The organism is Micromonospora sp. NPDC003197 (assembly GCF_053590565.1).
Map to the genome: position 1 here is coordinate 114,613 of NZ_JBSFTE010000015.1, position 57,671 is coordinate 172,283.

The 57,671-nt window shown below is 68.5% G+C and carries 46 protein-coding genes (2 of these 46 only partly in view); 16 read left to right on the forward strand and 30 right to left on the reverse strand.

The window, feature by feature from the left end; all coding sequences use genetic code 11:
• On the forward strand, positions 1 to 98 hold the 3' portion of the coding sequence (locus tag ACWDV4_RS18515) for a hypothetical protein (protein ID WP_449980294.1). Its footprint begins 34 nt before the window's first position; the window shows 98 of its 132 coding nt (coding positions 35-132); its start codon lies beyond the left edge, outside the window; the stop codon is at positions 96 to 98.
• Between the two features lie 156 nt (positions 99 to 254).
• Here ACWDV4_RS18515 and ACWDV4_RS18520 read toward each other — a convergent pair whose 3' ends face one another.
• Entirely contained in the window at positions 255 to 881 is a 627-nt protein-coding gene (locus ACWDV4_RS18520) for a molybdopterin cofactor-binding domain-containing protein (protein ID WP_449980296.1), read from the reverse strand.
• A gap of 401 nt (positions 882 to 1,282) precedes the next feature.
• On the reverse strand, positions 1,283 to 2,506 hold the full coding sequence (locus tag ACWDV4_RS18525; protein WP_449980298.1) for an oxygenase MpaB family protein: 1,224 nt from the start codon (positions 2,504 to 2,506) through the stop codon (positions 1,283 to 1,285).
• A 355-nt stretch (positions 2,507 to 2,861) separates the two neighbouring features.
• Here ACWDV4_RS18525 and ACWDV4_RS18530 point away from each other — a divergent pair, with 355 nt between their 5' ends.
• The 3 genes from ACWDV4_RS18530 to ACWDV4_RS18540 all read left to right on the forward strand — a co-directional run bounded on the left by ACWDV4_RS18530 (position 2,862) and on the right by ACWDV4_RS18540 (position 6,540).
• The gene (locus ACWDV4_RS18530; protein WP_449980300.1) at positions 2,862 to 3,629 is read left to right on the forward strand and encodes an SDR family NAD(P)-dependent oxidoreductase; all 768 of its coding nucleotides are present in this window, start codon (positions 2,862 to 2,864) and stop codon (positions 3,627 to 3,629) included.
• A 236-nt stretch (positions 3,630 to 3,865) separates the two neighbouring features.
• Positions 3,866 to 5,704 (forward strand): AMP-dependent synthetase/ligase, encoded by a 1,839-nt coding sequence (locus tag ACWDV4_RS18535; protein ID WP_449980303.1) that lies wholly within the window; start codon positions 3,866 to 3,868, stop codon positions 5,702 to 5,704.
• Between the two features lie 83 nt (positions 5,705 to 5,787).
• Positions 5,788 to 6,540 carry a TetR/AcrR family transcriptional regulator gene (locus ACWDV4_RS18540; RefSeq protein ID WP_449980305.1) on the forward strand — a complete coding sequence of 251 codons (753 nt, stop codon included), beginning with the start codon at positions 5,788 to 5,790 and terminating at the stop codon, positions 6,538 to 6,540.
• Here ACWDV4_RS18540 and ACWDV4_RS18545 read toward each other — a convergent pair.
• From ACWDV4_RS18545 to ACWDV4_RS18560, 4 genes are read right to left on the reverse strand one after another with little or no spacing between them, the layout of a single operon-like run.
• Positions 6,526 to 7,662, reverse strand: coding sequence for an acyl-CoA dehydrogenase family protein (locus tag ACWDV4_RS18545; RefSeq protein ID WP_449980308.1), 1,137 nt, complete (start codon positions 7,660 to 7,662; stop codon positions 6,526 to 6,528). The genes ACWDV4_RS18540 and ACWDV4_RS18545 overlap by 15 nt on opposite strands.
• A 28-nt stretch (positions 7,663 to 7,690) precedes the next feature.
• The gene (locus ACWDV4_RS18550) at positions 7,691 to 8,719 is read right to left on the reverse strand and encodes an LLM class F420-dependent oxidoreductase (RefSeq protein WP_449980310.1); all 1,029 of its coding nucleotides are present in this window, start codon (positions 8,717 to 8,719) and stop codon (positions 7,691 to 7,693) included.
• Entirely contained in the window at positions 8,719 to 9,876 is a 1,158-nt protein-coding gene (locus tag ACWDV4_RS18555; protein WP_449980312.1) for a CaiB/BaiF CoA transferase family protein, read from the reverse strand. The genes ACWDV4_RS18550 and ACWDV4_RS18555 overlap by 1 nt, the downstream gene beginning before the upstream one ends.
• The gene (locus ACWDV4_RS18560) at positions 9,873 to 10,721 is read right to left on the reverse strand and encodes an enoyl-CoA hydratase-related protein (protein ID WP_449980314.1); all 849 of its coding nucleotides are present in this window, start codon (positions 10,719 to 10,721) and stop codon (positions 9,873 to 9,875) included. Before ACWDV4_RS18560 ends, ACWDV4_RS18555 begins: the two co-directional genes overlap by 4 nt.
• A 17-nt stretch (positions 10,722 to 10,738) precedes the next feature.
• On the opposite strand from ACWDV4_RS18560, the gene ACWDV4_RS18565 reads away from it, so the two are divergent.
• Positions 10,739 to 11,419, forward strand: a complete 681-nt coding sequence (locus ACWDV4_RS18565) for a GntR family transcriptional regulator (protein ID WP_449980316.1) — start codon at positions 10,739 to 10,741, stop codon at positions 11,417 to 11,419.
• Between the two features lies 1 nt (position 11,420).
• Here ACWDV4_RS18565 and ACWDV4_RS18570 read toward each other — a convergent pair whose 3' ends face one another.
• Positions 11,421 to 12,911 carry an aldehyde dehydrogenase family protein gene (locus tag ACWDV4_RS18570; protein ID WP_449980318.1) on the reverse strand — a complete coding sequence of 497 codons (1,491 nt, stop codon included), beginning with the start codon at positions 12,909 to 12,911 and terminating at the stop codon, positions 11,421 to 11,423.
• A gap of 75 nt (positions 12,912 to 12,986) precedes the next feature.
• Between ACWDV4_RS18570 and ACWDV4_RS18575 the strand changes: the two genes are divergently transcribed.
• The gene (locus ACWDV4_RS18575) at positions 12,987 to 14,138 is read left to right on the forward strand and encodes an acyl-CoA dehydrogenase family protein (protein ID WP_449980320.1); all 1,152 of its coding nucleotides are present in this window, start codon (positions 12,987 to 12,989) and stop codon (positions 14,136 to 14,138) included.
• 422 nt (positions 14,139 to 14,560) lie between these two features.
• Complete coding sequence (locus tag ACWDV4_RS18580) at positions 14,561 to 16,507, forward strand: GMC family oxidoreductase N-terminal domain-containing protein (protein WP_449980323.1); 1,947 nt, start codon at positions 14,561 to 14,563, stop codon at positions 16,505 to 16,507.
• 5 nt (positions 16,508 to 16,512) lie between these two features.
• On the opposite strand, the gene ACWDV4_RS18585 is transcribed toward ACWDV4_RS18580, so the two are convergent.
• Both ACWDV4_RS18585 and ACWDV4_RS18590 read right to left on the reverse strand, forming a co-directional pair.
• On the reverse strand, positions 16,513 to 18,660 hold the full coding sequence (locus tag ACWDV4_RS18585) for a 3-hydroxyacyl-CoA dehydrogenase NAD-binding domain-containing protein (protein ID WP_449980325.1): 2,148 nt from the start codon (positions 18,658 to 18,660) through the stop codon (positions 16,513 to 16,515).
• 10 nt (positions 18,661 to 18,670) lie between these two features.
• Complete coding sequence (locus tag ACWDV4_RS18590; protein ID WP_449980327.1) at positions 18,671 to 19,885, reverse strand: acetyl-CoA C-acetyltransferase; 1,215 nt, start codon at positions 19,883 to 19,885, stop codon at positions 18,671 to 18,673.
• A gap of 184 nt (positions 19,886 to 20,069) precedes the next feature.
• Here ACWDV4_RS18590 and ACWDV4_RS18595 point away from each other — a divergent pair, with 184 nt between their 5' ends.
• Both ACWDV4_RS18595 and ACWDV4_RS18600 read left to right on the forward strand, forming a co-directional pair.
• Positions 20,070 to 21,260, forward strand: coding sequence for a TetR/AcrR family transcriptional regulator (locus ACWDV4_RS18595; RefSeq protein ID WP_449980330.1), 1,191 nt, complete (start codon positions 20,070 to 20,072; stop codon positions 21,258 to 21,260).
• A gap of 85 nt (positions 21,261 to 21,345) precedes the next feature.
• Positions 21,346 to 22,491 (forward strand): TetR/AcrR family transcriptional regulator, encoded by a 1,146-nt coding sequence (locus ACWDV4_RS18600; RefSeq protein WP_449980332.1) that lies wholly within the window; start codon positions 21,346 to 21,348, stop codon positions 22,489 to 22,491.
• A gap of 14 nt (positions 22,492 to 22,505) precedes the next feature.
• Here ACWDV4_RS18600 and ACWDV4_RS18605 read toward each other — a convergent pair whose 3' ends face one another.
• The 3 genes from ACWDV4_RS18605 to ACWDV4_RS18615 form a co-directional block, all read right to left on the reverse strand.
• Entirely contained in the window at positions 22,506 to 23,723 is a 1,218-nt protein-coding gene (locus tag ACWDV4_RS18605) for an oxygenase MpaB family protein (RefSeq protein WP_449980335.1), read from the reverse strand.
• 291 nt (positions 23,724 to 24,014) lie between these two features.
• A complete protein-coding gene (locus ACWDV4_RS18610) occupies positions 24,015 to 25,052 on the reverse strand; it encodes an NAD(P)-dependent alcohol dehydrogenase (protein WP_449980337.1) in 1,038 nt (345 codons plus the stop codon).
• A 101-nt stretch (positions 25,053 to 25,153) separates the two neighbouring features.
• Entirely contained in the window at positions 25,154 to 25,624 is a 471-nt protein-coding gene (locus ACWDV4_RS18615; RefSeq protein ID WP_449980338.1) for a DUF4334 domain-containing protein, read from the reverse strand.
• Positions 25,625 to 25,793: 169 nt separating this feature from the next.
• Here ACWDV4_RS18615 and ACWDV4_RS18620 point away from each other — a divergent pair, with 169 nt between their 5' ends.
• Together ACWDV4_RS18620 and ACWDV4_RS18625 are read left to right on the forward strand one after the other, a co-directional pair.
• Positions 25,794 to 26,675 carry an oxygenase MpaB family protein gene (locus ACWDV4_RS18620; RefSeq protein ID WP_449980340.1) on the forward strand — a complete coding sequence of 294 codons (882 nt, stop codon included), beginning with the start codon at positions 25,794 to 25,796 and terminating at the stop codon, positions 26,673 to 26,675.
• A 26-nt stretch (positions 26,676 to 26,701) separates the two neighbouring features.
• A complete protein-coding gene (locus ACWDV4_RS18625) occupies positions 26,702 to 27,598 on the forward strand; it encodes a hypothetical protein (protein ID WP_449980342.1) in 897 nt (298 codons plus the stop codon).
• Between the two features lie 308 nt (positions 27,599 to 27,906).
• On the opposite strand, the gene ACWDV4_RS18630 is transcribed toward ACWDV4_RS18625, so the two are convergent.
• The 3 genes from ACWDV4_RS18630 to ACWDV4_RS18640 form a co-directional block, all read right to left on the reverse strand.
• Entirely contained in the window at positions 27,907 to 28,695 is a 789-nt protein-coding gene (locus ACWDV4_RS18630) for an ABC transporter ATP-binding protein (protein WP_449980345.1), read from the reverse strand.
• Positions 28,696 to 28,721: 26 nt separating this feature from the next.
• A complete protein-coding gene (locus tag ACWDV4_RS18635; RefSeq protein ID WP_449980347.1) occupies positions 28,722 to 29,534 on the reverse strand; it encodes an ABC transporter permease in 813 nt (270 codons plus the stop codon).
• A gap of 113 nt (positions 29,535 to 29,647) precedes the next feature.
• Positions 29,648 to 30,664, reverse strand: a complete 1,017-nt coding sequence (locus ACWDV4_RS18640; RefSeq protein WP_449980350.1) for an ABC transporter substrate-binding protein — start codon at positions 30,662 to 30,664, stop codon at positions 29,648 to 29,650.
• Positions 30,665 to 31,094: 430 nt separating this feature from the next.
• Here ACWDV4_RS18640 and ACWDV4_RS18645 point away from each other — a divergent pair, with 430 nt between their 5' ends.
• The 4 genes from ACWDV4_RS18645 to ACWDV4_RS18660 are packed head-to-tail and all read left to right on the forward strand — an operon-like array spanning position 31,095 to position 34,138.
• Positions 31,095 to 31,796, forward strand: coding sequence for a GntR family transcriptional regulator (locus ACWDV4_RS18645; protein ID WP_449980353.1), 702 nt, complete (start codon positions 31,095 to 31,097; stop codon positions 31,794 to 31,796).
• Positions 31,797 to 31,833: 37 nt separating this feature from the next.
• Positions 31,834 to 32,769 (forward strand): DUF6282 family protein, encoded by a 936-nt coding sequence (locus tag ACWDV4_RS18650; protein ID WP_449980356.1) that lies wholly within the window; start codon positions 31,834 to 31,836, stop codon positions 32,767 to 32,769.
• Positions 32,766 to 33,482, forward strand: a complete 717-nt coding sequence (locus tag ACWDV4_RS18655) for a PIG-L deacetylase family protein (protein WP_449980359.1) — start codon at positions 32,766 to 32,768, stop codon at positions 33,480 to 33,482. Before ACWDV4_RS18650 ends, ACWDV4_RS18655 begins: the two co-directional genes overlap by 4 nt.
• Complete coding sequence (locus tag ACWDV4_RS18660; RefSeq protein ID WP_449980361.1) at positions 33,479 to 34,138, forward strand: RraA family protein; 660 nt, start codon at positions 33,479 to 33,481, stop codon at positions 34,136 to 34,138. Before ACWDV4_RS18655 ends, ACWDV4_RS18660 begins: the two co-directional genes overlap by 4 nt.
• A gap of 258 nt (positions 34,139 to 34,396) precedes the next feature.
• On the opposite strand, the gene ACWDV4_RS18665 is transcribed toward ACWDV4_RS18660, so the two are convergent.
• The 8 genes from ACWDV4_RS18665 to ACWDV4_RS18700 form a co-directional block, all read right to left on the reverse strand.
• Positions 34,397 to 35,623: an enterochelin esterase domain-containing protein gene (locus tag ACWDV4_RS18665; protein ID WP_449980364.1), complete on the reverse strand. Its 1,227-nt coding sequence runs from the start codon at positions 35,621 to 35,623 to the stop codon at positions 34,397 to 34,399.
• Entirely contained in the window at positions 35,623 to 36,717 is a 1,095-nt protein-coding gene (locus ACWDV4_RS18670) for an LLM class flavin-dependent oxidoreductase (protein ID WP_449980367.1), read from the reverse strand. Before ACWDV4_RS18670 ends, ACWDV4_RS18665 begins: the two co-directional genes overlap by 1 nt.
• Positions 36,714 to 37,517 carry an ABC transporter ATP-binding protein gene (locus ACWDV4_RS18675; protein ID WP_449980370.1) on the reverse strand — a complete coding sequence of 268 codons (804 nt, stop codon included), beginning with the start codon at positions 37,515 to 37,517 and terminating at the stop codon, positions 36,714 to 36,716. Before ACWDV4_RS18675 ends, ACWDV4_RS18670 begins: the two co-directional genes overlap by 4 nt.
• 15 nt (positions 37,518 to 37,532) lie before the next feature.
• Positions 37,533 to 38,585, reverse strand: coding sequence for a FecCD family ABC transporter permease (locus tag ACWDV4_RS18680; protein WP_449980372.1), 1,053 nt, complete (start codon positions 38,583 to 38,585; stop codon positions 37,533 to 37,535).
• On the reverse strand, positions 38,582 to 39,601 hold the full coding sequence (locus ACWDV4_RS18685) for a FecCD family ABC transporter permease (RefSeq protein WP_449980374.1): 1,020 nt from the start codon (positions 39,599 to 39,601) through the stop codon (positions 38,582 to 38,584). The genes ACWDV4_RS18680 and ACWDV4_RS18685 overlap by 4 nt, the downstream gene beginning before the upstream one ends.
• Before the next feature lie 117 nt (positions 39,602 to 39,718).
• On the reverse strand, positions 39,719 to 40,714 hold the full coding sequence (fepB, locus tag ACWDV4_RS18690; protein ID WP_449980377.1) for a Fe2+-enterobactin ABC transporter substrate-binding protein: 996 nt from the start codon (positions 40,712 to 40,714) through the stop codon (positions 39,719 to 39,721).
• A 285-nt stretch (positions 40,715 to 40,999) separates the two neighbouring features.
• Positions 41,000 to 44,272 carry a hypothetical protein gene (locus ACWDV4_RS18695; protein ID WP_449980380.1) on the reverse strand — a complete coding sequence of 1,091 codons (3,273 nt, stop codon included), beginning with the start codon at positions 44,270 to 44,272 and terminating at the stop codon, positions 41,000 to 41,002.
• Between the two features lie 90 nt (positions 44,273 to 44,362).
• Positions 44,363 to 45,046 (reverse strand): acetoacetate decarboxylase family protein, encoded by a 684-nt coding sequence (locus ACWDV4_RS18700; protein WP_449980382.1) that lies wholly within the window; start codon positions 45,044 to 45,046, stop codon positions 44,363 to 44,365.
• A 349-nt stretch (positions 45,047 to 45,395) separates the two neighbouring features.
• Between ACWDV4_RS18700 and ACWDV4_RS18705 the strand changes: the two genes are divergently transcribed.
• On the forward strand, positions 45,396 to 46,397 hold the full coding sequence (locus tag ACWDV4_RS18705) for a LacI family DNA-binding transcriptional regulator (RefSeq protein WP_449980385.1): 1,002 nt from the start codon (positions 45,396 to 45,398) through the stop codon (positions 46,395 to 46,397).
• Positions 46,398 to 46,472: 75 nt separating this feature from the next.
• Here ACWDV4_RS18705 and ACWDV4_RS18710 read toward each other — a convergent pair whose 3' ends face one another.
• The 7 genes from ACWDV4_RS18710 to ACWDV4_RS18740 form a co-directional block, all read right to left on the reverse strand.
• The gene (locus ACWDV4_RS18710; RefSeq protein WP_449980388.1) at positions 46,473 to 48,107 is read right to left on the reverse strand and encodes a fucose isomerase; all 1,635 of its coding nucleotides are present in this window, start codon (positions 48,105 to 48,107) and stop codon (positions 46,473 to 46,475) included.
• Positions 48,104 to 49,630: an FGGY-family carbohydrate kinase gene (locus tag ACWDV4_RS18715; protein ID WP_449980391.1), complete on the reverse strand. Its 1,527-nt coding sequence runs from the start codon at positions 49,628 to 49,630 to the stop codon at positions 48,104 to 48,106. Before ACWDV4_RS18715 ends, ACWDV4_RS18710 begins: the two co-directional genes overlap by 4 nt.
• 60 nt (positions 49,631 to 49,690) lie before the next feature.
• Entirely contained in the window at positions 49,691 to 50,692 is a 1,002-nt protein-coding gene (locus tag ACWDV4_RS18720; protein ID WP_449980392.1) for a substrate-binding domain-containing protein, read from the reverse strand.
• Between the two features lie 25 nt (positions 50,693 to 50,717).
• Positions 50,718 to 51,812, reverse strand: a complete 1,095-nt coding sequence (locus tag ACWDV4_RS18725) for an ABC transporter permease (RefSeq protein ID WP_449980395.1) — start codon at positions 51,810 to 51,812, stop codon at positions 50,718 to 50,720.
• Positions 51,809 to 53,371, reverse strand: a complete 1,563-nt coding sequence (locus ACWDV4_RS18730; protein ID WP_449980398.1) for a sugar ABC transporter ATP-binding protein — start codon at positions 53,369 to 53,371, stop codon at positions 51,809 to 51,811. Before ACWDV4_RS18730 ends, ACWDV4_RS18725 begins: the two co-directional genes overlap by 4 nt.
• Before the next feature lie 70 nt (positions 53,372 to 53,441).
• On the reverse strand, positions 53,442 to 55,565 hold the full coding sequence (locus ACWDV4_RS18735; protein WP_449980401.1) for a family 43 glycosylhydrolase: 2,124 nt from the start codon (positions 55,563 to 55,565) through the stop codon (positions 53,442 to 53,444).
• Positions 55,565 to 57,671, reverse strand: partial view of a DUF2961 domain-containing protein gene (locus ACWDV4_RS18740; protein ID WP_449980403.1) — the 3' portion only. Its footprint extends 1,193 nt past the window's final position; only the last 2,107 of its 3,300 coding nucleotides appear in the window; its start codon lies off the right edge, out of view; the stop codon is at positions 55,565 to 55,567. Before ACWDV4_RS18740 ends, ACWDV4_RS18735 begins: the two co-directional genes overlap by 1 nt.

Sequence of the window (57,671 nt, forward strand, 5' to 3'; positions counted from 1 at the left end):
ACTGGATCACCGCGACCAAGCCGGGCGCCACGCCGCAGAAGGTGGAACGGACCGGCGAGTTCTCCGTCCTGGGTGACACCGCTGTCTTCGTCGAATGACGCTGACCGTCGTACCGTGGCGAATTTTGGTCCGTTCATGGCTGGGCGGGCGGCCGGACCGCCCGCTCCGGCAACTCCTGCGGTACGGATTTTCCTGCTATCTCGCGATCCTTCCCAGGTGGGAAACGCCGAACTCTCTACAAGGTCCGGACCGGTTCAGGCAGAGCCGACAAGGTTGAAGCATTCCCGCGGGCAGAGTTCCAACGCCACGGCGACGGTGCTCGTACTGGCGGCCTTTGTGGCGAGGGCGCCGATGCCGAGGCTCCGGCCGGAGCCGTCGGTGATGACGCCGGCGTTCAGCCGCAGGTAGGCGACGGGCGAGTCGAACGCGGCCGACGCGGCCTCCAACAACCGCTGACGGGCCACGGCCGCAGCGACCCGGATAGGGCTGTAGGTCGAAACGATCGTATTCGATCGGCCGGTCAGCTGGTTGATCACCAATTCCGGCCGGGAGTCGGCCAGCGTGACATGGACCCGCTTCTGCGGTACGGACAGTTCCTCGGCGATCAGCCGAGCAGCGGAACTGGCGACACCCTGTCCCAGCTTGGCTCGGGGGAGCGCGAACGACACGGTCCCGTCCTGGCTGACCTCGATCGAGATCAGTCCCGATGTCGGCAGCGCCGCTGCGGTCATGATCTCGTTGAGACCGAGCAGTTCTGTCACGGCCGACGATGGCGGCGGGACGGCTGCTGTGGAAGTCACCGCCAGTTCAGCCGCAGTCACGAGAATCGGGGCAGCCAGCACGTACCCGAGGATCCGGTGTCGAGGGATGGGTTCCACCATGATGGCTTACTCGGAACGGTTCGTTGTGGGAACTTCGGTCTTGGTTCCGTGAGACCTGGTGCGGAAGAACAGGACGTACTGCCGCACGACCTTCTCGTCCCGCACCCACTGCGGATCTCCACCAGTGCCGCTGCCGACGATCGAATCGCTGAGTGTCCATGTTGACGAAGTCGGCGAAAAAACCTGGGCTGGAGACCTTGTTCCTAGCGCGCCGAAAGCTTCCAGCACCCCGCCCTCCCGCAGGACCTGGTGCGTGCTTCGCTCAGTCATCCCCTCAGCCCCTTACCGAATGACGGTTGGCCGGCGTGCTGTACTGCTAGCTGAGTTGGGGTACATCGGCATTGGGCCGCGAAGAGCCATGGGCGCGAGACCAGCTCGCGCCCTGGCTGCGACGCTCATGGTCAGAAGTCGCGGTTGCCGAGCGGGATTTCGATGTTGATTGACTGCCCCTCGGACAGGAAGAGCAGAGCCAACTTGCGCAGGAACTCGTCGAAGAGCCAGTAGCACGCCGGCGCGAGCGGGAACGGCAGCAGGCCCTCCCGAACGGCGATGAACGGCCCCCAGGCAGTCTGCAACAGCGTGTCCCAGAGGGGTTCCCGGGGAACCTGGAGCCAACCAGCGATCTGGTTACCGAGCATGAACCGCGTGAACGAGCCGAGGATGGGCCGGCTCAGGATACCGGCGTCGAACTCCTCGCCGAGGCCGAGCAGGATGTCCGCCAGTGCGATGCCCTCGCGCGTCGGCGCCAGAATCGGGTCGAGAACCTCGCCGGCCTGGGCGTTGGCTTCACTCCACGACGCGGGGATGTACTCGTCCTTGATGCCCAGCATGTGGGCGGCCACCTGCCACAGATGAAGGAAGGCATCCGACTCGCGGGTAGGAACCGGCACCCGCCAGTCGTTCAGCTTCCGCATGACGGTCGTCGGCAAGCTGTGCCAGGTAACCATCATGTCCCGCTGACTGATCGGGATGTCCTCGGGGGCGACATTCGCCCACTCCGGCGACTGCGGCAGGAGGTGACGCACGCCGGCGTGGGCCAGCCGGGTCTTGACGGCGGTCACGATCATCGAGCCGCTGGGCTGGTAGGCGTTCGCCGTCCCGATGTCGTACCCGAGCTTGGCGGTCTTGGAGATGCGGTCCTTCATGTCCGCGCCGCCCTGCGAGTAGTAGACCGCCAGGGCTTCCTTCGGAATAACCGTGCTCATCATGCCGCTGGCCAGGCCGTACAGCACACCGAGGTAGAGCCCTCGCTTCTCGTTGAACTGCACCACGGTGCTCAGCTTGCCCTGGTCGACCCAGGACGGGAGCTGTCGGGCGTGCTCGATGAAGTCGCGCACATCCGCCGGCAGTCCGTCCGGTAACGCCTGACCGTTCTTGGTCCAGTTCCGTAGCAGCCTGTTGACCAGAGGCACATCACCCCGGTCGAGCAGCGAGGCGACCAACGGGTCGGCCTCCTCATCCCACACCCACCGCGGGTCGACGCCCGCCCCGGTGCCTGCGACCGAACCCGAGGGGGACCAGGTCCACACCGACTGGGCCTGCGCCGGCATGGCGGCGCTCAACGCGCCGAACGCGCCCAACGCCCCACCGGCCTTCAACATCCTGCGCCTACTGAGTGGTTCCACGCCTCGCTCTCCTCAAGGTCGAGTCCACTGATACAATGAAACGCTTATTGCGTCCATGTTTCACATGAGAGCACACCGCGTCGCGCACCACAAGACTGACGTCGGCGGCAGTCTATGTCTGAGGTGCCCTGGACAGCGCGATTGCATGAAGCCATGCGCCCGCTCCCCTCACTCGCGCTCGAGACCATCACCAATCGATCAGCTTCTGTCATCCTTGGGCGAGCAGGTGGATCCGTACGCGACAGACCTGACTGAGACCGGATCGGCGCTGACGAGAGTGCGCCTGCGGGTCGTCACCGGGCAGGATGCTGCGGCACTGGATTCGTAACGGGACCTCCGCAGGAAGGAATCCGAAATGGACATGGGCAAGGGCCTGCTCGAGGGCAAGGTCGCCTGGGTAACGGGTGCCGGCCAAGGTCTGGGAGCGGCGATCGCCGAAGGACTGGCAGAGGCTGGGGCGTGTGTGATCCTCCAATCTCGACGAATGGACACACTGCAGGCGGTACGGGACAAAATTGTTGCCAACGGCGGCACGGCAGACATCGTCGTCGGTGACGTCAGCGACGAGTCCACCGCCAACGCCGTCGTGACGTTGGCCCGACGGCGATGGAGCCGTCTCGACGTTCTGGTGAACAACGCCGGGATCAGTCCGGCACTACAACGCAGCGAGCAGTTGAGCGTCGCGGACTGGCAGCGGGTGATCGACACCAACCTCTCCGGGGTGTTCATCTGCGCCCGCACCGCTGGCGCGTTCATGCTCGAGCAGGGCGCGGGCAGCATCGTCAACATTTCCTCGGTTCACGGCCAGGTCGGTCTTCCGCGACTGGCCGCGTACAGCGCCAGCAAGGGCGGAGTCGAGCAGCTCACCCGGACGCTGGCGCTGGAATGGGCGGCTGCCGGTGTACGCGTGAACGCGGTGGCGCCTGGCTACCTGGAGACGCAGATGACGGAGGGGTTACGCAGCCACGACCAGTGGTCGAAGCGGTTGCGCGACCGTATCCCGATGGGCCGGTTCGGCCGGCCACGCGAGGTTGTCGGCGCTGTCGCGTTCTTGGCATCGGACGCTGCCAGTTATGTCACCGGCAGCGTCCTGCACGTGGATGGTGGTTGGACTGCGCAATGACAACCAGGTCACCCCGGCGACCACTTCGGCGCCGACCTGCCTGGTTAGTCTGCGTTCGTTCACCGATCGCACCTGCAACTGGAATGAGCACGTACGCCAAACGCTTCTTCCCAGAAAGTTAACCGTCGTTTACAGTGCTGTCATGGCTGCGGCGCCCTCGACGGCACCACGGTGAGGGGTACGCCGGCCTCAACTCAAACCACCACCAGGCCCGGTTACGGTTGAAGGAGTACCTCGTGGACCCTGCCGACACCCTTGCCGACCAATACGCCAAGGCAGCTGCCGACCTGACCATTCCCTCCCTCCTACACCGCAACGCCACCGAGTTCGCCCACTTGCCGGCGCTGAGCACGCTCGACCGCAACGACACCCGCACCTGGGCCCAGCTACGCGATGAAGTCGCCGAGCTGTCCGGCGGCCTGGCCGAAATCGGCCTGGAGCCGGGCAGCCGCATGCTGATCATGATGTCGAGCCGGCCGGAACACTGGCTGATCGACCTCGCCGCGGTCCATCTGGGTGCGGTGCCCGCCACGGTCTACCCGACGCTGAGCGACGATCAGTTGCGGTACCTGGCGCTGCACAGCGCCGCCCAGGTGCTCGTGTTGGAAGGTCCCACCGAGCTGGCCCGCTGGCGTCCGATCCTGCCTGACCTGCCCCACCTGCGCCGGATCGTGCTGGTCGACGAGGCCGAAGCCAACGACATGGCCCCGGAGATCGTGCCGCTGTCCCAGCTGCGATCCGTCGGCCAGGCCGCGCACCAAGCCGACCCGGACGCCTTTGAGCGGCGCTGGCGCGCTGTCCGTTCCGAGCAGCCGGTGACGTTGCTGTACACCTCGGGGACGACTGGCGACCCGAAGGGCGTCATACTCAGCCACCACAACGTGGTCTATCAGGCCGTGGTTCTTGAGGCCACCGTGTCCGTACCCGATCATGCACCGACGGTCGCCTATCTGCCGCTGGCCCACATCGCCGAGCGAATGCTGGGCATCTACAACACCATCTACCGCGCCGGTCACGTCACCATCTGCCCCGACCCCGCCCGGCTCATCCCGGCCCTGCGGGCGGTCGGTCCCGCCTCGTTCTTCGGCGTGCCGCGGATCTGGGAGAAGATGGCCGCCGGCGTCCAGGCCCATCTGGCCGCCGCCGAGCCGGCGGTGCGAGATGCCTTCAACGCCGCAAGTGCCGTGGCCCTGGAGGCGTACGAGCTGCGCGCGGCGGGCCAGGCGGTGCCCGACGAGTTGGCCAGTCGATTGGCGCAGGCCGAAGCCACGGTGCTGCGACCACTGAAGTCCACGCTGGGTCTGCAGAACATGGTCTGGGCCGGCAGCGGTGCTGCCCCGATCCCGGTCGACGTGCTGCGGTTCCTGGCCGGGCTCGGCGTCGACGTGCTGGAAGTCTGGGGTATGACCGAGACCACCGGTACCGCCACCATCAACACCCCGGAGCGTTTCCGCACCGGGACCGTAGGTCGGCCCAACCCTGGCATGGAGGTGCGCCTCGCCGGCGATGGCGAGATCCTCGTGCGCGGGCCGTTGGTCTGCTCCGGGTATCTGCGTAGCGACGGCAGCGTCGAGCCGGTCACCGACGCGGACGGCTGGCTGGCCACCGGCGACGTCGGCACGATCGACGACGATGGCTTCCTCACCATCACCGACCGCAAGAAGGAACTCATCATCAACTCCAGCGGGAAGAACATCTCGCCGGCGCACATCGAGGGGCTGCTCCGGGCGCATCCGCTCATCGGTCAGGCGGTCGCGATCGGCGACCGGCGGCCGTACATCACGGCGCTGATCGTGCTGGATGACGATGTCGCGCCCCAGTGGGCGCGGGCGCACGGCATCAGCGACGCGCAGCTGCCCGACCTGGCCTCGGACCCGCTGCTGCTCGCCGAGATCCAGGCCGCCGTCGACGCCGCCAACGCCAAGCTCGCCCGGCCCGAGCAGGTCAAGACCTTCCAGGTGCTGCCGTCGAGCTGGACACCGGAGTCGGGCGAGCTGACCCCCACGTTGAAGCTACGGCGCCGGGTGATCGTCGATCGTTACAGCGAGAGCATCGACGCCCTCTACGGCGGATAGGCCCCGCAGCACTCGAAGTTCCCGGTTCATGGTTGCTACCGTGATACAAAACTCGCATCACGGTATCTCACGAGAGGGCAACCATGCTCCGGGCCGCTTCCGCGAACGCATCCTCTCCCGGTCTACCCGAGGCGGATCACGACCGGCACACCGTAGAACCGCTGCTGTCTGCGCTGGGGAGGACCGCGCCCGGCTCGAAGTCGCTGCTGGAACGCGCCTTCAGCGAGGCGCTGGAACGCGCCGACGAGAATGACGAGGTCACCACGCGGGTTCTCGATGCCGCCTACGAGCAGTTCTGCCGCATGGGCATCCGGCGGTCCACGATGGAGGACGTGGCCCGCCGGGCCGGCGTCTCCCGGATCACGGCGTACCGCCGGTTCGCCACCAAGGACAGGCTGGTCGAGCAGGTGGTCCGCCGGGAGTTCCGTCGCTACTTCGACCAGTTCCTCATCGACATTCAGCAGGCCGCGACCGTCGGCGACCGAGTGGTACTGGGCTTCGTCAGCGCATTGCAGGCTCTCCGCCGTAACCCGCTGATCGGGGGGCTGATGTCCGCCGAAGCTGACGTGCTCATCCCCTCGATGATCAGCGACGGCGGGCAGACGATGGCCACGGTGCAACGGTTCGTCGCCGGCCAACTCCGCAGCGAGCAACGCGCCGGCAACATCTCCGACACGGTGGACGTTGAGGTGGTGGCCGAACTGATGACGCGGCTGTCCTGCTCCTTCTTGATCACCCCCAGCCACGTCGTCGATCTCGATGACACTGAACAGCTGCGCGCCGTGGCCCGCCGGTTCCTCGTGCCCATGCTGGAGTACGGTTCACAGTCCAAGTGACCGGCCGATCACCTCTTTCATGATCTCCGTGGTGCCGCCGTAGATCGTCTGGACACGGGCGTCCAGATACGCCCTGGCCACCGGGTACTCGCGCATGTAGCCGTAGCCACCGTGCAACTGCAGGCAGCGATCGACGGTACGGTGCTGCAGCTCGGTACACCACCACTTCGCCATCGCCGCCGTCTCCGCCGTGAGGCCGGGCTCCACCAGGCACTGGTCGATGAAGACGCGGCCCAGGCGCAGTTCGGTGGCGAGCTCGGCCAGCACGAACCGGTTGTGCTGAAAGCTGCCGATGGGGCGGCCGAATGCCTGACGCTGTTTGCAGTAGGCAAGGGTCTGCTCGAACACCGTCTCGGCACCGGCGAGCGCCGCGACGGCGATCGACAGTCGCTCGAAGGGAAGGTTGCGCATCAGGTAGGCGAAGCCCTGGCCCTCCACACCGAGGAGATTGGCCGCGGGCACCCGGACGTCGGCGAAGAACAGCTCGGCGGTGTCCTGCGCCTTCTGGCCGATCTTGTCGAGGTTGCGGCCCCGCTCGAAGCCGGCCATGCCCCGCTCGACCACCAGCAGGCTGATCCCCCGGTGCCCCGCCGCCGGGTCGGTACGGGCCACGACGATGACCAGGTCGGCCAGGATGCCGTTGCTGATGAAGGTCTTCTGCCCGTTGAGGACGTAACTGTCTCCGTCGCGCACGGCGGTGGTCGTGATGCCCTGCAGGTCGCTACCGGCACCGGGTTCGGACATGGCGATCGCGGTGATGATGTCGCCGGAGCAGAAGCCCGGCAGCCACCGCTGCTTCTGCTCGTCGTTGGTCAGGTCGGTGAGATACGGCCCGATGATGTCGTTGTGCAGGCCAAACGCCGGGCCGCTCGCGCCCGCCCGGGCCAGCTCCTCGGTGAGGACGGCGCTGAAGCGCTGGTCCGTCACCCCGCCGCCGCCGTACTGTTCGTCGACGAAGAAGCCCAGCAGGCCGGCAGCGCCGGCGGCCCGCCACACGCCGCGGTCGACGACGCCGTCGGCTTCCCAGCGCTCGTGGTGCGGTGCGATCTCCTTGTCGATGAAAGCGCGCACCAGTTCGGCGAACGCGAGGTGGTCGGCGGAGAAGATGCTGCGGTTCGCCATGTGCGTCAGCTCCTTGCTGCACAGGTCCCTACTGGGTCATGTCCTTTACGGTGGCGATGAGGCGGCGCGGGTCGGCACCCAGCGGCGTGACGTTGAGGATCGTGACGCCGGCGTCGCGATAGGCCTGGACGCGGTCCCGCACATAGCTCTCCGGCCCGATCAGGCTGGTGCGCTCCAACAGTTCCGCCGGCACGGCGGCGGCGGCCTCCGTCTTGCGGCCGGCCAGGTAGAGCTCCTGGATACGGTCCGCCTCGGCGGCGTAGCCGTAGCGGCACAGCACGTCGTGGTAGAAGTTGCGGCCCTTGGCGCCCATGCCGCCGACGTACAGGGCGATCTGCGGCCGGGCAAGGTCGCGCAGGCCGGTCACGTCCGGGCCAATGGCCAGCGGGCTGCCGGCGACGACCTCGAGCGGTCCGAGATCGTCGGGCCGCTTCGCCCGGCCGGCTGTCAGTGCAGCACCCCAGACATCGGCCGCGCTCTCGGGGACGTAGAGGAACGGCAGCCACCCGTCGGCAAGCTCAGCGGTCATCCGCACGTTCTTGTCACCGAGGCTCGCCAGGTAGATCGGGATGCGGTCGCGTACCGGGTGGGTGAGGAGCTTCAGCGGTTTACCGAGGCCGGTGCCTTCCCCGGCGGGAAGCGGCAGCCGGTAGACGCCGTCCTGAACCAGCGTCTCGCGACGCCACACCTGCCGACAGATCCTGATCACCTCGCGGGTCCGCGCGAGTGGCCGGTCGTAGGCAACGCCGTGCCAGCCCTCGATCACCTGCGGTCCGGACGCGCCCAGCCCGAGAATGGCGCGGCCACCTGAGATCGCGTCCAGGCCGGCCGCAGTCTGTGCCAGCAGCGCCGGGGTTCGGGAGTAAATGTTCAGGATGGCGGAGCCGATCTGCATTCGGGTCGTCTTTGCGGCGAGGTAGCCCATGATGGTCGGCGAGTCGAACCCGTATGCCTCCGCCACCCAGACCACGTCGAGGCCGTCCTGCTCCCAGGCGGCCACGGCGTCCGCGCCGCTCCTGGGGTCCGTGGCGTAGGCCAGTGTTGTTCCGATACGCATCAGCGAGCTCCTCGTGTCTGGCTGACGGTGCCGTTGTCCAGCCACCGCCGTAGGTGTGTGCCGAGACCCCACTCGGTGAGTACGGTCTCGGTATCCGCACCCGGCAGCGGCGGACCGCCGCCGATCGCCCCCGGTGTCTGCGACAGGCGGGGCGCCACTGCGGGCTGCCGTACACCGAAGTGCTCCTCGAACGTCGCGCGTGCCACCAGGTGGGGGTGGCGCTGCGCCTCGGCGAGCGACAGCACCGGTGCCACGCAGGCGTCGGTGCCCTCGAAAACCTTGGTCCACTCGTCGCGGGTACGGCCGGCGAAGACCTCCGCGAAGCGCGCGCGTAACACCGGCCATCCGGCGACGTCGTGCTGGGCCGGCAGATCCGCGTCGGCCAGCCCGAGCAACCGCAGCAGTTCGGCGTAGAACTGGGGTTCCAGTGCACCGACCGCCATGTGGCCGCCATCAGCGGTTGCGTAGACGTCGTAGAACGGCGCCCCGCCGTCGAGCAGGTTGCGGCCACGCTCGGGTTGCCACGCGCCAGCGGTGAGAAGACCGGCGAACATCGTGGTGAGGTGGGCCGTGCCGTCGACGATGGCAGCGTCCACTACCTGCCCGCGGCCGGTGGTTCGGGCCACATGCAGCGCCGCCAGGCAGCCGACGACGAGGTAGAGCGCGCCACCGCCGAAGTCACCGACGAGGTTGAGCGGGATCTGCGGCGGCCCACCCGCACGGCCGATCGGGTGAAGCGCCCCGGCGACGGCGATGTAGCCGATGTCGTGACCGGCAGCCCGGGCCAGCGGCCCGTGCTGTCCCCATCCGGTCATCCGTCCGTAGACGAGGCCCGGGTTTCGCTCCAACACGGCCTGCGGCCCGATGCCGAGCCGTTCGGCCACCCCGGGACGCCAACCCTCGATCACGATGGCAGCCTGATCGGCCAGTCCGAGGACGACCTCGGCTCCGTCGGGATGCTTGAGGTCCACGACGACCGACCGTTTACCCCGGTTGAGCAGGTCCCGCCTCGGGTCGCCGGCCGCCAGCGCACCCGGTTCGGGTCGGTCGACCCGTACGACGTCGGCCCCCAGGTCGGCCAGGAGCATCGCCGCGAACGGGCCGGGGCCGATCCCGGCGAGTTCCACGACCCGGACCCCGGCCAGCGGGCCGCTCATGCGCCGGCCCGTGCCGCGAAGCGGGGAGCGCGTCCCTGGGCCTGGCTGGCAAGGGCCTCACCGAAGTCGGCCCCGGCGAGGGAAGCGGCCATCAGCCGCGTCGCGTCGGCGGCTGCCTGGGCGGCCCCGGTCTCCAGGCCCGACCACACCTGCTGCCGGATCACCGCCATGGAGACCGGCGAGCAGTGCGCGGCAAGATCGGCGGCATAGGCTTGCGCCTCGGCCAGCACCTCGTCGCGTGGAAGCACTCGTTGCACCAGTCCGATCCGGAGCGCCTCCACCGCATCGATCTTGCGGCCGGACACCAGCAGATCCAGCGCGTTGCCGACGCCGACCAGCCGGGGCAGCAGCCAGGCGCTGCCGTATTCGGCGATGAGGCCGAGCCGGCTGAACGCAGCGGCCAGGCGGGCCTGCGTCGCCAGGAAGCGCACGTCGGCATAGAGGGCGTGGACCAGGCCGAGGCCGGCAGCGCCGCCGTTGACCGCGGCGACGATCGGCGTTCCCAGCGTCATCGGCAGATGCGGTTCGAAGCCGAACTCGTCCAGCAACTGGTCGCGGTGACGCTCGTCGAGTAGCGCCTGCAACGCCCCCGGGTCGGCACCCACGCAGAACCAGTCACCGACACCGGTCACCACGATCGCCCGTACCTGCGGATCCGCGTCGGCAGCCAGCAACGCCGCGTAGTAGTCGCGGAACATGTCCAGCGTCATCGCGTTTCGCTGGTCGGGCCGGTCGAACCAGATCGTACGGACTCCGGCGCGGGTGGCAGCCCGCAGGCCACAGCCGACCGGTTCGGCCTCGCGCAGGGACGGGCCCTTCGCCGCGTCCTTTATGACATTTGACATTTGATAGTCTCATCCCTGTGGCGGAGCGGAGCAAGGTGCAAGACGTTTCTCATCCTCAGCTGTCAGAGACCGTGGCGAGCCTGCTGCGTGACCGGATCATGTCCGGCCAGCTGCGACCCGGCGAACGGATCCGGCTCGAGGAAGTCGCCCAGGAGACCGGACTGAGCATCACGCCGGTCCGCGAGGCCCTGCTGATGCTGCGCGCGGAGGACATGGTCGAGCTGCAGCCGAGGCGCGGCCACGTGGTCGCACCACTGTCCAGGCAGGACATCATCGACGTGTTCGGCCTCCAGGGTGACATCGCCGGTGAGCTCGCTGCCCGGGTCGCCGTCAGCATCACGCCCGCCCAGCTCGACGACCTGCGGCAGCAGCACGAGCGGCTGCGCCGGGCCGCCCAGGCCCGCCAGACCAGCCGGGTCGAGCAGCTCGAGTTCGAGTTCCACCGCAGCATCAACCGACTGGCCGACGCACGCAAGCTGTCCTGGCTGCTGCGGAAAGCAACCCGCTACACCCCGTCGCGGTTCTACGCGGCCAACCCGGAATGGCGGGCCGGCATGATCGCCGATCACGAGGCCCTGCTGAGCGCGCTGGAGGCCCGCGACCCGGTCGCCGTCCGGCCGATCATGGCCCGCCATTTCACCGACGGCGCGGAGCGCTTGGTCAAGCATCTCGATGGCCTGGGGATGTGGAGTGACTGAGTTACCGGCGACCATGGCGCCACTTGAACATCGCCAGCGAGGACCGCATGGCGGAAGCGGTCGGCTGTAGCGTCATCACATCAATCGGCGGCCGGAACCGCTGCCAGGTAACCGACCGCGGCCGGCTGAACTCGCGCAGACCGTCCGCGCCGTGGACCCGCCCGAAGCCCGAGTCGCCGACGCCGCCGAAGGGCAGCGACGGCACTCCGGCGTACCCGAGCACCGAGTTGACCGACACCGCGCCCGCCCGTAGCCGCGCGGCGAGCGCCAGTCCGTGGTGGCGATGTCGCGTGAAGATCGAGCCGGAGAGCCCATAGCTGGTCGCGTTCGTCCGGCGCAGCGCCTCGTCGGCGTCAGCCACCGGGTTGACCACCAGCACCGGACCGAACGTCTCGTCGGTGACCGCCGCGCTGTCCTCGGGGACATCAGCCAACAGCACCGGCTCGACGAACGGCGGCCGCACCGAACTCGCATCACCGACCAACGCCCGGGCACCCCGGTCCATCGCGTCGGTGATGTGACTCAGCACGATGTCGGGCTGGGTCGGCGTGGTCATCGGCCCGTACGGCGCGTCCGGCTCGGCACCCGGCCGGACCTGCCGTACCAGCTCGGTCAGCTTGGCCACGAACGGCTCATACACGGCCTGCTCGACGTAGACGCGCTCGACTCCGGCGCACGTCTGCCCGGCGTTGCCCAGACCGCCGAACACGGCCGCCTGGGCGGCCGCATCGAGGTCCGCGTCGGCCGTGACGATGAGCGCGTCCTTGCCCCCGCCCTCGATGACGACGGGGGTCAGGTTCTCGGCGCAGGCGGCCATGACCGCACGCCCCGTCGCAGCCGATCCGGTGAACGCGATCTTGTCGACCGCCGCGCGGCACAGCGCGGCTCCGGTCGTACCGTCACCGGTGACGACCTGCAGGACCGGTCGATCGGGAAGCAGTTCACTCCAGCGCTGGGCCAGCCACACCCCGACTCCAGGGGTGAACTCGCTGGGCTTGAACACCACCGCGTTTCCGGCGGCCAGCGCATGCGAGATCGCCCCCATCGGCGTGTAGACGGGGTAGTTCCACGGTCCGATCACGCCGACGACACCGTACGGCACATACTCCACCGAGCTGGCCTGATTGAACGCCAGCAGGCCGGAGGCCACCGAGCGCCGCTTCAGTACCCGCCGGGCGTGCCGGGCAGCCCAGTCCAGGTGTTCGATGGCGAGCATCACCTCGAGCTGTGCCCCCGCGACCGTCTTGCCGGTCTCGTTCCGGATCAGTTCGGCCAGCTCATCGATGCGGCTCGCGACGAGCGTCTTGTACTCAAGCAGATGACGCCGGCGCTGTCGGGCGTCCAGGCTGGCCCACCAGCCTGCCGCATCACGCGCTTGTTGGACGGCGTTGTGTACTGCGGCTTCGTCGGCGATGTCGTAGTCGGCGCGGGACTCGCCGGTTATCGGGTCGACGACGTGGAGCCGACGAGGGTGCTCAACCAGGGATGTCATCGACAGCCTCCTGACATTTGATATTCGATACTCTAGCCTTGCTGTCAATCCCTTTGCGACGCTGGAGGTACAGCTGTGGAATGGAGCGACGAGCAAAGATCACTTGTCGCGGCAGTGCAGGACTTCTGCCGCCGCGAGGCCGGAACCCGCGAGCAGCGGCAGAAACTCACCAACGGCGGACGGGAACCCCACAGCCCGGAGCTGTACCGCAAGATGGCTGACCTCGGCTGGCTCGGCCTGTCGCTGCCCGAGGAGTTCGACGGCGGCGGCGCGGGCATGGTGGAGCTGTGCCTCTTTCTGGAGGAAACCGCCAAAGCGATGGCGCCGATCGGCGGCTTCACCACCTCGATCATCGTCGCCGCCACCTACGAGCGATTCGGTTCACTGGAGCAGAAAAAGCTCATCCTGAGTGGGGTGGCCCGAGGCGTCATCGAGGCGGTCGCGATGTCCGAGCCCGAAGCTGGCTCAGACGTGGCCAACCTGAGCTGCCGCGCCGAACGCCGGGGCGACGGGTTCGTCATCAACGGCCAAAAGACCTGGTGTTCCAACGCCCACCTCGCCGAGCACATCCTGCTCGTCGCCCGTACATCTGGCCGGGCTGGCGACCACAACGGCCTGACCATGTTCCTGGTCCCCGCCACGGCGCCCGGACTGACCATCTCCGGCATCGACACCATGGGCGGCCGCGAGGTCAACGACCTCTACTTCACCGACTGCGTGCTGCCCGCCGACGCCGTGGTCGGCCAGATCGACCAGGGCTGGCGGCAACTGATGGCCGGGCTCAACATGGAGCGACTGATCCTCGCCAGCGTGATGCTCGGCACCGCCCAGCGAGCGTTCAACGACGTCGTGGAATACGTCAAGAACCGGCGCCAGTTCCGTCGGCCAATCGGATCGTTCCAGGTGATCCGGCACCGCCTTGCCGAACTGGCCACCGAGATCGAGTGCGCCCGACTACTGGTCTACCACACCGCCGCCCAGGTCGACCGATCACCGGACACGACGCTGCCCCGGGAGAGTTCGATGGCGAAACTCAAGGCCACCGAGACCGCCCGCCGCGTCACCCTGGACGCTATGCAGATGATGGGCGGCTACGGGTACACAACCGAGTTCGACATGGAGCGCCTGGTCCGATCCTCGGTCGTGTCCACCGTTTACGGCGGCACCAGCGAAATCCAGCGCGAGATCATCGCCAAGACCTACGGACTGTCCGACCAGATGCAGTGACGCGCTGTCGGCGAACACGTTCGCCGCATGGACGCCCGGCCGGCGAGTGTGTCCAACACTCGCCGGCCGCGCTGCTTTGTTAGGAAGGAATCGCTCGCCTGCTCCCCTGACGCGCGCGCATGTCGCGTAGCCGTACCACGGGAGACCAGGCCACGAGCAGTAATCCGGCGATCCGACCGGCCGATCAAGGCCAGATCGACCCGAGGTGCGATCCGCGACTCTTCCCAGGAAGTTACGCGTGATTTACAGTTCCGTGAATAACGACGAGAATGCCTGCACTGTCGATCGCGCGCCGATCAGCCCATAACCGGCGGTACCGCCGATGCGCCGTCCTGAGCATTCACCAACATCGCCGGCCACGGCGCGCTCGCTGCACGCCAGCTCCGACCACGCGTGACCCGCCCCTCCTGAACGGAGAAACCATGGAGTTGTCCACCAAGCAGCGCGCCACTCTGGCGAGCATCTGTGACACGTTCGCCCCCGGAGACGGGGCCGACCTCCCGTCGGCCAGTCAACTCGGTGCAGTCGAGATCATGGCCGCACTGGTCCTGCACAATCCGCGCACCACCGAGGCCAAGCAATTCCTCCGGCTGCTGGATGTGTGGGACTCCCCCGCTGCCCAGCTGATTCTCAGCGGCGGCGCACGGCGGTTCTCCCGACAGAGCCAGCAGCAACGCGAGCAGATGCTACTCACCCTGGCTGAGTCGAGCATCACCCGCAAACGAGCGCTCTTCCAGGCGCTCAAGGGTGCCGCGACCCTCTCCTACTACATGACACCCGGACCGACCGGTCATTCGCCGCTGTGGGATTCGATCGGCTATCCCGGCCCACTTGGCCCCAGGACCGACGCCCCGGAGCCCGTACTGGCTCCGATCCGCCCGGCTGGGGCAACCACCCTGGACTGTGACGTCGTCATCGTCGGATCGGGAGCTGGCGGCGGCACCGCTGCGGCCGTCCTCGCCGGCCATGGCCTGGACGTGGTCGTCGTGGAGAAGGGCGAATACTACGACGACCGGGACTTCGACGGCGGGGAATTGTCCGGGCTGTCGCGGCTGTACGCTCCTGGCCCCGCAGCCACCGCAGAGGGCCAGCTGAGTCTTCTCCAGGGACAGTGCCTCGGTGGCGGCACCGTCGTCAACTACACCACGTCGTTTCGTACCCCGCCGCGCGTTCGGGAGGAATGGGCCGCACTGGGTGTGCCACAGTTCGCCACCGATGAGTACGAGCATTGCCTCGACGCGGTGTGGTCCCGGCTCGGCGTCAACCGCGACCACGGCCAGATCTCGTCCCGCGACGCGCTCATGGAACGTGGACTGGCCAAGCTCGGCTGGCACGTCGACGAGATGCCCCGCAACGTCGACGGCTGCGACACCGGCATCGAGTGCGGGCGGTGCGGCCTGGGCTGCCGCATCGGCGCCAAGCAGTCCACGGCCAAGACCTGGCTCGTCGACGCCCAGCGCGCAGGCGCACGACTCGTCGTCGGCGTCGACGTACGCACCGTCACCGTCACGGCCGGCCGGGCGACCGGCATCGCCGGCCACACCGCCGCCGGTCACCCGGTGACCATTCGCGCCCGTGCCGTGGTCGCCGCCGCCGGCAGTGTGCAGACACCGGCCCTGCTACGCCGTTCCGGACTCACCAACCCGAACATCGGTCGGCACCTCCATCTGCACCCGGCCACCGGGGTCTGGGGAGTGTTCGCCGAGGAGACCCGACCGTGGGAGGGCGGGATGCAGACCCGGTACTCCACCGAACATGCCGATCTCGACGGCCGCGGCTACGGCGTCATCTACGAGACCGTCGCCACCAATCCGGCCACCGCCGTGTCGTTCATGAGCTGGACAGGCGCACAGGCCCACCTGGACCAGATGCGATCGCTGCCACACCTCGGCGGGGTCGGCATCATCACCCGCGACCGCGACAGCGGACAGGTCAAGGTCGGCAGCGACGGCGAGCCGGTGGTGCACTACCGCATCTCCGCCTACGATGCCGCGCACATGCGGGCCGGGATCGAGGGCGCTGCCCGAATCGTCGAGGCCGCCGGCGCCCGCAAGCTGTTCTCCGGACACCAACGTGGCAAGATCTGGGAACGCGGCAAGGGCTCCATTGACGACTTCATCCGATACACCAATGCATTGGGGACCGCGCCCGGCCAAATCGCCATGGCCGCCCTGCACATCATGGGCGCGGCCCGCATGGGCGGCAGCAAGGCGACGTCGGTCGCCGGGCCGGACGGTGCCACGTGGGAGGTCCCGAACCTGGTCCTCGCCGACGCGTCCACCTTCCCGGCGTCGTTGGGCGTCAACCCGATGATCTCTGTCGAGGCCATCGCGTACATGAACGCCCAACGTCTCGCCGCCGTACTCTGACCACACTATTCGAAGCGTTCACCCCGGTCGGCCATGGCCAACAGCAACTGGGGCGGGCTGAACCGGTCACCGTAGCGCTCCGCGAGCACCCGCGCGCGGGCAACGAAGCCCGGCAGCCCGCCCTCGTACTGGTTGATGTACTGCAGGACGCCGCCGGTCCAGCTCGGATAGCCGATGCCCAGAATCGAGCCGACGTTGGCATCGACCACCGAGGGCAACACACCCTCTTCGAGGCACCGCACCGACTCGATCGCCTCGATGAAGAGCATCCGCTCCTTGAGGTCTTCGAAGGGTGTGTCGAGGTTCGTTCCGCCGAAATTGTCGCGCAGGCCCGGCCAGAGCCCGACCCGCTTGCCGTCACGGTAGTCGTAGAAGCCAGCGCCACCCGAGCGTCCGGGCCTGCCGTAGTCGTCGATCATCCGGTCGATGACGGCGTCTGCGGCGTGGGGCTGCCAGGTGCCGCCAGCGGCGACCGTCGCTGCGGCCGTCTCCTGCCGAATCTTGCGAGGCAGGGTGAGGGTGAGTTCGTCCATCAGCGCAAGGACCGGTGCGGGGTATCCGGCCTGGCTACTGGCCTGCTCGATCGTGGCCGCCGGAATCCCTTCGGCCAGCATCGCCACGCCCTCGTTGGTGAACGTGCCGATGACCCGGCTGGTGAAGAAGCCGCGACTGTCGTTGACGACGATGGGCGTCTTGCGTAGCCGACGTACGACGCCCAGGGCCCGCTGCAGTGTGGCCTCGTTGGTTCGCTCGCCGCGAATCACCTCGACCAGCGGCATCTTGTCCACCGGTGAGAAGAAGTGCAGCCCGATGAACTCCTCCGGCTTGCTGACACCCTCGGCGAGCATGGTGATGGGCAGGGTGGACGTGTTGGAGGCGATGAGCGCGTCCGGCGCGACCTGCTCGATCTCGGCGTACACCTTGTGCTTGAGCGCGGGATCCTCGAAGACCGCCTCGATGGCGAGGTCGACGCCAGCCAGGTCGGCCAGGTCCTCGGTCGCCTGGATCCGGGCCAGGATCGCGTCGCGCTCCTCCGGTGTGGATTTACCCCGGGCAACGGCCTTGTCGAGCAGGCCCGCCGAGTAGGCCTTGCCGCGCAGCGCCCCCTCGACGGTCACGTCCTTGAGCACGACCTGCATGCCGGCCCGGGCACACACGTAGGCGATGGCGGCACCCATCATGCCCGCGCCGATGACCGCCACCCGCTGTACCGGCGGGTGGCCCGCCCCAGTGTCCCGCGAGCCGGCGGTCTGCACGTCGAAGAAGAGCGCCTTGATCATGTTCTTGGAGATTTGACCGGTGGCCAACTCCGTGAAGTACCGCCCCTCGATGGTGAAGGCGGTGTCCAGGTCGACCTGCGCACCTTCGACGGCAGCGGCAAGAATGTTGAACGGGGCAGGATAGGGCGCACCCTTGAGCTGCTTGCGCAGAGTGGCAGGCATGGCCGGTAGCTGGACGGCGAGCGCCGGGGTGGACGGGGTTCCGCCAGGAATCTTGTAGCCCTTGCGGTCATAGGGCTGCGTCGCGTCGGGGTTCGCAGCGATCCAGGCGCGGGCGGCCTCCATCATGCCCACCTCATCGGCGGCGACCTCGTCGACCAGCCCGTGCGCGAGTGCGTCCTGTGGTCGGCGCCGCTGGCCGCGTAGCAGCCAGTTGACCAGCGCATCGGCCACGCCCAGCAGCCGGACGGTGCGCACCACGCCGCCGCAGCCGGGCAGCAGGCCGAGGGTGACCTCGGGAAAACCGATCTCGATGCCCGGGTTGTCGAGCACGATGCGGTGGTGGCACCCCAGGGCGAGCTCCAGTCCGCCACCGAGGGCTGACCCGTTGATGGCGGCGACGACCGGACGCCCGAGTGTTTCGAGCCGACGCACGGCATTCTTGAGCAGGCGCGTCTCGGCCGTGGACGCCTCGGCGTCGGCCGGCGTCAGCCGCAGCAGGCTGTCCAGGTCACCGCCGGCGAAGAACGTCTTCTTGGCCGAGGTGATGATCACGCCAGCGATCCCGTCGCGCTCGGCCTCGAGCCGATCCACCGTCGCGATGAGGCTCGCCGTGAATTCGCCGTTCATCACGTTCGCCGAACGCCCCGGGTGGTCGAGGGTCAGCAGGACGAGGCCGTCATCGCCGTACTCCCACCGAATTGTGTTGACCATTCGTGACTCCTCAGATTCGTTCAATGACGGTCGCAATGCCCATGCCGCCGCCGACGCAGAGCGTGGCGAGCCCGTAGCGACCACCGCGGCGCTCCAGCTCGTCGACGAGCGTGCCAAGGATCATGGCTCCGGTGGCGCCCAGCGGGTGCCCCATCGCGATCGCGCCGCCGTTGACGTTGACGATGTCCATGCTCAGGCCCAGGTCAGCGATAAACCGTAGGACCACGGCCGCGAACGCCTCATTGATCTCCACCAGGTCGAGGTCCTCGACGCCAAGGCCAGCCTTGGCCAGCGCCTTGCGAGCGGCCGGAGCCGGGCCGGTAAGCATGATCGTCGGATCGGCACCGCTGAGTGCGGTAGCGACGATGCGCGCCCGCGGGGTGAGACCCGCGGCCGCACCGACCGCCTCGCTGCCAATGGCCACCAACGAGGCACCGTCGACGATGCCGGACGAATTTCCTGCCGTGTGAACGTGGTTGATGCGCTCGATCCAGTGGTACTTCTGGAGCGCGACCGCGTCGAAGCCGGCCTTCTCCCCGATGCCAGCGAAGGAGGGACGGAGTGCGGCGAGACCCTCCGCGGTCGAGTCCGGCCGAATGTGCTCGTCGCGGTCGAGGACCGCCAACCCGTTGCGGTCCCGCACGGGTACGACCGAACGGTTGAAGTAGCCGTTGGCCCACGCCTTTGCCGCGCGGGCCTGCGACTGCAGCGCGTAGCCGTCGACCACGTCGCGGTCATAGCCGTCGAGGGTCGCGATAAGGTCCGCGCTGACGCCCTGCGGCACGAAGCCGGTGCGGAAGCCGGTCTCCGGATCCAGCGCCCACGCCCCGCCGTCAGACCCCATCGGCACCCGGGACATCGACTCGACGCCGCCCGCGAGCACGAGATCTTCCCAGCCCGAACGGACCTTCTGCGCGGCGATGTTCACCGCCTCCAGACCCGAGGCACAGAACCGGTTGAGCTGGACACCGGCCACTGTGTCGGGCAGACCTGCGACGAGGGCAGCCGTCTTGGCGATGTCGGCGCCCTGGTCGCCCAGCGGGCTCACCACCCCGAGCACGATGTCGTCGATCAGCGCCGGATCCAGCCCCGGCATGCGCCGCAACGTCTCCTCGATCAGACCGGCGACAAGCGAAACCGGCTTAACCCCGTGCAGCGATCCGTTCGGCTTTCCCCGGCCGCGCGGTGTGCGCAGTGCATCGTAGATGAACGCCTCGGTCGTCATGGCCAAGCTCCTCGTTGCTCACCCGAATGCGAATTCAGCCTAACTTTCGTTGAGCTCGCGGTCACTTGTCAAGGAGCCTCCGCACACGAAGCGTGCTGGCTGCCCTCAGCCTCGTCCACGCGCGGCGAATGAGAAGGCCGACGGTCGCCGCGACCTTCTCGCGAGGTGGCGCTAACGTGTAGGGGTGCGACCAGCAGCGAGCAGTGTGGGCCCGGTAGCGACGAAACGGCCAAAAGATCGCAAGGACCGCATTGCGTTGGCCGGCGCCGAACTGTTCTGCGAGCGGGGCTATCACGGGGTCTCCGTCGACGAGATCGCCGCCGTCGTCGGCATCAGCGGCCCTGCGGTGTACCGACACTTCCCAAACAAGTACGCAATCCTCGTCCACGCCACCCGGGAGGTCGTCGGCGCTCTACTCGCCGCGACCGCCGACCCGCACGCGACCAGCACCGAGGGCATCCTGGACGAACTGCTCACCGCGCTGGCCGGCGTCGCCGTAAGCAAACGGCGCGTCGCCGGGCTGTACCAGTGGGAGGGCCGCTACCTCACCCCCGAGCACCAGCGGGAGTTCGCCGCGACCCTGGCCATGCTGGTCGACCGTCTCGCCGGGCCGCTGCGCGAGCTACGGCCCGACCTGACTGCCGGCCAGGCCAAGCTGCTGGTCAATGCAGCACTCAGCGCCTTCGGCAGCGTGTCCACCCACCGTGCGGCGGCAACCGGTACCGAGCAACTGCTCACCCGGGTCGCCTGGACCCTACTGCGGGCCGACGCACCCCAGTTGCCGCCACAGCAGCGCGCGACGCCAGGCGCCACGCCGGTACGCCCGGCGTCGCGTCGTGAACTGCTACTGAGCGAGGCAATCCGCCTGTTCCACCACCACGGCTACCACGCCGTCGCCGTCGAGGACATCGGGCGCGCGGCCGGCATGCAGGCCTCCAGCGTGTACCGGTACTTCCCCAGCAAGGCCGACCTGCTCGCGGCCGCCTACTACCGCGCCACCGACCGCCTCACCGGTGCCACGACTGCGGCGATCGCCGAGGCGAGCGACCCGGCCGACGCCCTGCGCCGGGTCGTACAGGCCTATGTCGCCTATGCGTTCGGCCAGAGCGACCTCGTCGCGGTCTACCTGGCGGAAAACAACAACCTGCCCGACGAGGACCGCCACCAGCTGCGCGGGGCGCAGCGCTCGCACGTTGAGGAATGGGTGCGACTCGTCGGTACGGTGCGACCGGACCTGCCGGTCGCCGACGCCCGCGTGCTGGTGCACGCCGCACTCAACGTCATCACCGACATCGGCCGGCTCGGCCGCTTCGACCGCACCTCGGGCTACGACGCTCAGACGACCCGCCTCGCCCTCGCGGTGCTGCAGGCCTAACCATCTGGTGCTGTGATTGACTAGCGCGTATGGTCTTGTGTCCGCCCACGTCTACTCGAGCGATCCTGTGACCACCGGGCCGACTGTGGCAGCACGACCGCGCAACCGCAAGCAGACCATCGTCGAAGCGGCTGGCCAGGTGTTCAGCGAGCGCGGCTACCACGCGGCGTCCATGGAGGAGATCGCCGCCGTCGTGGGTATCAGCGCGCCAGCGCTCTACCGGCATTTCCCAAACAAGTACGCGTTGTTCGCCGCATGCGCCAACATCATGGTGGACAAGCTCGTCGCGGCTATTGACGAGTGGCCGCCCGAGGCGGCTTTGCAGGATGTGCTCCTTGCTCTCACCCAGGTCACGGTCTCGCACCGCGCGTCGGGCGGCCTCTACCGGTGGGAGGCCCGCTACCTCGAGCGCGATGACCGCCGGCTGCTTCGGACGAAGTTCGCGTACGTCGTGGGGCGGGTGACCGACATGGTGCAGCGTGAGTACCCGCTGCCCGACGAGCAACTGCGGGCCGTCGCGGCCCTCGGTGTGATCGGGTCCATCACGATGCATCACACCTCGATCGCCCAACGCCGGATCGAGGATCTGTTGCTGGCATCCGCGATGAGTGTGGTGGCAACCGATCCGGCGGCGGCCGCGGGCACCGCACGTCTGGTCGAACTCCCCGCCCAGCCCGTGCCGCGCACCCGGCGCGCGGAGATCCTGGCGGCGGCCATTCCACTGTTCGCGCGGGACGGGTTCGGGAACGTTACGAACGCACAGATCGCTCAGGCGGTGGGGCTCGCCCCATCCGCGATCTATCGCCACTACCCTGGCAAGGTCGACATCCTGGTTGCCGCCTGTCTACAGGCGGCGGGACTGCTGGCCCAGGCGGTGGACCGGAGCCTGCACCAAGCGGCCGATCCGCGTCAGGCCTTGGTCGCGCTGGCGGCGGCGTACGTGGCCTATTGTTTCGAGCACAACGCGCTCAACAGCGTCGCCGAAGCCGAGCTCGCCAGCCTTCCGGCCGACATGCGGCGCCCGCTGGTCCACGCGCAGCGTGAGCACATAGCTGTCTGGGAACAGCAGTTACGGACGGTCCGCCCGGAGCTGGACCGGCGACAGGCCCGGCTGCTGGTGCACGCGGGGTTCGGTGTAGTGGTCGAGGCCGGGCGCGCCCTGCGCTGGCAGGACGCCCCCGGCCATCGGGACGCGGTAACCGCTCTGGTCACCGGTGCCCTGACCCGGTGAGCCGGGATGCCGGCTCAGCTGCCGGCCCGGTTCCTAGTCGGAATGGTGATGGGAGTTTGGGTCGGCGAGCTGCCGTTGTTGAGGAACAGCATCGCCAGGCCGCGCACGAACCGGTCGAACATGGTGAAGGTGCCCGGCATGATCGGCGACAGCCCTTCGCGGAACCCGATGTAGGCGGGCCAACCGACCTCGATCACGCCCCGTGAGACGGGGTGGCGTGGCAGCTGCAGCCAGTCGCCGATCTCGTCGCTGAGCAGGTAGCGGGCGAACTCGCGTTGGAATCCCTTGGTGACACCCAGATCGACCGATGACGTCAGGTTCAACAGGATGTCGGCCAGATCGATGCCTTCCCGCGTCGGCGCGAGCAGCGGGGTCAGTACGTACTCCGACTGTTCCTCCGCCGCAGCCCAGGTCGCGGGGATGAACTCGTCCCGCACGCCGAGCAGGTGCAGCGCGACCTGCCACATGTGCAGGTAGGCCTCCTCTTCCGCAGTCGACATCCGAAGGCCGAAGTTACGCCACTCGCGCAGCTTCCGGCGCACGTAGGTGCCCAGGCTGTGGAAGGTGATGAGAATGTCACCGTTGCTGATGGGGATCGGGTGGTCGGTGACCGCCTGCCACGCTGGTGACTGCGGCAACAGGTGCCGCACCGCAGCGTGCGTCAGTCGCGTCTTGTGGGACGTGACCATGAAGTAGCCCGCAGGCTTGAAGGCATCGGCCGTGTTCAGGTCATAGCCGTACGTGAAGGTCTTGGCGGCACGCGCCTGCATGTCGGCGCCGCCCTCGGACCAGTAGACGTTGCGGGCTTCCCGTGGGATGACTGTACTCATGATTCCGCTGCCCAGGCCGTACAGCAGGAACAGGTACATGCTCATGCGCTTGTTGAACTGGGCGGCGCGATCCAGTTTGACCGGATCGGCCCACGACGGCAGGGCGTGGACCCTGTTGAGGTAGGCGGTGAGCTCGGCGGGCAGGCCGCTGGGCAGCGGGTCGCCGTTCTTGCTCCAGGTCTTGAACGCCTCGTTGACCGCCGGGATCTGGTTGTTGTCGAGCAGTGAGACGAGAAGCGGGTCGGTGTCGTCGTCCCAGACATCCCACGGGTCAGTGACCGTGTCGGTTCCGGCGATCGAGTTGGCGGACGACCACGCCCACGCCTTGGGAGCCTCTGTCGCAGCTACCAGACCCAGTGCGGCACCGAGGGTCAGGACGCTCCTTCTGCTGAGATTTTGCATTCGCGCTCCTACCTACGGTTCGGCCGGACATCGCCTTGAACACCGGCTTATGCCAACGAAACGAGCGGGTTTCAAGCCATCCGGTCATGTGATTTCCTATTAACATAGAGCAGCATGACTCGACCGGCAAGGGGGCGCGTTCGACACAAGGACGCATCCATCAACTTCACGCCGAAAGGCGCGGCTCAACAGCCCAAAAGGGGTGACAGGGGCCGACGGGTGTCTCCGGCATCGGGCGGCAGACGCCAGGGTGACGCGGCGCGCGCGGCCAACCAGTCGTGGGGCTACCCCTCAGCCAAAGATGAGGACGGGCTTGATCGCAGTGCCGTCAACCATGCCGGCCACGGCGTCACCGATGTTCTCGAAGTCGAAGGTGCTGATGAGCCGATCCAGCGGGAAAAGGCCGCGCTGGTAGAGGTCGACCAGTTCGGGGATGAAGCGCGCCGGGTCTACGTCACCCTCGATCACGCCGTGGACACGGATCCCCTTGCTGAGCAGGCTCATGACGTCGAATGCGACTTCGGCGCCGATGCCGACAAGGGCGAGGTCGCCCCGGGGACGCAGGGCGGTGACGGCCTGCCGGAGCATCTCCGGTCGGCTGGTGGTGTCCACGATGTGGTGTGCGCCGCCGCCGGTAAAGTCGAGCACGGTTCTGACGAGGTCATCGGCCGCTCTCGGGTTCAGGGCTGCCTTGGCGCCGAGCTCAGTGGCCAGGGCGCGTCGTGAGGCGACCGGCTCGATGACGATGACAGGGTCGCAGCCCAGAACGATCGCGGCCATCAGCGCACTGAGTCCGACCCCGCCAGCGCCGATAACAACCAGGGAGCTTCCCGGCTCCGGGCGCAGACGGTTGAATACCGTGCCCGCCCCCGTCTGCACACCGCAGCCCAACGGCGCGGCAACGACGGCCGGCAGGTCGGCAGGGACCCGGATGGTGTTGCGCTCATGGGCGAGCGCGAACGTGGCAAAGCTGGACTGACCGAAGAACATGCCGTGTACGGGGGCCCCGTCGCGAGACAGCGGGGTGGTGCCGTCACCACGGCCACCGGACGTGTTCAAAACCTGCTGGGAATGGCAATAGGCCGGGTGACCAGCCGTGCACTGCTCACACAGACCGCAGCTGTTGAAGGTCAGGCAGACGTGATCACCCGGCGCGAGACCGGTCACTTCCGCACCGACCGCCTCGACCACACCCGCCCCCTCATGGCCGAAGACCATGGGAGTACGGCGCCGGGGCCAGATCGCCTGCATGCTGAGGTCGGTGTGGCACAGGCCGGCGGCGGCGATCCTGACCAGCACCTCGTGCGGCCGTGGCGCTTCGAGATCCACGTCCTGGACGACAAACGGTCCACCCGGGGTATCGGTGACGGCTGCTCGGATCTGCATGACCAACTCCTCCGTACGACCGAACGCAGGCGATGCGCTCGAACTCAGGCGACGCGCTCGAGAACGAAGTAGAAGAAAGGTCCGTCGGCGGAGAAGTTCTTGCCGTTCATGATCCCCATGAGCGTGTCTTCGTCGACTCGCTTGAAGTGGTCGAAGACCGGTTGGCCGTCGTAGACCATCGTCGCGGTCGACTCGCCACGAAACTCGACGGTCCACAGACTGGCCTCGCCCTTGCCGAGCACGGTGTTGGAGTACAGCTCGCCCTTGTCGTTTCGGCAAATCAGCGGCTTGACGTCCTTGAGGGTGACGAAGGTCTTGCCATACCACCTCACCTGGTCCAGCTGCCCGTTGATGGGGTGACCCGTGTCGAACTCGCTGCCCTTCCACTCGCCGAGGATTGCTTCGGGGCGGACCGTCTCCAACGCGGCCCAGATCTCGTCGAGTTCGGATGCGGAAACCTGGCCATCCTGTTGACGCAGCTCAGCGAAGCGGGCCCGGGCCTTGCTCGCATCCATGATGGATTCCTCTCGCCGTACGCCGGGGTGGGTGCCCCCGCTGACAGGATAGACAGCGATCATCAGAACGCCGCAAGGCCGAAGAACCGCGGGGACAAAGATTCGGACAGGACCACCTGGTCTTGACACGAGCTGCAGCGTCGCCGAGTCTGCTTGTGAGGTGGTCACGATGGCTGGCAGCAGTCGGTACCGCTGGTTGCGTCGTATCGAGGCGCTCGATCCGGTACGCGACCATCACGAAATCTATCGGCTCTCGATCGGGTACGAGTTCCCCTTCGACTACCAGCGGGCGCTGGAGCTGGCGTTGCTCCGCACGTACTGCGTGCCGAGCATCTCCGCGCTGCTCGACGCGACCGGCGAATTCCGGCTCCGCGCGCAGCAGAGGTACGACGACACCGCGTTGCTGATGGCGGAGATGGCGGAGCACGGGTACGACTCGCCGCGCGGCAAGCAGGCGCTGCGGGTCATCAACCGGGCGCACGGCCGGTACGTGATCTCCAACGACGACATGCGCTACGTGCTGTCCACGTTCGTGTACGAGCCGATCGACTGGCTGGACCGGTTCGGCTGGCGTCGGCTGCACGTGCACGAGCGGCTGGCCGCCTTCCACTACTACCGGGCCGTCGGTGCGCGGATGGGCATCCGCGACGTGCCGGAGGACTTCGATGCGTTCTGGGACTTCAAGCGCGAGTACGAGCGCGCCACGTTCCGCTACTCCCCCACCAACCAGCGAATCGGCACCTACACGCTGGACCTGTTCGGCTCGTGGTACCCGAAACCGTTGCGCGGCGTCGCACGGATCGGCGTACTCGCGATGCTTCCCGCCGAGCTACGCACCGCCTTCGGGTTCCCGGCCGCGCCGCGCATCATGTCCGCAATGGTCAGTGGTGCATTGCGCGCTCGAGCCGCAGTGGTGCGGCTGTTGCCGCCGCGTACCAGCAGCCAGTTGACCCAGTCACCACGCAACCGCACCTACCCCGGCTACCCCAACGGATACCAGCCCACAGATCTGGGTGCGCCACCAGCGCCACCCGACCTCCACCCGATATAGCTGGCCCACCCAGTACGCTCGCCGCTGTGACTGACGCGCCAACAATCGGCAGCGATGACGAGGCACCCCGTACAGCGCTGATGGAACGGGTGCTGGCCGAGGCTGCTGAAGTGCTGATCATCGAGGCGTCCGCTGACGAACTCGACCGACCCGATGCCGCACGGACTACGGTTTCGGGCAGGGAGATTGCCGAACTGGCTCCCCTGCTGGCTGTCGTTGACGGCGGTACCGGAGATTGCTGTCGATGCATGGGATGGCCGACGATTCTCGTGTCGGATGCCGCCGGCCACGAAATCGCCCGCTGGACGCTGCATCATCAGACCCACATCAGCGGCCTCGGAAGCTGCGATGCGCAACTCCGTGACGGGCCTGGCCTGACCGACTGGCTGGCTGACCGAGGCCTGCCCGAATCGCGCGAGGTCCAGCAGATGCTGGCCCACCAAGCGGCTGAGGAAGAGGCGCGTCGCCTCCAGTGGGTAAAGGCCGCGCCGCCGGCCCTTGCCGAGGCCGCCGAGGCCGCGTCGCGCCGAGAAGCCGGCGCAGAGGAGGGTCTCGCCGACCTCGCAGCCCGGCGATACGCCGACCCCATCGAACGCATCCGAACGCTGCTGGCGTGGGCTGGCTTCCCACCTCGCCACACGACCACGATGGGTGGCACGCCGTGGTACGAACTGGCACCCCAGCGCATGCTGCTGACCGAGCCGACCGAGGCTATCTTCGACGCGTTGGCGTCGGCGACGCTGACGTCGGGCCAGCTCGACGGTGCCGCAGAGCTGTTCACATCCCTGGAGTGGGCTGGTTCGCAGCGCCCCGACATCCCCGAATCGCTGAGGTCCGTGTTGATCGCGCACGTGACGGCAACCGGGACCGAGCCAATGAAGTTCCGCATGCGCCACGGGTACGGAACCGAGCGGTCAGACTGACACAGCTGCCCCTGACATCGAGCACCGATTCCGGCTGATGGCGCAGGGACCTTGTCTGCTGTTGGTGAATGACCCCCCGCCTCAACCACGACCTGCCCCACCGTCGCTGCCTCGCCACGCGCCTCGGGTGATGCTTGGGGCACCAGGTGTGACGTACCCACGCCCGGCGGGCCCGCTGCTGATGACCATCGGGCGGTGGCGGCACCCTGGCCGCCACCGCCCGACGATGGCGACTGCTCGCCACCGCGCTGCCCGCCTCGAGCCGCTGGTCGTGGCGCCTGCATTGCCTCGTCTGAGAGGTCCTTACCTCAGTGAGCCGCGACCTTCTCCTTCTCCGGCACGGAGCTGACCCCGAGTAGCAGTTGGTGCAGTTCTGCGGAGCAGTCGGCGACCTGGTCCATGTGGGCGTTGTGCCCGAAGGATCGGGGCCGTGGGATGTCGATGTCGACGAGCTGTTGTAGCCGACCAGGCCGGGCGCTCAGCACCGCCACCCGGTCAGCCAACAGGATGGCCTCCTGGATGGAGTGGGTCACGAAAACGACGGTCGTGCCCAGGTCCATGTGGATGCGCTGCAACTCGGCCGCCAGTTCTTCCCGGGTCAGCGCGTCGAGTGCCGAGAACGGCTCGTCCATCAGCAGGACTTTTGGCCGCTGGATGAGCGCCCGGCAGAGCGAGACCCGCTGCTGCATGCCGCCGGAGAGTTCGTGAGGAAGGCGCTTGGCGAATCCGTCGAGCCCGGTCATCTCCAGCAGACGCATCGCGTGATCGCGATGCGCTGACCGCTGCCACCCGAATATCTCCACGGGCAGCAACACGTTGCTCAGAACCGTCCGCCAGGGCAGCAGCGCCGGGCGTTGGAACATCATGGCGACGTCACGGCGAGGTCGGGTCACCGGCTCGCCACCGACCCGGACGTCACCCTCGGACTGCGGGAGCAGTCCAGCAATGAGCCGCAGCAGGGTGGACTTGCCGCATCCGGAACGGCCGATCACGGCCATGAACTCGCCGTCGTGGATGTTGAGATTGATGTTTCGTAGTGCCTCGACGGTACCGGTTCGACCCTTGAACGTCCGTGACACTCCAGTAAGATTGATCATTACACTCCTATAGTTCTGCGCGCCGGTCACGATGAGATCGCTCGGGCCCACGGCACGAGGATCCGCTCAAGTGCCCCCACGAGGTAGAACAGGGCGCCGCCCATGATGGCGAGCAGGGCCAGTGCAGCGAAGGCAAGCGGCGTATCGGCGGACTGGCCGGAGCTGACAACGACCGAGCCGAGGCCCCGGTCGGGCTGGATCACCTCACCGATGATCGCGCCGACGATGGCCAGTGAGGTCGCCACCTTCAGGCCCACGAAGACCTGCGGCAGGGCCCAGCGGAGGCGGACCTTCACAAAGGTTTGCCACCATGAGGCGGCAAGCGAGCTGGCTAGCTCGCTCAGATCTTTCGGAATCGTGGTGAGGCCGGCCATGGCGGAGACCAGGATCGGGAAGAAGCAGAGCAGGACGACCATCACGATCTTGGGTTGGGTGCCGAACCCGATCCAGACCAGGAGAAGGGGCGCGAGCGCCACCTTCGGTACTGCGTTGATTCCGGCTATGAGCGGTAGGGTCATCCGTTCAACCGGCCGAAAGGCGGCTAGCACGATCGCAAGGATCAGTCCGCCAACTGCGGCAATACCGAAGCCGATGAGCGTCTCCAGGAGGGTCACCCAGGCTTCCCCGAGTAGATAGTCGGGCAGGCGGAGGAAAGCGTCGACGACATCGGGTGGGGCGGGCAGGAAGAATGGGTCGATGTTGAAGGCTATCGTGGCCAGCCACCAGAGAGCGATCGCCAGCACCGTGCCCAGCAGAGGCAGCCCGGCGTTCGACCATAAGTGTGATGACTTGGAGGTAGATTGTTCGTCAGTCAAGGTGGCTTCCTCGGTGCAGGTCATATAGGAGGGGTTCGGCGACGCAGTGCGGCGAAGTGCCCGAATCCAGCGTGACGAAACGGCACCGTTCGTGGCGGCCGTTCCGTCACGCTGGATTCGGACGGTTGCGGTCCTCGTCAGCCCTTGGAGATAAAGCTGCTGTCGACAACGTCCGCTGGGTTCAGGCCATTCGGGATCACGCCGGCACCCTGCAGGATGGCGATTGACCGCGATACCCGCGTCTCATCCATAGATCCGAGCGGAGCTCCGCCGGCCGGTGACACGTACGGGGCCATCGCCTCAATCTCACCCACGCCCGCCGCTACGGTGTAGGTCGGCTTCACCTTGTTCAGGATCGTCGCTGCCTCCTGCGGGTTCTTGACGCTGTACTCCAGTCCCTTGAGGATCGCGGAGGTGAAACGCTTGACCAGGTCCGGGTCCTGCTTGATCAGTGCCGGGGTGGTGATGATGGCGTTGCCAAAGAGGTCCCGGAGGTAGTCGCTGTACGGCAACACGACGACCTCCTTCTTCGTGGCCGTCGCCAGTGCGTTACGACTGAGCAGGAAGGTACCGAGCGCATCCACCTGACGGTTGGCCATCAGACCGTTCAGCGCGGTGGTCTGCGCGCCTTGGATCTTGACCGACGCGGGGTCAATTCCAGCCAACCTGGCATAGGCCGGGAAGAGCAGCTCGGTGACCGAGCCCGCACCGGTGGCCATCGTCTTGCCCGCGAGGTCCTTCGGCGCGCTGATACCCGTGTCCTTCGTGGTCATTACGGCAACGAGCGTCTGCTGGTGTACAGCCGCAATCGCCCGCCAGTCGGTGAACTCGCCCTTGCCCGCCTGGATTACCGCGCCGGTGAAGTCGAGCGCACCGAACTGAACCTGACCAGCCTTGAGTGCGGTCAGGTTCGGGACGTTACCCGAACCTTCCTTCACCTCCACGTCAATGCCGACCTCTTTGAAGAAGCCCTTTTCCTTTGCCACCCAGACAAAGGCATCCCGACCGACAGCACCGAAGGCCGTAATGTACGCAACCTTATCGACCTCATTGGAGTCCTTGCCATCGCCGTCTGAGCCGCTGCAGCCGCTCACGGCCACGAGGGCCGCAGCGAGAACCGCAGCTGCCAGCACTCGAGAACGCTTGATCATCATTTCTCCAGCTTTTAGAGGAGGGTTTGAGAAGCGGGCGCCAGAGGACGCCCAAGCGTGGCGGGGTAGAGACCATCACTGATCACCGGTCGTGGACTGTAGAGGATTCACGCCGCACTGTCACCGCCTAGATTTGGCCGATCTGGGCCGAGATTTGGCTGATCTGAGCCCCGACAGAGCGAACGTTCCGCTCTTTCCGCAGCTCAACGGCGTGTTGACAACCGGATCTCCGGCAACGATCCTGTCTACAAGATTGTTCAAAATCTGCAAGACAATCTTGTGCAGGACGGTGTCCGGGGGGCGGGGATGCGGCAGGGTTGCCGCGACACCAGGCAGTCCAAAGTGGGCAATCTCACTGCACGAGGTCTGGCATCCAATCAGTTCGGGCTCGGCAAGCCGTGCCCGGTGACACGGGGAATCGGTGACCGTAGCCATGGGTACTTCGCCACGACGTCCGGCAGGCACCTCTGCCGAGGAGACGTACGAGCGCCTGCGCCAGGCGATCCACAGTGGCGAACTCGTACCTAACGAACGGCTCGTCGAGGCCACATTGGCCGACAGGCTCCAGGTCACCCGTGGGGTGGTGCGCACCGCGCTGATCCGGCTCACCCAGGATGGCCTGGTCGTTCGCACCCCCAACCGCGGGGCACATGTACGGATGTTCACCGAAGCCGAGGCAGTCGAGATCCTCCAGGTGCGTGCCGCCCTGGAAGCGGTGACGGCGCGGCAGGCGGCGCTGAACGCGACCGCCCAGGAGATCGCCACAATCCGGCAGCAACTGGACCAGATGACTCTGAAGCTCAAGCAGGACGACCTGCTCGGCTATTCGGAGGGCAATGCCAAGCTACACGCGGCGATCACCGCAGCCGCCCGACACAAGACCGCAGCGCAGCTCATCGCCGGACTGCGTGCACAACTCGTCCGGTTTCAGTTCCGTACGATCCTGGTCGCCGGCCGGCCAGCCCAGTCGCTCGCGGAGCACACCGCGATCGTGGAGGCCATCGCCCGCCGCGATCCCGACGCCGCCGAAACCGCGATGCGCCAGCATCTTCTTGGCGTCGTATCCGCCCTGGACAATACCGCGACGGCGGTCCGGCACCGGTTCTGTCCCGTCGACGCAACCCACGCGGCTTGAGTCGAGCGTCACCTCACCAGCCCATCCAAGGAGCAGCATGACAAATCATCCCGTCCCATCGCCGCGCGCCCGTGCCCTGGTCACCGGGGCGTACGACACCCACGTACACATCGCACCCGACGTGATGGAACGCCGGATCGACGATCTCGACCTGGCACAACGGTTCGCCGAGGTCGGACTCGCTGGCTTCGTCCTGAAGTCACATTACGTGGCGACCGCTGAGCGCGCGGCCGTGGTCCGCAAGGTAAGGCCCGACGTGGACGTGCTCGGCGCGGTCACCCTGAACGGATCGATGGGCGGCATGAACCCGGCCGCGGTCGAGATCGCGGGCCGGCAGGGCGCGCGGATCGTCTGGATGCCCACCGTCGACTCGGGCAACCAACGCCGCAGCAGCGCCACCGACCTGCCCGGCGCCAAACCGGCGATGTGGGGAGCGCTTCAGGCCGACCTGCACGCCCAGGGCATCGTGCCGGCTGTTGTCGAGGTCATCGACGAGGAGGGCCAAGTACTCCACCAGGTGCGGCAAGTGCTGCGGGTCATGGCCCGGCACGACCTGGTGCTCGCTACCGGACACCTGAACGGCAACGAGATCCTCGCCGTCGTCCGGGCCGCGAAAGAGGAGGGCGTACGCCGAATCATCGTCACCCATCCCGAGTTCACCTCACAGCGCCTGCCCGTGCAGGAACAACGGGAGCTGGCCGAGGCAGGCGCTCTGCTGGAACGGTGCTTCACCACGGCATACACCGGAAAGGTGGCCTGGGACGACCTGTTCACCAACATCCGGCAGGTTGGCCCCGAACACTCGATCCTCTCCAGCGACCTGGGACAACCATTCAACCCGCCAGTCGAAGACGGTCTTGCGCTCTTCGCCGACCGTCTGCTGGACGCCGGCTTCAGCGAGCAGGAGATCCACACCATGGCAGTGGTCAACTCCCGGCACGTCGCGGCGGCGAAGGCGGAGGTGTCGGCATGAGTAAGCGCAGGCTGCTGGTGGTCGGGGCACACAGCGCGGACTTCGTCTGGCGGGCGGCCGGCGCGGTCGCCAAGCACACCTCCACCGGTGGGGAGGCCCTCGTGCTGGCCCTTTCTTACGGCGAACGGGGCGAGTCCGGCGAGCTTTGGAAAGACCCGAACCAGACGGTCGAAAACGTCAAGCGGATTCGGCACGCCGAGGCAGAGCAGGCCGCGATCGCCGTGGGCGCCAAGTTCGAGGCCTTCGATCTGGGCGACTACCCCCTGCGTATCGGGAATGAGGACATCGACCGGCTGGCCGAGCTGATGCGGGACTACGCCCCTCACGTGATACTCACCCACCCGGACCGGGACCCGTTCAATCCGGATCACCCGGCTGCGCACGCCGCGGTGGCGACCGCCCGGCAGCTCACCGCCGGTGCCGGTGTCGCCAGTGGCTTCAAGACCGCACCGCCATCGGAATTCCTGGTCTTCGAACCACACCAGCCCGAGCTGTGCGGCTTCACCCCCACCGTCTTCGTCGACATCACCGAGGTGATGCCGGCCAAGCAGGAGGCAATGGCCGCGATGGGTGCCCAGGGCTACCTGCGTGAGTACTACACCCAGCGGGCCGAGCAACGCGGCAACCACGCCCGTCGGGTCAGCGGCGACACCGCCATCCGACAGGCCGAGGCGTTCCAGCGGCTGATCCCGAATGTGGTCGGTGCGCTGTGAGCACCACTCCGGATAGCACCGCGATCGACCCTGACGCCCTTGCCGTGCTGGTCGCCGGCGGCGTCGCCACCGTATACGAGGCGTCCGGGCGGCTCGGCCTGATCGACGTGGAACTGTCGCAGATCGTGCCGCACACCCGAGTCGCCGGCCCGGCCCGTACGGTCCAATGCGGACAGGGCGACAACCGAGCCGTACACGAGGCCATGACGGCGCTCCGGCCAGGCGAGGTGCTGGTCCTCACCATGCCCGATCCCGCACCGGTCGCACTGGTCGGCGAACTGCTGGCAACGCAGGCCAAGGTGGCGGGCGCCGTTGGCGTGCTGATCGACGCGGCGGTCCGGGACGTGGATGAGCTGCGTGAGCTTGGCCTGCCAATCTGGGCCCGCTGGTGCCGCGTACGTGGAGCGACCAAGCAGGAGCGCGGCTCGCTCGACGTGGCAGTACGGGTAGGCGGGGCCACCATCAACCCCGGCGACATCGTGCTACTCGACGCCGACGGCGCAGTGGTCGTCGACAGGAACAGCCTCACGACGGTGGCTGCGGCGACCAAGGCCCGAATCGAGAAGGAAACGGGACTGCGAGCCCGCTTCGAGGCCGGCGAACTGAGCTACGACCTGCACGGAATGCGGGCAGCGGACGAGTCCGCCGCCCGCTGAATCAGCAGGGACGCTCACCGACGGCGACCCCCGCATCGAGCGGCACATTGTGCTCACCCCGGGAAACTGTCCGTGGATATGCCCGGGCCTCCAGACGCGTTCGTCTGGAGGCCCGGCTCGGTGCATGTGCGGAATGGTCAGTGGTGGGCGCGGACGGCCGGCTTCTGGCGGGACAGGAACGCGACCACCGGCATGCCGGCTGCGACACCCGGTCTTCCACTGGCCAGAAAGCGGGCTTTCTCGTGTGGTCAGCGAGCTTCAGGATCGGATCCGTTGCCGGGGCCGGCCGAGCAGGTCCGCGACGCCGTCCTCCCAGAACCCGCGCCAACACGCCATGTCGTGCCCGCCCTGAAACTCGCGGTACGTCACGGTGTGCGGGCTGCTCGCGAGCACCTCGCGCAGCCGCCGGTGTGGCTCCAGGAGCGTCCCCTCGAACGTGCCCACCGTGAGGAACAGGTGCACAGGAGCTGCCGTCGCGGCGCGGTCGCGCATGTCGTACTGCCACAGCGACGCCGACTGGCTGAGCGCGCACCCCACCACCTCCGGATGGTCGAACGCCGTCTTCAGCGCCGTCAGTCCGCCCAGGCTCTCCCCCGTCACCACGACGTCGCGCGGATCGGCGCTCACTGGGATCCGATCGCGCAGCCACGGCAGCAGACTCGTGGCTATCTCGTCACTCATGGTGCCGTCGATGCTGAGGTCGGACATCCGCCGCGGCGAGGTGGCACCGGTCGCCACCATCGCGACGAACGGTGCGCGGATCGTTCCCGTCGCACCGAGCCGGTCGGCGGCGGCCGCCGCGTAACCGGAGGCCTGCCACACCTCCCCATCGAGCGCGACGACCAGCGGCCGGGGCGTGCCGTCGTCGTCGATCGGCGGGGACAGCCACACGGTACGACCGGAGGGCGCGACCAGACGCTGGGTACGGGGAGACGGTCCGGCTACGGGAACCGCCTGTCTCGGCGCGGCGTCGAGCGCCACCACGGACGCGATCGTGTCGACGTGGGTACGGGTACTCGCCGGGTTGCGGGGATCGACGACGCCCTGCTCGCGGATGGTGCGCATCGCCCACTGGGGTTGCTGCTCATGCAGCGCGCGGTCCCCCGCCGCATCGGTCTCGAGCATCGTGTACGACCCACGCCAGTCGGCGGGGAGCCGGAAGGTGGCGTGCCATATGTCGGTGCCGGGCACCCGCTCCAACCGGCTGTCGTCGAGGTCGTGCGTCACCCGGTTGATGGTCACGTAGACGGCGACCGCATCGGCGGAACGCCACAGGAACGTCACCCGACGCTCGCCGTCGCCAGCCTCCTCGACCATGGGCGTGCGCCGCCCGATGGTCTCCCAGAACTCGGCCGTCGAGTTGCCCGTCACCAGCCGGGTGACGAGCCGGCTCGTCGTACGACGCGACGGCGGTCTCGGCGGCGCGGGCGGCATCGGATGCGGCGCGGGCGGCATGGGACGTATCGCGGGCGGCATCGGGTGCATCAGCTCTCCTCCGCCAGGTGCATACGCAGCGTCGTACCGCGATATGCGGTGCGGAACCGTCCGGCGGCCGCGAGGGCGGGGACCACCTCCGACGTGAACAGGTGCAGCGAACCCCACCACGCCGCAGGCAGGGCGATCACGCCGTCGATCGCGCCAGCGTCGGCGCGACGGAGGATCTCGTCCACGGCGTCCTGCGGGGTGCCGACGATCGTCCAGTGCTGGACATGCGTCGGCGACGTACCCGGCTGGTTTTCGTTCGCCAGTTCCTCGGCCTGTGCGCGTGTCGGCGCGAGGCACAGCGAGACACCGGGCAACACCAGCGGGGCGCGCTCCCGTCCGGCGGTCTGCGCCCCGGCGTGCAGCCGCCCACGTAGGGCGATACCGTCCGACGCCTCGGCCGTCATGGCGAACACGGCGTCGGCGTAGCGTGCCGCGAACTCCACCGATGCCGGCGAGCCGCCTGCGTGCAGCATCGGCAGTGGCTCGTCCGAGAGTGCCGGTACGCCGAGCGGACCGGCCGATGCGTACCGTCCGCGCGGTGGCACCGGCGACAGTGCCGCCGGATCGGCGAACACGCCCGTCTCCCGGTCGTGGCGCAGCGCCCGCGCGGGAAACGACTGCCGCAGGCCCTCGACGACGGTCACGAAGTCGACCGCGTTCGCGTACCGGTCCTCCGGCGCGTCCCGGTCGGCGAAGTTCTCGCTGCCGCCGAGCGAGGTCACGACGTTCCACCCCGCTCGTCCCGCGCTCAGCCGATCCAGCGACTGTAGTTGTCGGGCGGTGGTGAACGGGTGCGCGAAGGTCGACGACACGGTGGGTACCAACCCGATCCGCGTCGTCTCGCGCACGAGCGCGGTCATGAGCATCGTCGAGTCCAGCGCGCTGAACCCCAGGCCGTGCTCCACCGATGCCGGATCGAGCGTGAGGGCGTCCGGCTTGAACAGGAAGTCCAGGTGCGCCGCTTCCGCCGCCCGGGCGGCTTCGACGAAGAAGTCGGCGGTGAACAGGTCTTCGACCCGGCTGTCCGGCCGCCGCCACGCGTGGCCGCGCAACCAGGTTGGCGACAACGACAGGCCGATGTGCAGCAGGGTCATGCGTCCCCGTCCCGGGCGGTGATCGGGATGATCAGGGGCGTGCCGAAGACCGGGTCGGTGATGATGCGCGCCTCCAGCCGGAACACGTCGCGCAGCAACTCCTCGGTGAACACCTCGCTCGGGGTGCCGGTAGCCGCCACCGCTCCGTCGCGCATCACGATGAGGTGGTCGGCGAAGCGCGCCGCCTGGTTCAGGTCGTGCAGCACCAGCACCAGGGTGCGGCCCTCCTCGCGGTTGAGCCGCCGACACAGCTCAAGCACCTCGAGTTGGTGCGAGATGTCCAGGTAGGTGGTGGGCTCGTCCAGGAGCATCACCGGGGTGTCCTGGGCGAGCAGCATCGCGATCCACACCCGCTGCCGTTGACCGCCCGAGAGTTCCTCGACGGTGCGGTCCGCCAGCTCCGTCACCCCCGTGGCCGCCATCGCCCGTTTCACCGCAGCCTCGTCGTCCTGGCTCCACTGCTGCAGCATCCGCTGGTGCGGGAACCGGCCGCGTCCCACAAGGTCGGCGACGGTGATGCCGAACGGCGCAACGGACGACTGTGGCAGCAGCCCGAGTCGGCGGGCCAGTTCCTTCGGCGCCAGGCGCTGTACGTCCTGGCCGTGCAGCAGGACCTTCCCGGAGCTGGGACGCAGTAGCCGCGCGAGCGCGCGCAGCAGCGTGGACTTGCCGCACGCGTTCGGGCCGAGGATCACGGTGACTGCGCCGTCCGGGATCGGCACGTCGAGGTCGTGCGCGACCTGACGCGACTCGTACGCGAGCGTCAGGTGGGACGCTTCGAGGGCGGGAGCAGACGTCATGGCTTCCTTCACGGGTCAGACCTGCTTGGAGCGGGTCAGCATCCAGATGAGGTAGAGGCCGCCGATGATGCCGGTCATCCGGCCGATCGGGACGGCAGCGGTGATGGGCAGCATGCGCGTGACCACGTCGGCAAGCACCAGCAGGCACGCCCCCATCGCGGCGGCGCTGAGCACCGGCATGGTGCGCCCCCGGGTGAGTCGCACCACGAGCTGGGGCGCGGCCAGCGCGATGAACGAGATCGGCCCGGCCGCTGCGGTCGCGAGTCCGGTGAGGGCCACCGCGGCGAGCATCAGCAGTAGCCGGGTGCGCTCCACCCGTACGCCGAGTTGCTGCGCGATGTCGTCGCCCATCTCCATGAGTGACGCCCGGCGGGCGAGCGGCACCACCAGCGGCACGAGTACGAGCGTGCCGACCGCGACTGGCAGCGCGTGCGTCCAGGTGCGCGCATCGAGCGACCCGGACCGCCACAGGTTGGCCGAGATCGCCTGGTCCAGGTCGCCGACCACGAGCAGCAGGTCGTTCACCGCGGCAAGCACGGCACTCACGCCGATGCCCACCAGGATCAGCCGGTAGCCGCCGGTGACGCCGCCCTTGCGGGAGAGCAGGTACACGACCGCCGCGGTGAGCAGGCCACCCGATACCGCACCCAACGCCACCTGTACGGCTTCGGCGTCGAACACCACGATCTGCACGATCGCCCCGGTGGCGGCACCGGTGGTGAAGCCGATGACGTCGGGCGAACCGAGCGCGTTACGCGAGACCGATTGGAAGATCGCGCCGGCAACGCCCAGTGCCGCCCCGGCGAAGATCGCGGTAACCACGCGCGGCAGCCGCAGGTTCTGCACGATCCGGTCATACTGCGGGTTGCCGGAGGTGCCGAACATCGCGGCAGCCACCTCGCTGAACGACAGGCGCAGCGTGCCGACCGTCATCGCCACGACTCCCAGGGCCACGGTGGCCAGCAGCAGGACCACGGTGACCGTCACCAGCCGTGGTGAGATCACCAGTGAGAGCTTGCCCGCCCGCCAGATCTGCCGCTCGCGGGCGCGTCGACGCTGCGTCTTCACAGTTGCACCATCCGACGTCGACGCACCAGCAGGACGAAGAACGGTCCGCCCAGGATCGCGACCATGATCCCCACGCTGACTTCGCCGTTCTGCGGGATGATGCGGCCGAGGGCGTCGGCCACGACGATGAGCACGGCGGCGATCAGGCCCGCGTACGGCAGCACCCAGCGATGGTCGACGCCGACCAGGAGTCGCGCGAGGTGCGGCGCGGCCAGGCCCAGGAACGTGATCGGCCCGGCTGCTGCCGTGGCGGCACCGGCGAGCACGATGACGACCACTCCCGCCAGCGCCCACACCCGGTTGGGGTTTGCGCCCAGCGATCGACTGAGGTCCTCGCCGAGCATCGCCGAGTCGAGCGGACGGGCGAGCACAAAGGCGGAGGCGAGCCCGACTGCGGCGAGTACGCCGACGGCGACGAGCACGTCGGTGCCGCGGCCGGCGAGCGAGCCGACCATCCAGTGCCGGTAGCGGTCGAACACCTGCTCGTCGCTGTTGACCAGCAGGATCTGGGTGAGCGCCATCAGGACGACGGTGAGTGCTGCCCCGGCGAGCACCAACCGCACCGGGTTGGTGCCGGCGCGTACGCCGCCGAGCAGGTAGACGACGGCTCCGGCGAGCCCCGCACCGATGATGCCGAGCCACATGTAGCCGGACGGGTTGGTGATGCCGAAGAAAGCGATGCCGGCGGCGATGGTGGCCATCGCCCCGGCGTTGACGCCCAGCAGGCCCGGTTCGGCGAGCGGGTTCCGGGTGAGGGCCTGCATGATCGTGCCGGCGACGCCCAGGCTGATACCGACCACGACGCCCAGCAGGGCGCGTGGGATGCGCTGATGGACGACGAGCAGGTGCTCCGAGTTCGTCGGGTCGAACGCGAAGACGGCCTGCCAGGTGGTGGCAAGCGAGATGTCCCGGGTGCCGACGGCCATGCTGACGAAGACGCCGATCACGAGTACGACCGTCAGCACAACCAGTCCGGCGCTGCGGTGCCGCAGGCGCGGGGTGGGGGTGGCTCTCATGCAGTGGGGGTGGCTTTCCTGAAGATGACGGGGTGTGGGCGTTGCCGCCCCCACCTCGTTGAACCGTTACTCGGCGAAGTTCGCCATGATTCCGATCGACTTCGCCGCGATGCCGATCTACTTGGCGAAGTTCGCCACGATGCCGTCGACGATCTCCGTCGCGCTGTACTTGTCCATGCGGAACGAGTTCAGCCCGAGACCGTACACCTGGCTCTTCTTCACGGACGGAAGGTTCGCCAGCACCGCGTCCTTGGCGAACGCCTGCGCGCCCGCGTTGTCCTTGCTGAGGATGAGGGTGGTGTCGGCGGTGAGCTTGGTGAGGTTCTCGTACGCGGTGAACACGAAGTCCTCGCGCAGCTTGGCCTGCGTGTGCCACGCGGTGTTCGGGTCCTCGACGGTGAAGCCGAGGTCCTTGAGCAGGCGTCCCTGGGCGGAACCGGCACGGGCGATGGGGTTGTCCTCACCGGCACCGTTGTACGAGACGACGTTCACGCTGCCGGCGGGGACGGCGATCTTCGCTGCGGCGGTGCGGACGTACTCGTCGAACGCGGTGACCGTCTGCTTGGCCTCCGCCTCCCGGCCGGTGGCCTCGCCCAGCTTCGCGGCAAGCTCCTGCCAGGTCTGCCCGCCGTAGTCGACGACGATGGTCGGAGCGATCGCCCGCAGCTCGCCGAGCTGGTCGGTCACCGAGTCGGCCCCGCTGGAGGAGACGACGATCAGGTCGGGCTTGTGGGCGTACACGGCCTCCAGCTCGACCTTGCCTGCCGGCCACAGGTTCGCGACCTTACGCTCCGTGGCAACGTTGGCCCACTGTGCGAAGAACTTGCCGTTGCCTGCGGAACCCGACGCGACCACCGGGGCGTCGAAGGCGAGCAGGGTGCCCGACACCGACACCGAGGTGGAGACGATGGCCTCCGGCTTCTTGGTGATCTCGGTGGTGGTGCCGTCGGCGTTCTGGAAGGTGCGCGGCCAGCCCGCCGAGTCTGCCGCAGTGGTGTCCTGCGCGGCCGTGGTGTCAGAGGAGTCGGAGCAGCCGACCATCGTCAGGGCGCCAATGGCGGCGACGGCGATGCCAGCAAGCGCACGGGTACGCGCGGAAAGGGTGTGAGACATAACAATCCTTGTCAATCGGAACAGAATGCCCGCTCCGCCAGATACTAAGGTAAGGCTAACCTGGGGTCGAGAACGCCCTGGCAGCAGCCCTCCCGCACGCGGATTTCACGCTCGTACGGAGCGGCACGCACCCGACCACGAGGCCCCTGGCGCAAGGCGTCTCCAGCAATGTCCGCTGATGGATTCCAGCGGCTGGCCGATAGGTTCCAGCGGCTGGAATGCGCGGGATGACGCGGCCACTACCCGCAAGGGGTCGGCCGGAATCCATCGGTCACCGATGGTGGGTCAGCCCATGTCTACGCCGTACGCCTCCTCGCGCACGTCGAGGTCAGGGTGGGAGCGCAGCAGAAGCAGCAGGTCACGCCACGGCGCCGACCAGCCGAACGTCGCGCCGGGCCGGACCAGCGCCACCGCGAACAGCCCGCCGGCGACATCACCTCGCCCGATCAACCGGACGATGCTGTCGTGCAGGATCGCCGGATCGATCAATTCCGGCAGCTCGCGCAGTCGGCCGCCGACGCGTTCGGCAGTCCGGACCGCGAGGACCGGACGCTTCGCGCAGAGGTCGGCGATCTCGTCGAGGTTGTCCAGCCGTCCCAGGCCAACCAACATCGCTGCGGCAGTGCCGGTATACCCGAACTGGTCCGCGAGCCAGCGAGCTGCGGCAACCAGCCCTGACCGGTCGGCCCCCGCCGGGCTGATCCTCGACCAGAGGACCACGGCCTGCGCGATTGCCGAGATGCGTCGCCGAGCCGGGCGATCCGCACCCGCGTCCCCCGGCCGATCGTCGGCCGTGTCCCGTTCAACGAGACGGGCAAACGCGCTACTTGTTCCGGCGTCGCCCAGGGCATGCAGCAACCGGGCAATCTCCATCGCCTGACACGGCTCGTCGAGGTCGGTGAGCCGGTCCACGATCAGCTCGGTGACGCCAGTGGCCCAGTGCGACCAGTTCGTCAACTGGGTGAACGCGGCGCGGCGGACCTCCCGGTCGGCGACACGGCAGGCGGCGACAATCAGTGCGGCATACCGGGGACGGTGGCGTTCAGGCACCAGGTATGGGTCGGCGGCCAGCACCGCGCGACGTTCCTCCCGGCTTCCGCCGCCGGCCACCTCAACGATCGTCCAACTCGCCTCGGAGTCGAGCCGCTGTCGGGCGGCGGCGACGATCGCCGCGCGCACGTCCCGGTGGGTCTCCGGCCTCTGGTACGTCTCAAGCAGCCCCGCCATCGCCTGCACCGGGCCGTACCGGGCGAGCAGCCGGACTGCCGCCTTACGGCTGGTGACCTTGGCGGGACCGAGCAACACCCCACTGAGCAGTGCGGGCAGCCGAGCCGGTGGGACGTATCGGGCGGCCCGACCGGCGGCGTAGAGGGCGACCCGGGCCCGGTCGCCGCCGGCGTACTCCAGTAGCACGGGCAGCGCCTCGTCCGGCCGGTCGGCCCAGACGAGCGCGCCGAGCGCCGCCTCGGCGATCACCACCTCGGCCGCGTCGAGGTGACGCCGCACCACCGCACCACCGATGCCGGGCATCCGCGCGGTGGCGCGGATCGCCGCAGCCCGCTCCCACACCGGCGCGCGGCCGTCCGCAATGACCAATTCCTGCAGCGCTGCGTACGCCGCGTGCTGCCGAGGCAGCCACCGCTCGGGGTGTCGCGGCGGTCCCGGCATCCAGCGCTGCCCCGCCTCAATGAACCGGCCCTGCACCTGCTGATCGAACACCCGGTCGAGCAGGTCGGTGCGAGCCGAGCAGATCGTTTTCCATACCACCGGAATCCTCGTGGTGGTCGGGTCGATCGCGAGCACCTCGGCGACCCGGTCACTGCGGCTGCGCGGATCCTCGAGCCACAGTTGGATCGCCTCCCCGGCCACCCCGACCGAGGTACGCGGACCGATCGCCCGACGCAACATCTCCTGCAGTTCCGGCACCCGCCAGGCCCGCCGCCCCAGCGCGCAGGTGAGCGCGAACAGCGGACCATACTGGCCTCGGGCAGCGGCATTTCTCACCCAGTCGTGCAGCCGCCGGACGACCATCGTCTCCTGTCCACGGCGAAGCACCTGGTCGAAGCGACGCAACAGTGGCACGCGGGCGCTGCTGCCCATCAGGTCGATCGTGAGCAACGCCCACTCACACAGCTCGGGTACGTCGACGTGGTGCTGCAGGGTGTCGGCGGCAAGCACGCTCAGGGCTGCCGAGGTGGCGGTGGAGGCGTCGCGCGCCTCGACAGCGTCGGTGGTCAACTGGGTCAGGCCGGCGGCCGTGCCGGGGGTGAGCAGTCGAGCGACCTTGGCAAGGGCGGTGAGCGCGGCGGCACGTACCGGGTCCTGCTCGTTGCGCAGCCGGCCGAGCCGGGACACCACCTCGGCCACCACCTGCGGGTCCCGCGAGCGACGGGCGGCGTCCACCAACAGCACGTACGCCTGCGCCCGCTCGTCGGCATCGCCGGAGCGCAGCGCCACATCCAGCGCGCCAGACGCTTCCGGCCAGGCCAGATAGGCGCTCCAGGCCAACACCTGCCCCTCCCGCTCCCGGATCTTCGCCAGGCCCAGCACCCGGGTCGCCTCCCGGATACGTACCGTGGCCGGTAGTACCTCCATGACCTGGTGGGCCGGCACCCGCAGGGCCGTCTCCACCTCGCCCAGCGCCCGGTCGTACAGGTCGCCCCGGCGGGACGGCGCAATCGCATCGAGGAGTGCCGCCAACGCCGAAGATTGGTCACGTACCCGGCGAGCGAGTGGGGCGAGCTGGTCGACGGGGAGTACGGCAAGGCGGCGCAGCAGCGCCGACGGCAACGAAGTGCGCTGCAGCCAGGCCGCGCGGCTGGGCGCACTGAGCAGACCGACGACGCGGCCGGGGTCGTACGCGGCGAGGACACCGTAGGCGGTGAGGTTGCCCGGCAACCGCTTCTCCGGCGCGTACCGCTCCAGCAGTTCGAGCGCGCGGGCCGGGTCGCACCGCAGGACCGCCCGGGCCACGTCGACCCAGATCCGGTCGCGAAGCTCCGGCGTGGCCTGGGCCAGCCGTGCACCTGCGCGGTCGAGCACCAGCCCGGGATGCCGGTTGACCAGCCTCTCAAGATTGAGGGCGTGCTCCAGCTCAGGCAGCAGGGCGTGGATGATAGCCGGGCTACAGGCGGGCAGCAGGGCAGCTGCCTCCTCGTCGCCGTAGTGCGACCGGATCTCGGGTAGCAGTGCGTCCGCGGTCTCCGGCGCGTTCAGCCGACGCAGCGTACGGTAGATCCGCCGCCGCTCCATTGCGGACAACTCCAGGCTGCTCGGGATGGGATTGCCGGTACGCAGCGCCGCGTGGAGGGCAACGGCCCGAATCGACGGATACGGGTCCCGGGTGGCGGCCTCGATGCCGTCCGTGTCCCGGGTTGCCATGGCGGCGACCAGGGCGAGATGCCGTTCGTAGCTGCCTCGGCTGCGCAGGTCGGCGTAGACCTCTGCGCGGTCTGGCGCAGTCCGCGCCCACTCGACGAGGAGCTTCATCCGTTGCCGGTACGACAACGGATCGAGCGACACGAGCAGGTTTCGGGTGGCAGCGAGCACGGCGATCATTGTGCCCACCCGGCCACTGCGGCGATACCCCATATCGCACCACGGCTGACCAATCCCAAAGGAACGCCGAGAGCAGCAACCTTTGCCCGCTCACCGATCAGGTGCTGGGCGGGGAACCGCGTCTGGCCGGCTACCCGCAGTTCCGAAGGTCAGCTGGAAGTCACGCAATGCCAACGTGATCATCGGGCGGCGATGGGCCAGTCGTCCCATCGGTCCGCCCGGCTCGATCGTCCATCGCGCGGTGGCCGTCGTCAGCCCCGCTCTGCCTCGGACCGGAGTGCTGCGAGCGTCCGAGCCGAGCAGTTGCGTCACGGTGAATCGGAACGGCCAGCGCCCGGGGAGCCGCATTCCTCGCTGAACTCGACCCCGGGCGATCATGCGTGACGCCGTATGGGCCGCTGCCTCGATCACGTCATGACCGGTAGGCACCGTTTCTGCAGTGATCTCCAGGTCGGCCATCTCCTTGGGGATGCCCCACAGCTCGCGCCCACCGTCACGGGAGGTTGGGCTGTCCACCCAGATGTCAGTGATGGTCACCCCCGGCCGGGCCTTGGCCCGGACCAGCACCGCGGTAAGCAGTTCGCGGTAGTGCAGCACCCCGCCGGGTTGATACTCGACCCAGGCAGTGCCGACCAGTCCCCGGCCGCCGAGCGCGATCGGACGTACGACGTGCGCCAGACCTTCGGGAAGTGGCGGCAGCTCGGATCGGGGGATCAGCCAAACTGACAGGTACATCTGGCCGCGCAGGTCCCACGGCTCCGGCGGGTACGCCACGGTCTCCCCCTGTTGGTTTAACACCCGACATTGCATGGCTGGCCCAGGCAGCGCAAGGTCGATGCGACCTAATCTCGTACGACCCGGAACGTCTCCAGTTTCGGGTCCGAGGCGTCCGGGACCATCATCCCAGTTTCCAGGGGAACATCATCACTGCAACTACCATCAACAGCTCACGAAACTTCGGCACGGGCTGGAGCCAAGAGGCCAGGAGAAATCGATTCCCTGCCGTATAGGATCTCCGGCTAACCACTCTCGGATGATGACCCGCAGCGGATTGTGATGCTCTCGCGGTCACTCTCGGGGGCCGGCGTGACCTGCACGCAAGACACCGATAGGGGACGGCTACATGACGACCATCTATGACGTGGCTCGGATGGCCCAGGTCTCGGCGTCAACGGTGTCGAGGGTGCTCAACGGGCACTCGTCGGTCGATCCGGGCCTGGCAGTCCGGGTACGCCAAGCGGTGCTCGACCTCGACTACCGCCCCAATGCGGTGGCCCGCAGCCTGCGTCGGCAGCGCACCAGCCTCTGGGCGGTGATCATCTCTGACATCGGCAATCCGTTCTTCACCTCACTGGTGCGCGGCATTGAGGACGTGGCACAGGAGGCGGGCTTCTCAGTCGTCCTCTGCAACGGTGACGAAGATCCCGACAAGGAGAGCCGCTACGTGACCGCTGCCTTGGCCGAACGGATGGCCGGCGTCATCATCTCGCCGTCGGGACGTCCCGGCCTGATCAACCGGCTCACCGAGTCCGGAATGCCGGTCGTGGCCATCGACCGGCAGCCGCAGGGCGTATCCGTCGACACCGTGCTCGTGGACAACCTCGACGGGGCCGAAACGGCCACCGCCCACCTGATCGAAAGCGGATACCACCGGATCGCCTGCATCACCGGGCCGCGTCGGATCTCCACCGCCATACAGCGGCTACGCGGCTACCAGCAGGCGCTACGCGCAGCTGGTCGGGCCGTGATGGAGGACCTGATCCGGTACGCCGACTTCCGGGAAGACGGCGGCTACCAGGCCATGGCGTCCCTGTTGAGTGCAGCCGAGCCGCCGGACGCCGTCTTCGTCGCCAACAACCTGATGACGGTGGGCGCGATACGGTGCATGGTCGACAGCGGCGTCAAGGTTCCCGACGAGTGCGGGGTGGTCGGGTTCGACGACATCCCCTGGGCTCATCTCGTGCGGCCCTCGCTGAGCACCGTCGCGCAACCCACGTACGACTTGGGACGGGCTGCGGCATCGCTGCTCACCGAGCGGATCGCCAACCCCGGAAAGGCACCATCGACCGTCACCCTCCGAACAGCCCTTCAGGTCCGGGAGAGTTCGGTCCGGACCGCACCCTAGCGGGGCGGCAGCTCACGGATGGCCGCAACGGGCCCGCCCGGACCCGGGAAGCCGGGGTCGACACGTACCCCGGGATCACAGCGTGACGTCACCGCACAGGTGCACCCGTACCCCGAGGGCGTCAAGCATCGCGGCTTTCACCCGCAGGGCCCGGTCGGCGGCAGCGGCATCGGTGGCGTAGACCACGTTGATGTGGTTGGCCTTGTGCCGGGCCATCAGCTGGTCCCGGCCGACCCCATGCAACACGGCATGCATGATCGGCCACTGTGGGGTGGTCGCCTGGAGTCGGCGCTCGGTTTCGGCGGCCGGCAGCTCTACCGCGCTGCCCCGGCCCAGGTCGACGTGCAGCTCGCTGCCCATGATGAAGATCCGTGACCAGACGAGCTCTCCCGGCCTTGAGACACCGCTCAGGGTGCCCCCACCCAGCGGGAAGTACATCGGCGGCTGCCGCATGCTGTATGACCGTTCGTAGCCGCCGTTATGGGATGCGGGGACCGATCCGGAGATCTCGAAGACCCAGACGAAGTCCGGCCCGTACTGTTTCCCCCAGCGGATGTCGTGCAGGGTCGTGGCCGGGTCCATCCCCATCGCGGTCCAGATCCGGTTGGTGACCAGTGAGTCCACCGCGACTGCCTCGTCGACCTCGTTGAAGTGCGGTAGGGGGCGGCCCGAATAGAGTTCACGTGCCCCATCCCGGCTGCTGACCGGCGGCCGGGACACGTTGTTCAACAGTCCTTCGGCCAGGTCGCTCGCCGGCACCGTGTCCTTGAGCCCCTGCTGGTACTGGATACCGACGGCGTCCAGGCCGAAATCGTCGGCGATGCGCAGCGTGGCGATGTACATCTTGAACTGGCTGAGCAGCTGCGCGTCGGTCAGCTCGGTCGCCTCATCGGTGCCGGTGTGGAAGGTCATCCCGGCGACGTCCAGCCAGGTCCGCACCGCATACGCCTCCTCGTCGGAGACCCGGGCCATCTCCGCGACCAGTGTGCTCTGCGACAGCCGCTCCTTGAAGATGCCGAGCGGATTGAGCAGCTCGTCGTCGATGATCGCGTTGTACATGCCCATGCAACCCTCGTCGAAGACGCCGATGACGGCCCGTTCGCGGACGAGTTGGCGGGCCAGCGCCACGCCGAGTTCGACCTCGCGATCGGACGGCAGCGTTGGCAGGTCCCGTACGTGGCTCTCGTCGTGGCTCACCTCGCCGGTCTCCAGCCAGGCCTTCAGTCCATTGCGTGACCACTCGTCGGTGAAGTCCTCACTCCACAGTGTCGAGTAGCGCACTCCCGCCTTGGTGAGGCTGCCGGCCAGGTTCAGCAGGCCGACCAGTCCGGGAAACTGCCCGCTCCAGTTCGCCACGAGCAGGATCGGCCCACGGTGGGCACGCAGCCCGGCCAGTACGTGGTGGCTGTACTGCCACACTGCCTCCACGACGATGAGTGGTACGTCGACCGGGATCCGCTGAAAGATCTCGATGCCGGCGCGCTGGCTGTCGATGAAACCGTGCCCGGTGACGGCGTCCACCGGATGGGCTCGCTGGGTGTGCCACCCCAGGGCGGTGACCGCAGCGGCGAGGTCCGTCTCCAGGCGTTGCTGGGTCGGCCAACCGGTGACGTTCGCGCTCAGCCGCAGATCGCCGCTGGCGACCGTGTAGACCGTCTGTGGGGTGGCGGCCGGCGGGTCGACCAGCACCGGCATGGTGTAGTTGCTCACGGGTTGACTTCCTCCACTGGCTTGTCGGTTTCTGGCGGGGTCGCAAGGCGCGCCTGGCGGGCGGCCAACGCGTGGGCGACGGACTTCGAGCCGTCGTAGAGCTGCCGGTACAGCCGGTACAGCTCGTCGTAGTCGGCGGCGAGCGCCGGGCACGGCTCGCGGACCTCCCGGATCGGGTTCCACCGGTGGATGTCGACCCGCTCCACCGCGCCTGCGGCGAGAACTGCGGCCCCATAGCTGGCGCCGATGGTGACCGACGGGATGTGCTGCTCACGGCCGGTGATGTCCGAGACGATCTGGGTCCAGAGGCTGCCCTGGGTGCCGCCGCCCACCGCCACGACGCGTCGGATGTCACCACCGGCCGCCTCGATCGTCTCGATGTTGTGGCGGACCCCGAGCCCGGTTGCCTCCAGGGCGGCCCGGTAGATGTCGCCACGTCCGTGGGAGAGCGTCAGGCCGGCGATGACGCCACGGGCGTCCGGATCGAGGATGGGTGTCCGCTCACCCGCGAAGAACGGCAGCATGAGCAGTCCCCGCGCGCCCGGCCCGGACCGCTCGGCGAGGCGAAGGAGTTCGGGGTAGTCGGCGGCGTCGAACAGTTCCCGCAGCCAACCGGTGATCGCTCCGGAGGTCGCCATGCCGCCGGCCAGGTTGCGGGTGCCCGGCAGCGCGCCAACCGTGCCCCACAGCGACGGGCTGGTCAGCCGCTGCGGCACCGTGTGCACCAGGAACATGGTCGTGCCGTACATGAGCATCAGATCGCCGACGCCCTGGGCACCCACGCTGACCGCCTCCGACCAGGCGTCGATGGTGCCGGTGACGACCGGGATACCCGGCGGCAGCCCGGTTGTCGCGGCGGCTGCGGCGGTGACCCGTCCGGCCTCGTCACCGGGCCACCGCAGCTCGGGCAGGTCCAGCCTTGGAGCGATCTCCTCGGCCCAGGGCCGGTACCAGCCCTGGGCCGTACTGTCGTACAGCGGGGTGCACTGGCTGGCCGAGTGCTGGTCGAGCAGGTAACGGCCGGTCAACTGGAAGACCAGCCAGGAACTCGGCATGAACAACCGCCGGGCCCGGATGAACAACTCCGGCTCGGCCTCGGCAACCCACGCGACCTTCGCACCGGCCGCCTGGGTCGACAGTGTCGAACCGCACCGGCGCAGGATCTCGTCCGCGCCGAACCGCTCGGTGAGCCGGGTGATCTGGGGCGTGGACCGAGTGTCCACGCCGTACAGGATGGCCGGCCGCAGCGGCGTACCGTTAGCGTCGGTGAGCAGCACGCACGGCCCCATCCCGCTCACCCCCACCGACACCACCTGGGCGTCACCGGGCGCGAGCAGATCCCGGGTGAGGGCAACGAACTCCTCCCACCAGATCCGACCGTCCATCTCCACCCAGCCGGGTCGCGGCCGGTCCACCCGGTGCTCCCGGACGCGGGAACGCAGTACCCGTCCGGACAGGTCGACGAGCACACCCTTGCTGCTGGATGTGCCAATGTCGACCCCAAGCACCGCAGCCACCGTCATGCCAGTTCTCCCCCGATCTCCAGGTCCGGGTTGCGGCCGTCCGGCCACGCCGGTCAGTGGTCAGGCGGTGCCGCCGAGCCTCGTGTACGTCTCGGTCGCGTTCTCCTTGGTGATGCGCATCGTGTCGAGCGTGGTGGTACGCGGGACGTCCCGCTCGCAGTCGATGAGGATTCTGCGGGCCAGGTCGACGGCCTCCCGGCCGCCCGTGGCGTACTGGAAGGTCGCCGCGAGCCGGCCCTGTTCGACGGCCTTGATGCCGCCCGACGGCACCGGCAGCGCGTCGATGCCGGTGAACCTCACCTTCGTGTGCAGCCCGACCGCCTTCGCGGCCAGGTACGCGCCCTCGGCCATCGGGTCGTTGTGGGCGTAGACGGCGGCCGCGTCCGGGTGGGCCTTGAGCAGCGCGTCGGCCACCGACTGCCCCTTCTCCCGCAGCCAATCCCCGGGCTGGGAGGCGACGACGTCGATCTTCGGGTTGGCCGCGATGCCCGCCCGGAACCCCTGGGCACGTTCGGCCGCTGGCGTGGAGCCGGGCAATCCGGTGATCTCGATGACCTTGCCACCGTCGGGCAGCAGCGTGCTGGCGTAGAACTCACCGGCCGCCTTGCCGATCGCGACGTTGTCCCCGCCGATGAAGGCCGTGTACGCCTCGCCCTCCACCTTGCGGTCCAGCACGACGACCGGAATGCCACGGTCGTACGCCTTGCGCACCACCGCGGTCAGCGGCTTGGCCTCGTTCGGCGAGATGATCAGCAGGTCGATCTTCTGGGTGAGGAAGTTCTCCACATCGGCGACCTGCTTGCTATTGTCCTGCGCCGCGTCGGAGACCGCCACGGTGAAGCCGGGGACGGACTTCGCCGCTGCCTGCACATCGTTGTTCATGACCTGCCGATAGGGCTCGGCGTTGTTGGCCTGCGACATGCCGATCAGGTAGTCCTTGCCGGCACCGCAGTTCCCGGCGGTGGCACCGCCGCCGTCGGACGGCTTCTCCACGCTGCACGCGGTGGAGGTGACGAGCGCGCCGGTGCACAGCAGTACGAGCAGGCAGGTACGGGTGCGCATGATAATCCTCCTTGTCGATGGCGAATCAGACGACGCTGCGGTGCAGCTTCTGCAGTCCGGCGGCGGCCACGATCACCAGTCCCTTGATCAGTAGCTGCACGTTGGCGTCGATGTTGTTGAGCGCGAGGATGTTGTTGAGGATGCCGAGCAGCAACGCCCCGGCGAGGGTGCCGCCCATCGAGCCGGTACCCCCGGCCAGGCTGGTGCCGCCGATGACCACCGCCGCGATGGCGTCCAGCTCGTAGCCGGCGCCGTCGTTGGGGCTGCCCTGGTTGAGCTGGCCAGCGTGGATGATGCCGGCCACCGCGGCGAGCAGGCCCGCGATGGCGAACACCGCGACCTTGACTCGCAGCACGGGCACGCCGGAGAGCCGGGCGGCCTTCTCGTTCCCGCCGATGGCGTAGACGTGGCGGGCGAACGCGGTCTTCCGCAACACGACGATCGCGGCCACGCCGATGCCGATGAACAGCACCGCCGGGACGGGCACCACCCCGTTGATGCTGCCGTTGAGGATCTCGAAGGCTGGGGGTGCCTCCTGCGGGCCGTCGCCGTAGGCGATCGGGATGCCAAGTCCACCCGACCAGATCCGGGCGAGGCCACGCGCGACCTGGAGCCCCGCGAGGGTGACGATGAACGACTGGATCCCGAGCCGGGCCGTCGCGTAGCCCTGCAACGCGCCGAAGAGTGCGCCGATCAGCAGTACGACGGTGACCGCGGGAACTATGCCGAACCCGGAGTCGACCATCAACGTCGCGGTGCCGACGGCGGACAGGCCGAGGATGGCACCAACGGACAGGTCGATGCCGCCGAGGAGGACGACAAACGTCATGCCGACCGCGATGATCCCGATCTCGGACACCGCGCGCACGATGTTGCCAAGGTTCTCCGGGGACAGGAACAGGATCTCGCCGTCGCGGCGGGGTGAGATGACGATGGCCAGCACGAACACCAGCAGCAGCGCTAGAAGGCTCTGGACGGCGAAGAGTCGCTCGACGAGTTCGCCTCGGCCAACGGGTCGACGCCATCGCCGGACGCCGCTCCCGGCGGCATCCGCCGTGCCACCGTCGGCCGAGGCCACCGGCGGGCCGGGTTCCTTCCCCGGTACGCGCAGCTGCGTCATCGGTCGTCCCCTCCGGCGGACCCGCCGCCCATCGCCGCGGTCAGGATGTCCTCGCCGGTGCACCCGTCGGCCGGGAGTTCCGCAACGGACCGTCCACGCCGCAGGACCACGATCCGGTCGCAGACACCGGTCAACTCGGGCAGCTCCGACGAGGCGAGCAGAATGCCCATCCCGGCGTCGGCGAGCCGGCGCAGCAGCCGATAGATCTCCGCCTTGGCACCGATGTCGACGCCGCGGGTCGGCTCGTCGAGCAGTAACAGTCGAGGTTGGGTAAGCAGGTGTCGGGCGAAGACGACCTTCTGCTGGTTGCCGCCGGAGAGGGCACCGACCGGTGCGGTGGCCGACGATGTCTTGATCGCCAGGGCCCCGATCTGCTGGTGCACTGCCGCACGTTCACGTTTACTCCGGACGACTCCGGCGGTGGTAAGCCGGCGCAGGGCAGCCAGCACGATGCTCCGGCCAACGGGGTGGTCGAGGACCAGTGCGGAACGGCGACGATCCTCGGGGACGAAGCCGACGCCGGCACGCAGCGCGGACCGGGGGTCGCCTGGGGCGTACCGGCGGCCGGCCAGTTGGAGCACGCCGCTGTGGTGACCGGGTGGGCCCGCGCCGTACAGGGTCTCCAGCAGTTCGGTGCGGCCCGCCCCCATCAGGCCGGCCAGGCCGACGATCTCCCCGCCATGGACGGTCAGGCTGACGCCGGCAGGCTCGCAGCGTCCGGGACGGGTGACCCGGGGCCGTACGACGAGGTTGTCCACCGCCAGTAGCGGGGGCCCGGCCGGGCTCGCCCTGCCGGCCTGGTCGGATCCCGCGCTGAACAGCGCCTCCGCCGGACGACCGACCATCAGCGTGATGATCCGCTGCCGGTCGGCGCGGTCCGGGCGCAGCGTGCCGGCCACCTCGCCGTTACGCAGGACGGTGGCCCGGTCGGCGATGTGTTCGATCTCCTCCAGCCGGTGGGAGATGTAGACGATGGCCACGCCACGCTCGCGCAGGGCGCGGATGGTGGACATCAGCCGCCGCACCTCGGCGTCGGCGAGCGCGGCGGTCGGCTCGTCCATGATGAGGACGCGGGCGTCGAGGGAGAGCGCCTTGGCGATCTCGACGAGTTGCTGCTCGCCGACACGCAGCGTACCGACCGGCCGGTGTGGGTCGATGTCCGCGCCGAGCGGGCCGAGCCATTCGCGGGCGGTACCGGTCATCGCCCGCCGGTCGAGCATCCGTAGCCGGGTGCGCGGTTCCCGGCCGAGCACAAGGTTCTCGGCCACCGACAGCGCCGGCACCAGGTCGAGTTCCTGGTGGATCGTGGCGATGCCGGCGGCCTGGGCGGCAGCTGGGCCGGTGAATCGTACGTGCTCGCCGTCGATCGAAATCTCTCCGTCGTAGTCGGTCACGACGCCCGAGAGGATGTTGATCAGAGTCGACTTTCCGGCTCCGTTCTCTCCCAGGAGGGCGTGGACCTCACCGGCCCGCAGGATGAGGTCCACGCCGCGCAGGGCATGGACGCCGCCGAAGCGCTTGGCGATGCCGGACATGGCGGCGATCACCTGTTCGCTCATGCGGGCCTCCGAGGGAGATCGGAATCGATTTCCGTCGAAAAATAGAGAGTCATCGAAATATCGTCAAGGGCTACGGCACGGCGTTGATGGCCGCATAGACGGCCTCGGCGAACCCGATGTCCCGCCCCACCCCGCTGGCGGCGAACCGCCACGTCCCGCCGGGATACTGCCCCGAGGGCCACGCGGTACCGCCGTTACGCCAGAGCGGCTGCCAGGCCGCCATCGAGTGGCCGGCGTCGTACCAGGTGTTGTCGCCGCGCCAGGCCGACGCCCACCGGTGCGCGGCGACCAGCGACAGCTCCGTACCCGAGGTCATCGACCACGTCGGCATCCCCGTCACGTCCCCGGTCGGCCGGGCCGCCACGGCGGGATCACCGACCGCCGGCAGGGCGCCGTCGACGTTGAACGCCACCTCCCACACCGACGCGGTCGTCGGGCCGGTCACCGACCAGGTGACATCGCTCTGCAACGCCGGCCCGGTCCATCGAGGCGCCACCGTGAGCAACCAGTCGACGGTGACCGGCTCGTCGCCCATCCGGATGCCGACCAGGTTGATCCGGGAACCGTCGGCGGAAACGTCCACCCGGGCCGGCGGGCCCGCCCGGTCGGTAACGTCGAAGCGGCCGACCGCCAGATAGGGACCGGTCCCCCGGTGCGACGAGTCCAACGCCGGCCGGTACGCCCCCGCGCCGGTCGGGTCGACCGCCAGGGAGGCGATCCGGGTGTGCGGCCAGGTCCGCACGTCCGCGCGCAGGAAACCGGTGCTCACCTGGTAGCCCCGGGCGACGACCCCGGTGGACCAGGTCAGCGGGGCGAGCCACAGCCCGCCCTGCCCCCAGCCGGCGTGGCTCAGGTACCAGTTCCCGCCGTCCACCACGACCTCCGCGGCATGCGCGTCGAGCACAGTCACCTGCTCCGCCCCTTCGAAGCGCAGCGGATCCCGGCTGCGGTAGACGGCCGTGCGCCGGTACGCCGCGGCGTAGTCGGTGCCATCGCAGCAGACGAAGAGGTACCACCAGTCCCCCCGGCGCACCACGAACGGCGACTCCGTCTGCCCAGCCGCCCGGCCGGTGTGCGGCGACGCGTACGCGATGCCCCGACCGCTCCAGGTCCGCAGGTCGGTGCTGGTGCGGTAGGCGACCACGTGGTTGCCGCCCTGCGGATTCGAGGTCGCCGTGTAGTACATGACCCAGCGGTCACCGACCCGGGTCACCATCGGGTCGCGGGCCTCCCAGCCATCGGTGAACAGCGGGTTGGCCGGGCTGCGGGTCCAGGTGAACAGGTCGGTCGAGGTGGCCAGGTGCATCCGGTAGTTCGCGTAGTCGGGGCTGCCGGCGGCGTAGAACATGTAATAGACGCCCTGGTCGTACACGACGTGCGGCGCCCAGATCCACTGCTCGCCCGCCGCCGGATCAGCGATCAACGCCGGTGGCCGCTTCGTCCACGGCCCGGTAGGGGTGGGCGCCGTGGCGTGACCGAAGCTCTTCTCGTCCTGCGGCGCGCCCGGCTCCGCATGGGTGATGGCGAAGGTGTGCCACAGCCCGGTCTGCTGGTTACGCACAATCGTGTGGTCGTTGTAGTACCAGGCCACCGGCTCCCCCACGCTCGGGTCGTAGACCCGGGTCAGCGGCCCCCGCGCTGGCGTCTCGCCCACCGTCTCGTACGGCGTGGTGGTGACCGTCGCCAACGGCCCGACGCGGCGCAGGGTGATCGTGTCCAGACCGGCAAAGAACCCGGTCGAGGAGGCGGACCGGCCGGTCACCGTCACCGTCAACTGATGGGTGCCGGCGGTGAGCGAGGCAGAACCCAGCGGCACCGCCTCGACCCGCCGCACCGTCGAGGCGTAGCCGTCGAAGAGCTGCCCGACAGCCACGCCGTCGACGGCGAAGCGCACGGTGCCGTAGTCGGGGGCGCGGGTGAGTACGCCGCCGATGTCGTACTGCCCGGCCGGCACCGAAGGCAACGACACGGTGACCGAGTCCCCCGCCCGGGCGGCACGCAGCCAGAGTTGCCGGCCGGCCGACCAGCTGACCCCGCAGCAGTTGGCCTGCGCCTCGACCGGGGCGGTGGACGAGGTCACCGTCAGCGACTCCGCCTCGGCCCGTACGACATCGTCGGCGGCGGCCGGTCCGGTCGGGACGGCCATCAGGGCGGCGCCGAGCAGGAGCGCCGCGAGCATCCGGGGCGTGCGCATCACGACACGCTCGGCCGGGGCAGGTCGGTGCCGGGCGCGAACTCGTCATGCCATCTGACACCGGCGCCGAAGCCGCCGCCGGTCGACAGCGCCACGTACGCGTCTGCTCTGGTACCTCGGGTGTACGTCACCAGGTCCACCCTTCCGTCGCCGTTGAAGTCACCGATGCCGGGCAGTTCGTCGCCCACCGCGAACCAGTCGTGCCACTTGCCGGTCTGCGGGGCGAATCGCGTGCCGTCGGAGAGCGCCACGAACACATCGCCGGCAGCGCCCCGGGTGAACGTCACAATGTCGTCGCGACCGTCGCCGTTGACGTCACCCACCGCCGGCAGCTGATCGCCGAGCGCGACCGAGTCGTGCCACTTCCAGCCGTCCTCGACGAACCGGGTCCCGTCGGAGAGGGAGACGAACACGTCGCCGGTGGTGCCCCGGGTGAACGTCACAATGTCGTCGCGTCCGTCGCCGTTGACGTCACCCACCGCTGGGTACTCGTCGCCGAGCGCGAAGTGGTCGTGCCACTTGACGCCGGGGCCGAACCCGCTGCCGGTCGACAGCGCCACATACACGTCGGCGCTGTCGCCCCGGGTGAAGGTGATGATGTCCGTACGACCGTCGCCGTCGACGTCGCCGACCGCGGGAATCTCCGTGCCGGTGGCGAAGAAGTCGTGCCACTTCACGCCGGGGGTGTAGGTCGTGCCGGTGGACAACCCCACGTAGACGTCGGCGCTGTCGCCCCGGGTGAAGGTGATGATGTCGGCCCGACCGTCGCCGTCGACGTCGCCGGTGAACGGGATCTCCTCGCCGACGGCGAAGAAGTCGTTCCAGGTCCGAGTATCCGGCACGAACCTGGTGCCGTCCGACAGGGAGGTGGTCACGTCGGCGGTGGCGCCCCGAGTGAACGCGACGGCGTCGTCGCGGCGGTCACCGTTGGCGTCACTGGTGTTGCGGGTACGGGTGGTCGCCGTCACCTCAACCGAGGGCACGGAGCTGTTGCCGGTGCCGTCGACCGCCACGACCCGGTAGTGGCGGGTCTGTCCGGCCGGCAACGGGCCGTGCCGGAACGCGGTCGTCCGGGTTGTGCCGACCAGGTTGGCCGGGGTGATCGCGACGTCCGGGTTCCGCGAGGCGTAGACCCGATAGTTGGCGACGCCCACGTTGTCCGACGACGCCGACCAGGAAAGTCCGACGGCGTGTACCCGCCCGCCGGCCAGGGCGAGACCGGTGACCGCGCCCGGAGCGGTGGCGTCGAGGAACGGGGCGACCATGCTGTCGGCCTCGTAGCGGGCTGCCGTCCACACCGGGGCGCCGGCCACCGGGGTCAGGGTGACCGTGACGCTCGACCGGCCGGCGGTCAGCGCGGCCGGAAGGACGAACTCGTCGGCCAGCCAGCGCTGCCGGTCGTTGCCCAGCGGTTGCAGCCATACGCCGGCCGGTGTGCCGTCGACCGACACAGCGGCCTGCTGGTGTGCGCCGGCCTGGTCGCCGTGTCGGCGCAGCCGTACACCCTGGTTGGTGGGGTCCACGGCGAGCCGGAAACTGACGGCGCCGCCGCTGGCGCGTACCTGGCCGGTGCCGGGGGCGTTGTCGTCGTCACCCTCGTACGCGGTGGTAAGCGGGTACTGACTGCCGGAGTCGGTGTAGGCGTGCCCCGCACGGCTGGCCGCGTCGCCGGTGACCAGCGTGTCGGTGCGGCGCAGGGCGACGGTCGGCTGGGTGTAGAGGAAGGCGGTCGAGGCGTAGTCGGCCGGCATGTCGTTGGCGGGGCCGTGCTCGATGCCGAAGCGCAGCGCTGTGGCGTACGGCACCGCGTCGCCGATCATCAGCCGGTACATGGCGTCGCACTCGTCGACACAGCCATCGGAACGAAACTGGTGGGCGGTGTTGCCGGTGAAGACGCCGCTGTACTCGCCCCGGTTGAAGTACCACCCGGACTCGTAGAAGTCCTCGGTGCCGGTGCCGTAGATCTGCGGCGTGGGCGAGCCGTCGACGTGAACCCGCTCGTCGCCTTCCAGGTAGTTGCGGGTGTTCCCGCCGATGATGTGGCCGCGGGCGGTCTGGGACACGCCAACGAACCGTCCCCGCCCGGCCTGGTCGGCGACGATCCAG

Coding starts and splice junctions, on each gene's coding strand:
- ACWDV4_RS18550 (WP_449980310.1), bottom strand. CDS start 8,719: ATGCGTATCGGAACAACACTGGCCTACGCCACGGACCCCAGGAGCGGC.
- ACWDV4_RS18730 (WP_449980398.1), bottom strand. CDS start 53,371: ATGAGCGAACAGGTGATCGCCGCCATGTCCGGCATCGCCAAGCGCTTC.
- fepB (WP_449980377.1), bottom strand. CDS start 40,714: ATGTCTCACACCCTTTCCGCGCGTACCCGTGCGCTTGCTGGCATCGCC.
- ACWDV4_RS18560 (WP_449980314.1), bottom strand. CDS start 10,721: ATGTCAAATGTCATAAAGGACGCGGCGAAGGGCCCGTCCCTGCGCGAG.
- ACWDV4_RS18555 (WP_449980312.1), bottom strand. CDS start 9,876: ATGAGCGGCCCGCTGGCCGGGGTCCGGGTCGTGGAACTCGCCGGGATC.
- ACWDV4_RS18585 (WP_449980325.1), bottom strand. CDS start 18,660: ATGGTCAACACAATTCGGTGGGAGTACGGCGATGACGGCCTCGTCCTG.
- ACWDV4_RS18695 (WP_449980380.1), bottom strand. CDS start 44,272: ATGATCGCCGTGCTCGCTGCCACCCGAAACCTGCTCGTGTCGCTCGAT.
- ACWDV4_RS18545 (WP_449980308.1), bottom strand. CDS start 7,662: ATGGCGAACCGCAGCATCTTCTCCGCCGACCACCTCGCGTTCGCCGAA.
- ACWDV4_RS18590 (WP_449980327.1), bottom strand. CDS start 19,885: ATGACGACCGAGGCGTTCATCTACGATGCACTGCGCACACCGCGCGGC.
- ACWDV4_RS18540 (WP_449980305.1), top strand. CDS start 5,788: ATGCTCCGGGCCGCTTCCGCGAACGCATCCTCTCCCGGTCTACCCGAG.
- ACWDV4_RS18580 (WP_449980323.1), top strand. CDS start 14,561: ATGGAGTTGTCCACCAAGCAGCGCGCCACTCTGGCGAGCATCTGTGAC.
- ACWDV4_RS18705 (WP_449980385.1), top strand. CDS start 45,396: ATGACGACCATCTATGACGTGGCTCGGATGGCCCAGGTCTCGGCGTCA.
- ACWDV4_RS18570 (WP_449980318.1), bottom strand. CDS start 12,911: ATGACATCCCTGGTTGAGCACCCTCGTCGGCTCCACGTCGTCGACCCG.
- ACWDV4_RS18675 (WP_449980370.1), bottom strand. CDS start 37,517: ATGACGTCTGCTCCCGCCCTCGAAGCGTCCCACCTGACGCTCGCGTAC.
- ACWDV4_RS18630 (WP_449980345.1), bottom strand. CDS start 28,695: ATGATCAATCTTACTGGAGTGTCACGGACGTTCAAGGGTCGAACCGGT.
- ACWDV4_RS18520 (WP_449980296.1), bottom strand. CDS start 881: ATGGTGGAACCCATCCCTCGACACCGGATCCTCGGGTACGTGCTGGCT.
- ACWDV4_RS18530 (WP_449980300.1), top strand. CDS start 2,862: ATGGACATGGGCAAGGGCCTGCTCGAGGGCAAGGTCGCCTGGGTAACG.
- ACWDV4_RS18620 (WP_449980340.1), top strand. CDS start 25,794: ATGGCTGGCAGCAGTCGGTACCGCTGGTTGCGTCGTATCGAGGCGCTC.
- ACWDV4_RS18725 (WP_449980395.1), bottom strand. CDS start 51,812: ATGACGCAGCTGCGCGTACCGGGGAAGGAACCCGGCCCGCCGGTGGCC.
- ACWDV4_RS18645 (WP_449980353.1), top strand. CDS start 31,095: ATGGGTACTTCGCCACGACGTCCGGCAGGCACCTCTGCCGAGGAGACG.
- ACWDV4_RS18615 (WP_449980338.1), bottom strand. CDS start 25,624: ATGGATGCGAGCAAGGCCCGGGCCCGCTTCGCTGAGCTGCGTCAACAG.
- ACWDV4_RS18635 (WP_449980347.1), bottom strand. CDS start 29,534: ATGACCTGCACCGAGGAAGCCACCTTGACTGACGAACAATCTACCTCC.
- ACWDV4_RS18670 (WP_449980367.1), bottom strand. CDS start 36,717: ATGACCCTGCTGCACATCGGCCTGTCGTTGTCGCCAACCTGGTTGCGC.
- ACWDV4_RS18640 (WP_449980350.1), bottom strand. CDS start 30,664: ATGATGATCAAGCGTTCTCGAGTGCTGGCAGCTGCGGTTCTCGCTGCG.
- ACWDV4_RS18605 (WP_449980335.1), bottom strand. CDS start 23,723: ATGCAAAATCTCAGCAGAAGGAGCGTCCTGACCCTCGGTGCCGCACTG.
- ACWDV4_RS18720 (WP_449980392.1), bottom strand. CDS start 50,692: ATGCGCACCCGTACCTGCCTGCTCGTACTGCTGTGCACCGGCGCGCTC.
- ACWDV4_RS18715 (WP_449980391.1), bottom strand. CDS start 49,630: ATGACGGTGGCTGCGGTGCTTGGGGTCGACATTGGCACATCCAGCAGC.
- ACWDV4_RS18735 (WP_449980401.1), bottom strand. CDS start 55,565: ATGCGCACGCCCCGGATGCTCGCGGCGCTCCTGCTCGGCGCCGCCCTG.
- ACWDV4_RS18685 (WP_449980374.1), bottom strand. CDS start 39,601: ATGAGAGCCACCCCCACCCCGCGCCTGCGGCACCGCAGCGCCGGACTG.
- ACWDV4_RS18650 (WP_449980356.1), top strand. CDS start 31,834: ATGACAAATCATCCCGTCCCATCGCCGCGCGCCCGTGCCCTGGTCACC.
- ACWDV4_RS18655 (WP_449980359.1), top strand. CDS start 32,766: ATGAGTAAGCGCAGGCTGCTGGTGGTCGGGGCACACAGCGCGGACTTC.
- ACWDV4_RS18665 (WP_449980364.1), bottom strand. CDS start 35,623: ATGCACCCGATGCCGCCCGCGATACGTCCCATGCCGCCCGCGCCGCAT.